Annotated in this window: 54 protein-coding genes and 1 rRNA gene; 53 read left to right on the forward strand and 2 right to left on the reverse strand. The window is 37.6% G+C overall.

What is annotated here, in order from left to right; genetic code table 11:
* Positions 1-808 precede the first annotated feature (808 nt).
* Positions 809-1,009, forward strand: a complete 201-nt coding sequence (locus FG390_RS13965) for a sigma factor G inhibitor Gin (RefSeq protein WP_141191652.1) — start codon at positions 809-811, stop codon at positions 1,007-1,009.
* A 356-nt stretch (positions 1,010-1,365) separates the two neighbouring features.
* On the opposite strand, the gene FG390_RS13970 is transcribed toward FG390_RS13965, so the two are convergent.
* A complete protein-coding gene (locus FG390_RS13970; RefSeq protein ID WP_141191653.1) occupies positions 1,366-1,920 on the reverse strand; it encodes a phosphoribosyltransferase family protein in 555 nt (184 codons plus the stop codon).
* A 703-nt stretch (positions 1,921-2,623) separates the two neighbouring features.
* On the opposite strand from FG390_RS13970, the gene FG390_RS13975 reads away from it, so the two are divergent.
* The 10 genes from FG390_RS13975 (at position 2,624) to rsmI (ending at position 10,114) form a co-directional block, all read left to right on the forward strand.
* Positions 2,624-4,075, forward strand: coding sequence for an aminotransferase class I/II-fold pyridoxal phosphate-dependent enzyme (locus FG390_RS13975; protein ID WP_141604577.1), 1,452 nt, complete (start codon positions 2,624-2,626; stop codon positions 4,073-4,075).
* Positions 4,072-4,719: a dTMP kinase gene (gene tmk / locus FG390_RS13980; protein WP_141191655.1), complete on the forward strand. Its 648-nt coding sequence runs from the start codon at positions 4,072-4,074 to the stop codon at positions 4,717-4,719. The genes FG390_RS13975 and tmk overlap by 4 nt, the downstream gene beginning before the upstream one ends.
* Before the next feature lie 75 nt (positions 4,720-4,794).
* The gene (darA, locus tag FG390_RS13985) at positions 4,795-5,124 is read left to right on the forward strand and encodes a cyclic di-AMP receptor DarA (RefSeq protein ID WP_141191656.1); all 330 of its coding nucleotides are present in this window, start codon (positions 4,795-4,797) and stop codon (positions 5,122-5,124) included.
* 100 nt (positions 5,125-5,224) lie between these two features.
* On the forward strand, positions 5,225-5,662 hold the full coding sequence (locus FG390_RS13990) for a YaaR family protein (RefSeq protein WP_141191657.1): 438 nt from the start codon (positions 5,225-5,227) through the stop codon (positions 5,660-5,662).
* Between the two features lie 13 nt (positions 5,663-5,675).
* Positions 5,676-6,671: a DNA polymerase III subunit delta' gene (gene holB, locus FG390_RS13995; RefSeq protein WP_141191658.1), complete on the forward strand. Its 996-nt coding sequence runs from the start codon at positions 5,676-5,678 to the stop codon at positions 6,669-6,671.
* A 2-nt stretch (positions 6,672-6,673) separates the two neighbouring features.
* Positions 6,674-7,504 (forward strand): PSP1 domain-containing protein, encoded by an 831-nt coding sequence (locus FG390_RS14000; RefSeq protein WP_141191701.1) that lies wholly within the window; start codon positions 6,674-6,676, stop codon positions 7,502-7,504.
* A 13-nt stretch (positions 7,505-7,517) separates the two neighbouring features.
* Positions 7,518-7,877: a DNA replication initiation control protein YabA gene (gene yabA, locus FG390_RS14005; protein WP_141191659.1), complete on the forward strand. Its 360-nt coding sequence runs from the start codon at positions 7,518-7,520 to the stop codon at positions 7,875-7,877.
* Positions 7,878-8,252: 375 nt separating this feature from the next.
* The gene (locus FG390_RS14010) at positions 8,253-8,993 is read left to right on the forward strand and encodes a tRNA1(Val) (adenine(37)-N6)-methyltransferase (protein WP_141191660.1); all 741 of its coding nucleotides are present in this window, start codon (positions 8,253-8,255) and stop codon (positions 8,991-8,993) included.
* A complete protein-coding gene (locus tag FG390_RS14015) occupies positions 8,980-9,258 on the forward strand; it encodes a GIY-YIG nuclease family protein (RefSeq protein ID WP_141191661.1) in 279 nt (92 codons plus the stop codon). Before FG390_RS14010 ends, FG390_RS14015 begins: the two co-directional genes overlap by 14 nt.
* Positions 9,236-10,114, forward strand: coding sequence for a 16S rRNA (cytidine(1402)-2'-O)-methyltransferase (gene rsmI / locus FG390_RS14020; protein WP_141191662.1), 879 nt, complete (start codon positions 9,236-9,238; stop codon positions 10,112-10,114). The genes FG390_RS14015 and rsmI overlap by 23 nt, the downstream gene beginning before the upstream one ends.
* Before the next feature lie 121 nt (positions 10,115-10,235).
* Here the strand turns inward: rsmI and abrB are convergent, their stop codons facing one another.
* Positions 10,236-10,520, reverse strand: a complete 285-nt coding sequence (gene abrB, locus FG390_RS14025; protein WP_141191663.1) for a transition state genes transcriptional regulator AbrB — start codon at positions 10,518-10,520, stop codon at positions 10,236-10,238.
* A gap of 612 nt (positions 10,521-11,132) precedes the next feature.
* On the opposite strand from abrB, the gene metG reads away from it, so the two are divergent.
* The 42 genes from metG to FG390_RS14235 all read left to right on the forward strand — a co-directional run.
* Entirely contained in the window at positions 11,133-13,139 is a 2,007-nt protein-coding gene (metG, locus tag FG390_RS14030; RefSeq protein ID WP_141191664.1) for a methionine--tRNA ligase, read from the forward strand.
* 371 nt (positions 13,140-13,510) lie between these two features.
* Positions 13,511-14,275, forward strand: coding sequence for a TatD family hydrolase (locus FG390_RS14035; RefSeq protein WP_141191665.1), 765 nt, complete (start codon positions 13,511-13,513; stop codon positions 14,273-14,275).
* Positions 14,276-14,409: 134 nt separating this feature from the next.
* Positions 14,410-15,570 carry a resuscitation-promoting factor gene (locus FG390_RS14040; protein WP_141191666.1) on the forward strand — a complete coding sequence of 387 codons (1,161 nt, stop codon included), beginning with the start codon at positions 14,410-14,412 and terminating at the stop codon, positions 15,568-15,570.
* Positions 15,571-15,882: 312 nt separating this feature from the next.
* Positions 15,883-16,443, forward strand: a complete 561-nt coding sequence (gene rnmV / locus FG390_RS14045; protein ID WP_141191702.1) for a ribonuclease M5 — start codon at positions 15,883-15,885, stop codon at positions 16,441-16,443.
* The gene (gene rsmA / locus FG390_RS14050; RefSeq protein WP_141191667.1) at positions 16,436-17,308 is read left to right on the forward strand and encodes a 16S rRNA (adenine(1518)-N(6)/adenine(1519)-N(6))-dimethyltransferase RsmA; all 873 of its coding nucleotides are present in this window, start codon (positions 16,436-16,438) and stop codon (positions 17,306-17,308) included. The genes rnmV and rsmA overlap by 8 nt, the downstream gene beginning before the upstream one ends.
* A gap of 337 nt (positions 17,309-17,645) precedes the next feature.
* A complete protein-coding gene (gene yabG, locus FG390_RS14055; RefSeq protein WP_141191668.1) occupies positions 17,646-18,509 on the forward strand; it encodes a sporulation peptidase YabG in 864 nt (287 codons plus the stop codon).
* Between the two features lie 159 nt (positions 18,510-18,668).
* Complete coding sequence (gene veg / locus FG390_RS14060; protein ID WP_141191669.1) at positions 18,669-18,923, forward strand: biofilm formation stimulator Veg; 255 nt, start codon at positions 18,669-18,671, stop codon at positions 18,921-18,923.
* 280 nt (positions 18,924-19,203) lie between these two features.
* Positions 19,204-19,383 (forward strand): small, acid-soluble spore protein, alpha/beta type, encoded by a 180-nt coding sequence (locus FG390_RS14065; protein WP_141191670.1) that lies wholly within the window; start codon positions 19,204-19,206, stop codon positions 19,381-19,383.
* A 149-nt stretch (positions 19,384-19,532) separates the two neighbouring features.
* Positions 19,533-20,411 (forward strand): 4-(cytidine 5'-diphospho)-2-C-methyl-D-erythritol kinase, encoded by an 879-nt coding sequence (gene ispE / locus FG390_RS14070; RefSeq protein WP_141191671.1) that lies wholly within the window; start codon positions 19,533-19,535, stop codon positions 20,409-20,411.
* Positions 20,412-20,454: 43 nt separating this feature from the next.
* Entirely contained in the window at positions 20,455-21,294 is an 840-nt protein-coding gene (gene purR / locus FG390_RS14075; RefSeq protein ID WP_141191672.1) for a pur operon repressor, read from the forward strand.
* Positions 21,291-21,665, forward strand: coding sequence for a RidA family protein (locus FG390_RS14080; RefSeq protein ID WP_141191673.1), 375 nt, complete (start codon positions 21,291-21,293; stop codon positions 21,663-21,665). The genes purR and FG390_RS14080 overlap by 4 nt, the downstream gene beginning before the upstream one ends.
* Positions 21,666-21,782: 117 nt before the next feature.
* Positions 21,783-22,073 (forward strand): septation regulator SpoVG, encoded by a 291-nt coding sequence (gene spoVG / locus FG390_RS14085; protein ID WP_141191674.1) that lies wholly within the window; start codon positions 21,783-21,785, stop codon positions 22,071-22,073.
* 510 nt (positions 22,074-22,583) lie between these two features.
* Positions 22,584-23,963 (forward strand): bifunctional UDP-N-acetylglucosamine diphosphorylase/glucosamine-1-phosphate N-acetyltransferase GlmU, encoded by a 1,380-nt coding sequence (gene glmU / locus FG390_RS14090; protein WP_141191675.1) that lies wholly within the window; start codon positions 22,584-22,586, stop codon positions 23,961-23,963.
* A gap of 17 nt (positions 23,964-23,980) precedes the next feature.
* Positions 23,981-24,931, forward strand: a complete 951-nt coding sequence (locus FG390_RS14095) for a ribose-phosphate diphosphokinase (RefSeq protein WP_141191676.1) — start codon at positions 23,981-23,983, stop codon at positions 24,929-24,931.
* Positions 24,932-25,042: 111 nt separating this feature from the next.
* Entirely contained in the window at positions 25,043-25,645 is a 603-nt protein-coding gene (locus FG390_RS14100) for a 50S ribosomal protein L25 (protein WP_141191677.1), read from the forward strand.
* Between the two features lie 321 nt (positions 25,646-25,966).
* Entirely contained in the window at positions 25,967-26,524 is a 558-nt protein-coding gene (gene pth, locus FG390_RS14105; protein WP_141191678.1) for an aminoacyl-tRNA hydrolase, read from the forward strand.
* Positions 26,525-26,655: 131 nt separating this feature from the next.
* On the forward strand, positions 26,656-26,886 hold the full coding sequence (gene fin, locus FG390_RS14110) for an anti-sigma-F factor Fin (RefSeq protein WP_141191679.1): 231 nt from the start codon (positions 26,656-26,658) through the stop codon (positions 26,884-26,886).
* Between the two features lie 46 nt (positions 26,887-26,932).
* Entirely contained in the window at positions 26,933-30,472 is a 3,540-nt protein-coding gene (gene mfd, locus FG390_RS14115) for a transcription-repair coupling factor (RefSeq protein WP_246092832.1), read from the forward strand.
* A gap of 144 nt (positions 30,473-30,616) precedes the next feature.
* On the forward strand, positions 30,617-31,153 hold the full coding sequence (gene spoVT, locus FG390_RS14120) for a stage V sporulation protein T (protein WP_141191681.1): 537 nt from the start codon (positions 30,617-30,619) through the stop codon (positions 31,151-31,153).
* Between the two features lie 523 nt (positions 31,154-31,676).
* The gene (locus FG390_RS14125) at positions 31,677-33,269 is read left to right on the forward strand and encodes a putative polysaccharide biosynthesis protein (RefSeq protein ID WP_141191682.1); all 1,593 of its coding nucleotides are present in this window, start codon (positions 31,677-31,679) and stop codon (positions 33,267-33,269) included.
* Positions 33,270-33,366: 97 nt separating this feature from the next.
* A complete protein-coding gene (gene yabN, locus FG390_RS14130; RefSeq protein ID WP_141191683.1) occupies positions 33,367-34,800 on the forward strand; it encodes a bifunctional methyltransferase/pyrophosphohydrolase YabN in 1,434 nt (477 codons plus the stop codon).
* 105 nt (positions 34,801-34,905) lie between these two features.
* Positions 34,906-35,166: an RNA-binding S4 domain-containing protein gene (locus FG390_RS14135; RefSeq protein ID WP_141191684.1), complete on the forward strand. Its 261-nt coding sequence runs from the start codon at positions 34,906-34,908 to the stop codon at positions 35,164-35,166.
* A 161-nt stretch (positions 35,167-35,327) separates the two neighbouring features.
* Entirely contained in the window at positions 35,328-35,636 is a 309-nt protein-coding gene (gene yabP / locus FG390_RS14140; protein WP_141191685.1) for a sporulation protein YabP, read from the forward strand.
* On the forward strand, positions 35,633-36,211 hold the full coding sequence (gene yabQ, locus FG390_RS14145; protein ID WP_141191686.1) for a spore cortex biosynthesis protein YabQ: 579 nt from the start codon (positions 35,633-35,635) through the stop codon (positions 36,209-36,211). Before yabP ends, yabQ begins: the two co-directional genes overlap by 4 nt.
* A gap of 14 nt (positions 36,212-36,225) precedes the next feature.
* Positions 36,226-36,606: an FtsB family cell division protein gene (locus FG390_RS14150; RefSeq protein WP_141191687.1), complete on the forward strand. Its 381-nt coding sequence runs from the start codon at positions 36,226-36,228 to the stop codon at positions 36,604-36,606.
* Positions 36,607-36,675: 69 nt separating this feature from the next.
* On the forward strand, positions 36,676-37,089 hold the full coding sequence (locus tag FG390_RS14155) for a S1 domain-containing RNA-binding protein (RefSeq protein WP_141191688.1): 414 nt from the start codon (positions 36,676-36,678) through the stop codon (positions 37,087-37,089).
* A 276-nt stretch (positions 37,090-37,365) separates the two neighbouring features.
* The gene (spoIIE, locus tag FG390_RS14160; protein WP_258311683.1) at positions 37,366-39,852 is read left to right on the forward strand and encodes a stage II sporulation protein E; all 2,487 of its coding nucleotides are present in this window, start codon (positions 37,366-37,368) and stop codon (positions 39,850-39,852) included.
* 75 nt (positions 39,853-39,927) lie between these two features.
* Entirely contained in the window at positions 39,928-40,665 is a 738-nt protein-coding gene (locus FG390_RS14165) for a VWA domain-containing protein (protein WP_141191689.1), read from the forward strand.
* On the forward strand, positions 40,628-41,599 hold the full coding sequence (prkT, locus tag FG390_RS14170; protein WP_258311684.1) for a serine/threonine protein kinase PrkT: 972 nt from the start codon (positions 40,628-40,630) through the stop codon (positions 41,597-41,599). Before FG390_RS14165 ends, prkT begins: the two co-directional genes overlap by 38 nt.
* A gap of 270 nt (positions 41,600-41,869) precedes the next feature.
* Positions 41,870-43,291, forward strand: a complete 1,422-nt coding sequence (gene tilS, locus FG390_RS14175) for a tRNA lysidine(34) synthetase TilS (protein WP_141191690.1) — start codon at positions 41,870-41,872, stop codon at positions 43,289-43,291.
* A complete protein-coding gene (gene hpt / locus FG390_RS14180) occupies positions 43,288-43,824 on the forward strand; it encodes a hypoxanthine phosphoribosyltransferase (RefSeq protein WP_141191691.1) in 537 nt (178 codons plus the stop codon). Before tilS ends, hpt begins: the two co-directional genes overlap by 4 nt.
* A gap of 74 nt (positions 43,825-43,898) precedes the next feature.
* Positions 43,899-45,827 (forward strand): ATP-dependent zinc metalloprotease FtsH, encoded by a 1,929-nt coding sequence (gene ftsH / locus FG390_RS14185; protein WP_141191692.1) that lies wholly within the window; start codon positions 43,899-43,901, stop codon positions 45,825-45,827.
* Between the two features lie 154 nt (positions 45,828-45,981).
* The gene (locus FG390_RS14190) at positions 45,982-46,749 is read left to right on the forward strand and encodes a type III pantothenate kinase (RefSeq protein WP_181406508.1); all 768 of its coding nucleotides are present in this window, start codon (positions 45,982-45,984) and stop codon (positions 46,747-46,749) included.
* Between the two features lie 66 nt (positions 46,750-46,815).
* Positions 46,816-47,685, forward strand: a complete 870-nt coding sequence (gene hslO / locus FG390_RS14195) for an Hsp33 family molecular chaperone HslO (RefSeq protein ID WP_141191694.1) — start codon at positions 46,816-46,818, stop codon at positions 47,683-47,685.
* A 256-nt stretch (positions 47,686-47,941) separates the two neighbouring features.
* The gene (cysK, locus tag FG390_RS14200) at positions 47,942-48,862 is read left to right on the forward strand and encodes a cysteine synthase A (protein ID WP_141191695.1); all 921 of its coding nucleotides are present in this window, start codon (positions 47,942-47,944) and stop codon (positions 48,860-48,862) included.
* Between the two features lie 650 nt (positions 48,863-49,512).
* Positions 49,513-50,379 carry a dihydropteroate synthase gene (gene folP, locus FG390_RS14205; RefSeq protein WP_141191696.1) on the forward strand — a complete coding sequence of 289 codons (867 nt, stop codon included), beginning with the start codon at positions 49,513-49,515 and terminating at the stop codon, positions 50,377-50,379.
* Positions 50,360-50,722 (forward strand): dihydroneopterin aldolase, encoded by a 363-nt coding sequence (folB, locus tag FG390_RS14210; protein WP_141191705.1) that lies wholly within the window; start codon positions 50,360-50,362, stop codon positions 50,720-50,722. The genes folP and folB overlap by 20 nt, the downstream gene beginning before the upstream one ends.
* A 1-nt stretch (position 50,723) precedes the next feature.
* Positions 50,724-51,254 carry a 2-amino-4-hydroxy-6-hydroxymethyldihydropteridine diphosphokinase gene (gene folK / locus FG390_RS14215; RefSeq protein WP_141191697.1) on the forward strand — a complete coding sequence of 177 codons (531 nt, stop codon included), beginning with the start codon at positions 50,724-50,726 and terminating at the stop codon, positions 51,252-51,254.
* The gene (locus tag FG390_RS14220) at positions 51,206-51,412 is read left to right on the forward strand and encodes a helix-turn-helix domain-containing protein (RefSeq protein ID WP_141191698.1); all 207 of its coding nucleotides are present in this window, start codon (positions 51,206-51,208) and stop codon (positions 51,410-51,412) included. Before folK ends, FG390_RS14220 begins: the two co-directional genes overlap by 49 nt.
* A 39-nt stretch (positions 51,413-51,451) precedes the next feature.
* Positions 51,452-52,435 (forward strand): tRNA dihydrouridine synthase DusB, encoded by a 984-nt coding sequence (dusB, locus tag FG390_RS14225; protein ID WP_141191699.1) that lies wholly within the window; start codon positions 51,452-51,454, stop codon positions 52,433-52,435.
* 365 nt (positions 52,436-52,800) lie between these two features.
* A complete protein-coding gene (lysS, locus tag FG390_RS14230) occupies positions 52,801-54,297 on the forward strand; it encodes a lysine--tRNA ligase (protein ID WP_141191700.1) in 1,497 nt (498 codons plus the stop codon).
* 617 nt (positions 54,298-54,914) lie between these two features.
* Positions 54,915-55,096, forward strand: a 16S ribosomal RNA gene (locus FG390_RS14235); the annotation flags it as partial.

Genomic DNA, 55,096 nt, shown 5'->3' on the forward strand with positions numbered 1-55,096 from the left:
AGAGAGAAAGCAGTCAACTTAGGTTGGCTGCTTTTTGTGTATATGTAAAGTTCGATAGGACCAAGGAAGACGATAAACTCAGCGAGGGTTTCTGTAGGCAAGAAGATCAAGGAAACAAGTGATCGAGACGCGGAGTGTACTATGTACACGAGCATCGAGAGCGCGTAGTTGACGATGAGATGCGCCGACTAGCGGAAGTCGCAGCCCGAACACGGAAGTTAAGCTCGAGCGCCGATGGTAATTGGGGGCTGTCCCCCATGCGCGTGTAGGACGCCGCTAGGCAAAGAGAAAGCAGTCAACCAAGGTTGGCTGCTTTTTTTATGCATAGATATAAATCACTTTAGCGAGATTCGAAGTGTACAACGTACACGAGAATCGAGTAGCTCAATAAAACGGAAAGTAGCTCAATAAAACGGAAAGTAGCTCAATAAAACGGAAAGTAGCTCAATAAAACGGAAAGTAGCTCAATAAAACTAATTTTACACTGTCTTCTCTCTTTATTACATGCGACACAATGAGCCTAGCATAACAATTGAGGGTTCAATTTGAGCAAATACCCACACTTTCCCATCAAAACAATATTAAAATTCATCTTCTGATAGATTTTTATTCATCATTTTGTTTCATGTGAAACATTTAAATATCAAGAAAGGCTAACAATTAATTAATATACTCAGATAATATAAATGGAACAGGCACATGAATAAAGTTTATGGATATAATGCTAAAATAAAACTTTTATATTTTGAATCTATTTTGAATAAAAAGCTTGAACAGTGGAAATCCTATTGTTGGAGGTGGATGAAAGATGGGACTAGCAGCTCATTCTTGTACGGGAGAAATTTGTGTCATTTGTGGCGAAATAAAATATAAAGGGATACATGTTTGTAATCAATTAATCTGTGATACTTGTCAAAAAGATATCGTTCGCACAGATGTAACTGATGAAAAATATCGATATTTTATAAGTCAACTTTCCAAACTAAAATTAAAAGAAACAAAACAGTGAGTGAGAATATGAATGTGTTCGTTGCACCCAGATTTTTCATTCAACAATTATATAAAAGATAAAGCAGCCTCTTCATACCTTCATGTAGATGACTGCTTTTTTGTTAGACTTTTTCTAGACTAGTAGAAAACGACAGCCTTTTATCCCGCCTTAACGGCTAGTAAAGACCCCCCACCTCTTGATTCTAAGTATTCAAAGAAGATAGATGGGGGATCAACTGCCCGTAAAGGTCCGATTGGTTCAAGCTTTCCATCAGTGGGGGATGAAGCAGGCTAAAAACCAGACGTCCTGTCGCAACACCTGCTACTTGCCATCCTGTGCGTCGAAAAACCCCCACTGATGGAAGTTTCACTTTATTATTTACTACTATTCTTGTTTAAAAAGAGAGGTAACTTGCCGAGAAAAATAATATCTTCTCTTTCAGCCGCATTACCTTCGGCCAGAATAGCAGCTTTGGCAACCACATTTCCACCGGCTTTTGTAACTAATTCTTCTAAAGCAAGAAGAGAGTCACCTGTGCTAATGACATCATCGATAATCGCAATCTTTTTTCCTTTTATTTTTTCTGCGTCTTTTCCATCTAAGCAAAGCAGTTGTTTTTTTTGAGTTGTAATCGAAACAACTTCGTTAACTAAGGGAGATGACATATAAGGTTTCACGCTTTTTCGAGCAACAATAAAGTCTTTCATGTTGAGTTGTTTGGAAACTTCATAGGCTAACGGAATTCCTTTTGCTTCAGCCGTAATCAAATAATCTATTGAAGGGAGTTTTTCTGCAATTTGAGGAGAAACATGAGAAATTAATTCTGTATCTCCTAGAATGACAAAACTGGCGATACTTAATTCATCGTTAATAGGGATAATGGGTAAATCACGGACGAGTCCTGATAGAGATAAAGGATAACTGTTCATTTTTTGTGTCCTCCCGGTATAGTTCATAGTTTAATAAACAGGTTAGATTATTTTATGTATATAAAAAAAGCGCCTATAAATAGACGACTAGTCATAATCATCAACATATACCCAATAGGCGATTCGAACGTCATAGTAAAGCAATTTACGGTTGCTTTTAGAGAATGCTTACTTAAAACATATACAAATGTATATACTTGAGTTTTCCTATTTCAACGAACCAGGCATCGCCAACTGCTCGCGACAAACGTATATAAAACTCTTCATAGGCGTAAATTCCGATGTAACCCACCGTACATATATACGTCACCTTGTCATGATAAACGTATATCTCGTCTGTTCAGTAGACTACTCTCTCCTTGCATGAGATTTTTGTTGTTTTTTCGCTTAGTTTTCGCATTTTTTCATCCTTAAGGTTCTACCCTATGATTGCACCAGTTTCGCAACATATAGGCACATTCACAACCTACATCATTTGATCACTTTTTACTATGTTTTGGTTTACTGTTTCACAACTCCTAGACGGTATTTCTAAGATTATATTGGGAATATTAAGTTGAATCTACAACTAACTTTAACTTATCATACCCACTGACAAGTTTCAATACGACCAAAGTAAACATTTCGTATGGTCAGCCGGCTGGCGGTAATCTATGTTAAAATAAGCTTAAGCTTAAAATCAGGTGAAGGATGGTATGCTGCTATGGATCAACGACAAACTCCATTATTTGATGCCTTACTTCATTATAAAGATCATCAACGCTATACTTTTCATGTTCCAGGTCATAAAAACGGTGATTGTTTTTTACCTAAGGGGAAGTCCGTTTTTAGTCCGATGTTGACGATTGACGCAACGGAAGTAGAAGGATTAGACGATTTGCATGAGCCAACAGGTGTCATTAAAGAGGCGCAAGAGCTCTTATCTAATTATTATAAGACGATAAAAAGTTATTTCCTTGTGAATGGTACTACGGTAGGGAATCTTACAATGGTTTTATCCACGTGTAAACCAGGTGAAAAAGTATTTGTGCAACGGAATAGCCACAAGTCAATTTTTAATGCTCTTGAATTAGCACGTGTAAAACCTATATTTCTATCACCAAAGATAGATTCATTCACCCAAATACCTATAGGATTAGACATCGATACCGTTAGGGAGGCTATTCATGCTCATCCTGATGTTAAAGCCATGATATTGACCTATCCAAATTATTATGGGATGGCTCCAATAGAATATCGGTCTATTATTGATCTTTTGCATAAGCAAGGAGCCCTTGTTTTAGTAGATGAAGCACATGGCGCTCATTTCACATTAGGAAATACAATACCACCAAGTACATTATCCTACGGAGCTGATCTTGTGGTTCATTCAGCTCATAAGACATTACCAGCCATGACTATGGGGTCTTATTTGCATATAAATTCAGAGAAGATAGATGTAAAAGCTGTGGAAAAATATCTTCATAGTTTACAATCATCGAGTCCTTCCTACCCCATCATGGCTTCGCTTGACTTAGCAAGATCCTTTTTAGCGACGTTAAAAACTAAAAAAATAGAATTAATCTTAGAGTCAATTCAATCTTTTATCAAAGAATTAGATTCTATAGGTCAGATAAAAGTCATTCATGAAGAAGATATCGGTGCGAGTCTAGATCCATTTAAGTTAATCATACAATTGCCCCAATCAATATCCGGCTATTCTTGGCAGAATCAATTGATTCAGCGAGGGATTTATCCAGAGTTAGCGAACCCTCACCATGTCCTGTTTGTATTAGGGTTAGATGATCGTATCGATTATCATAATGTCTTAGAATGTATAAGAGATAGCTTGAAAGAGATCCCCAAATGGGAAAAGTTAAGTTATAAAATAAATCAATTGACCCCAAGATCAAGTCTTAGTTTGTCGTATGATAAGTTTAATGATTATCAAACACGTGAAGTTGATCTGGATCTTTCCCTATCATATATTGCGGCAGAACATGTTATTCCTTATCCACCCGGAATTCCAGTTGTCTTACAAGGTGAAAAATTAACGATGAGCCACATTAAAATGATAAAGGATTGGGACCAAGCAGGGGCTCATTTTCAAAATAAAGCAATGAAAGATAAAAAAATAATGGTGTATGAAGTGTCAAGAAAGGAAGAGCAAGTGTGAAGGGTTTGTTTATTACATTTGAAGGTCCAGATGGTTCTGGAAAATCAACACAAATTAAAAAAATGGCTAATTTGCTTGAAACGAAAGGACTTCCCTATATTTTAACAAGAGAACCTGGAGGTACACGAATTAGTGATAAAATACGAGAAATCATTTTGGACCCAGAACATAATGAGCTCAATGAGGAAACAGAAATCTTACTCTATGCCTCTTCAAGGGCACAACATGTTCAAGAAAAAATTATTCCTGCTCTAAACGATGGGAAAATTGTTCTGTGCGATCGATTTATTGATGCTTCCATTGCTTATCAAGGTTATGGTTTAGGAAAGGATATTCCAACAATCAAAGCTATTAATCAATTTGCTTCACAAGGCCTCGTGCCCCATCGAACTTATTTTATCGATGTGACGCCTGAAACAGGACGAAAACGCATGGTGAAGCGTGCAGGTGGATCATTTGACTTAGATCGAATTGAACTTCGTGAAAATTCATATCACCAAAGAGTTAGAGAAGGATTTATGACTATTTATCACGAAAATAGTAATAGGATTTGTTATATTGATGGTGAGAAAGATCTTAATCAGGTCTTTGAAACCATTGTAAATGATTTTTTTGCTTATTATCGTAATCAAGATAAACTGTAGTGATATATCTACAATTTTGCTTTTACCTCATGTTATTGATTGAATATGAAATCATGATGAAAGGGGAAAGAGATTATGAAATTAGTCATGGCTGTTGTTCAAGATAAGGATAGTAATCGATTGCAATCCGCATTAGTCAAATCAGGATTTAAAGCGACAAAATTAGCGAGTACAGGCGGTTTTCTTAAATCAGGAAATACAACATTTATCATTGGTGTAGATGATGAGAAAAAAAATGAATTATTGACAGTTATTAAGAAAAACTGTCAGTCTAGAGATCAAATCATTACACCTGTATCCCCAATGGGAGGAAGCACGGATGCTTACATTCCTCAGCCTGTGGAAGTAGAAGTTGGAGGAGCAACCGTTTTTATTCTTGAAGTTGCAGAATTTAAACAGTACTAGACCAAACCATGTCGTATTTATCTAAAACCATTGTAATATATAAAAAAGATACTTTGAGCCGTTGTATTTTCGTTAATTATGAGGCATAGGAGAATTTAGGATGTCAATGAAAGTTAATCAAGATCATAAGGTTCAAGAGACGTTTTCTAAAAGGGCCATAAATATGGCCCAACCTAAAACAACGTTTCAAAGTCAAATGGATGGTCAACGCGAAAAAATGCAAATGGATGCCTTGCAAGCGTTATTGACAAAAGTTGATGAACAAGCCAAACGCTTAGTTCATTCACGTACTGTTAGAGATGTCCAAGTTTATAAGAAAGCGATCCAGACTTTCGTGCAAGAAGCCATTCAATTTGGCCTTGGAACCAAATCGTCTCATTCTTGGTCTCAATCTAATAGCTCCCAACTCATTGTTAAGAAGATAGACGAGAAATTGGTCACTTTAACAGATCATGTGCTAAAAAAAGAAACTGATTCTCTTAATCTTCTAGATCAACTAGGAGAAATTAGGGGATTACTCGTGAACTTATATGTATGAAAGAGTGACAAACATGAGCTGGAAGACATTTATAGAAAAACAAAAAACGGCTGCGACAATTTTCACGCATGCCCTAAGGAAAAATGAATTATCTCATGCTTATATTTTAGAGGGGCCAAAGGGAACTGGAAAAAGAGAGATGGCTAAGCTATTGGCCCAAACTCTATTTTGTGAGAATCGAAAAGGGATTGAACCATGTCATGAATGTCGTAATTGCCGACGAATTGCGTCAGGAAACCATCCTGATATAGTATGGGTAAAAAAAGAAGAAGATGCAACATTAATTAAAAAAGAGCAAATTACCTATTTGACAAGGGAATTCGCTTATCGCAGTGTAGAATCTCAAATTAAACTATTTATCATAGAAGATGCTGATTTAATGAGCACTCAAGCAGCCAATAGCTTACTTAAATTTATAGAAGAGCCGCATCAGAATACGGTTGCTTTATTGCTTACAGAGCATATTCATCAACTATTAGACACGATTATTTCAAGGTGTCAAGTTCTTACATTTTCAGCTCTTTCTCGAAAGGATCTGGAAGATAAGCTTATTGAACAAGGCATATCTAAACCCCTTGCAGCATTAAGTAGTCAACTTACGAATCGTTACGATGAAGCCATTTCTTATTGTAAGGATGAATGGTTTGCTAACGCTCGTTTACTAGTGATACAATTAGAACAAAAGCTTTTTAATTCCACACAAGCAGGGCTTTCAACCATGTATGAACTCTTTGCTCCGCATTTTAAAGATCAAAAGCAATGGGACATCGCTTTAGATTTATTACTATTTTGGTATAGGGATATGATGTCGATCCATTTAGATCGTTTAAGTGAAGTTGTCTATTGTGACAAACTCGATGAATTGAAAAGCCAAACCCTGCAAAAATCCTTACAACATATTGCCGATGATATGGCCTACATCTTAAAAGCAAAACGCCAGTTGTTATCGCATGTTAATGGACTAAGTGTAATGGAAGAGCTTATTGTAAAGTTACAAGGGGAGGCCTAATGATGAACTACGATATCGTAGGTGTCCGTTTCAAAAAGGCGGGTAAAATTTATTACTTTGACCCAGATCAACTTGACATTTCACAGGATGATTGTGTTATTGTAGAAACGACAAGAGGCATTGAATTTGGAACGGTTGTGATTGGAAGAAAGACCGTGGGAGAAGAGGATGTCGTTCTTCCTTTGAAAAAAGTCATTAGACTCGCTACTGATGAAGATAAAGAACACGTTAAGAAAAATAAGCACGATGCTGAAGCAGCTCTTGATATATGTTTAAAAAAAGTATACGATCATCAATTGGATATGAAATTGATTGATGTAGAATATACATTTGATCGCAATAAAATTATTTTTTATTTCACTTCAGATGGGCGTGTAGATTTTAGAGAGCTCGTCAAAGATTTAGCAGCAGTATTTAAAACAAGAATTGAACTTAGACAAATAGGTGTGAGAGACGAGGCTAAGATGCTTGGCGGCATAGGACCTTGTGGGCGTATGTTATGTTGCTCAACTTTTTTAGGTGATTTTGAACCAGTATCAATCAAAATGGCAAAGGATCAGAACCTTTCTTTAAACCCTGCAAAAATTTCTGGCGTTTGTGGAAGATTAATGTGTTGTTTAAAATATGAAAATGACCAATATGAATCTGCTAAACAAGAACTTCCAGACATTGGCGAACCGATTGTTGTACTTCACGGTAAGGGACGCGTCGTAGGATTGAATATACTGGAAAAACTCGTGCAAATTGAGTTGAAGGATCCTAATAGAGTGATTGAGTATACATTAGATGAGCTCATCGAGGAGGGAGCCATCTCTTCACAAGCCACTAGATAAGAGGTGGATGGGCTTGGGAAAAAAAGATGTTTTTTCACAAGTAAGTCGATTGGAAGAACAAATTGGACAATTGTATAGTGAACTCGGCGATCTGAAAATGCAATTGGCTAGTTTGCTTGAGGATAATCAGCACCTTACGATTGAGAATCGTAATCTAAGACAGCATATTGAGAATGTGCAAAATGAGAAGAAATCTCACAAGCAAGAAGGAACCGGTCCAAAACCGGCTACTGTCCGTCCTGAAGTTGGGGAAGGATATGACAATTTGGCAAGGTTATATCAAGAGGGGTTCCATATTTGCAACCTGCATTATGGAAGTATTCGTAAAGAAGGAGATTGTCTTTTTTGTTTGTCGTTCTTAAACAAGAAGTAATGTTCGGAGACCGATTAATTTAGAAGTTAGATATAAACTCGCCATTTGGCGAGTTTTTATTTCACTTTAAGTGCGTGTTCAAAAAGGTGACAAGTCTTGCTACATGATAACCGGAAAAACAAGCGGGCGCCGAGATTCGTAGCTTATCATTTGTTGTCTTTTTGAACAACCTCATAAAGTATAAGTGCGGGATTAGGCTTTTGTCTGCAACTTGTAGGTCCCGCAATCGGCAAGTTTTCTTTATAATGGTTATGTTAAATTTATATTGTTTTTTAGCCGTTTGTGTAAAAGCTAATGCTTTTAACCCAAAAATTTTTTATCAAAACGATCGATTAAGCATAACCACCCATTTGTTTGTTTAAAGGAATGAGAAAATTGGTAGAACTTAAGCCAAATGAACGTATCGATGAGTTATTTAATACACCTCTTAAAGTCATTCAATCAAAAGATTATTTTGCTTTTTCATTAGACGCCGTTTTGCTGGCTAATTTTGTCTATGTTCCTATCCAACGTGGGAAATTAATCGATCTCTGTACCGGCAATGGTGCGATACCTTTTATTCTGTCGACACGTACTAAAGGAGAAATCACAGGGATAGAAATCCAGCAAGAGATTTATGATTTAGCTGAGAGAGGCAATAGGCTAAATGGTCTAGATCGCCAAATTAATTTTATCCGTGACAATATTAAGAACGCCACCCATCGATTTGGGCATCATCAGTACGACGTTGTGACATGTAATCCGCCCTATTTTAAAAAAGAACAGGCAAGAGATCAAAATATCAATGAACATGTGGCTATAGCAAGACATGAAATTCATATTACATTAGAAGACGTCATAACTATTTCAAGCTCTCTAGTCAAACAAAATGGTAAAGTGGCGTTGGTTCATCGTCCCGAACGTTTGGTCGAGATGATAACATTGATGAAGAAAGTTGATTTAGAACCAAAAAGATGTCAATTTGTCCATCCAAAACAAGGAAAACCAGCCAATATGGTACTAATCGAAGCCGCGTACAAAGGCAAACCTGGCTTGAAAGTTCTCCCCCCCATCCATGTTTATGACGAAAAAGGACATTATACGAAAGAGGTATGGCCATCTCATGAAAGAGTATAGCGTGTATATCTTAAAGTGTTCGGATGGAACACTATACACTGGATACACGACAAATATCGAAAAGCGTATTCACGTTCATGAAAGTGGCAAAGGTGCTAAATATACCCGAAGTCGATTACCTGTCCAGTTGGTTTATCAGGAAACCTTTACGACAAAATCAGAAGCTATGAAACGAGAATATGCCATTAAACAATTACCAAGGAAACAAAAAATAGATCTGATACGGGAAAGGGACGTTAATTATGTGGACGCAAGAAAGTTATAAAAAAAACCAAGAAAAAGGAATATTGTATCTTGTCCCCACGCCCATAGGTAATTTAGAAGATATGACCATGCGAGCGATTAGGGTATTAAAGGAAGCCGATATTCTTGCCGCAGAAGACACAAGACAAACGATGAAATTATGTAATCACTTTGATATTCACACGCAGCTCGTTAGCTACCATGAGCATAATAAACAGACAAGTGGAGAGAAACTTATTCAAGCCCTGCAAGAAGGAAAATCAGTGGCTATTGTAACAGATGCTGGTACGCCAGCCATTTCAGACCCTGGATATGATTTAGTTGTCCGGTGTATTGAAAATAAAATCAATATTGTCCCGCTTCCGGGAGCCAATGCAGCCATTACGGCATTAATTGCATCAGGATTAGATACAGAACATTTTCTCTTTTATGGTTTTCTTCCAAGACAAAAGAAACAAAAACAAGAAGCTTTAGAATCTTTAAGTCATCTACCTTATAGCCTGATTTTTTACGAATCTCCTTATCGGGTAAAAGAAACTATAGAATCTTTACATCAAACTTTAGGGAACAGACGAGTGACATTAAGTAGAGAATTAACAAAAACATATGAAACGATGGTCCGAGGGACATTACAGGAGATTATTCAGGCCTTTTCAAAACTAACAATTAAAGGAGAATACTGCTTAATTGTTGAAGGTGCATCAGATAATGAGCAGCCGAGTCAAACGTGGTGGGATGATCTCAATCTAAAGGAGCACTTGACGCATTATATCAAAGTCAAACAAATGTCGAGTAAGGATGCAATCAAAGTGGTTGCGAAAGAAAGAGGTATTCCGAAGCGGGAGGTCTATCAGTATTACATTGAAACTTTTAAATGATTGGAAAATAAAGAGACAGAATAGACTAGCCAAAAACAACCTTTTGGAAAAAAGCCAAATAAAAAAACTGCCTTATTAGAATTTGGGGCAGTTTTTTATGTGCAGTATAGATTCTATTTCTCTATTGTTGTTGTTTTTGTAAGAATCCCTCGATTTCCTTAAGGACAATTTCAGCGCCTTCGCGGCTCAATACTAATTTACCACCGATGTTTAAGTTAGAATCAGAAACATCACCAGTAATTTGGCAAGTCATGCTAGGCTTGTACTTTTTAAGGATGATTTTATCATCATCAACATAAATTTCGAGTGCATCTTTTTCAGCAATACCTAATGTTCTTCTTAGTTCAATCGGAATAACGACGCGACCAAGTTCGTCAACTTTTCTTACAATACCTGTAGATTTCATGAATCGTGTTCCTCCCCATGTTTTTTCTCTTTCTGTATGTCATATTTCGACATATTTTTTTTAATAATACCAACGTTTTACAATCACGTCAATGATTTTCTTTTCAATCTATTTTAACTCTACATTTAAATAAAGTCTATTTTTTTACTTCATTGTAAAATAATAGACTTTAAGATCGCGTTCAATAAGGTGACAAATGAAAAGGGTTATTGGCTAATTAGGCTGGCATCCTGCAAGAAACGCCAGTACTAGCCCGTCCTGGGCGTCGGAGGAGAAGTCGCGGCGCAGTTTTCTTTGGACCGGCATTCCTCGCGTAGTGGTAGCTTCAGGCGCCAACCACAGGACGTGAGCGATTTTAGCTAGAAATTCTCTTGAATCCCGCTACATGAGGACCGGAAAAAACGAGTGGGCGCCGAGATTCGCAAGTTATCATTTGGTGACTTTTTCAAGCAACCTCTTTAATAGAATGGCACTTTTTATCTAATAGTCCTTGTTGTCACCTGAGACTGAACCCTTGTCATTCTTGACATTCGCCATAGCGATTAGTATAGTTTTTTTGAAAGAGACGGAACGCTCATCTGCCTCAAGTAGTAAAATAATGAGGAGGTTTAAATTGTGACGGAGAAGAAAACGTATTATATTACCACACCGATTTATTATCCAAGTGGTCGATTACATATTGGGCATGCTTATACGACGGTAGCTGGAGATGCCATGGCAAGATACAAACGCCTTAGAGGGTATGATGTGAAATACCTTACGGGTACTGATGAACATGGTCAAAAAATTCAGGAAAAAGCTGAAGAAAAAGGCGTCTCGCCTCTTACTTATGTAGATGGAATGGTCGCTCAAATTAAAGCTTTATGGAAGAAACTTGATATTTCATATGATGATTTTATTCGTACAACGGAGGAGCGCCACACAAAAGTTGTACAGAAAATTTTCAAACGTTTGGTTGACCAAGGAGACATCTATCTTGGTGAATATGAGGGTTGGTACAGTATACCTGATGAAACCTATTATACGGAAACACAGTTGGTTGATGTAGAATATAACGTTAAAGGCGAAATAATCGGCGGTAAAAGTCCCGATAGCGGACATCCAGTTGAAAAAGTAAAAGAGGAAAGTTACTTTTTCAAAATGAGTAAATATGCAGATCGATTACTACAATATTATGAAGAAAATCCAGATTTTATTCAACCAGAATCTAGAAAAAATGAAATGATTAATAATTTTATTAAACCAGGACTTGAAGATTTAGCTGTTTCACGTACGGCCTTCAATTGGGGCGTGAAGGTACCAGATAATCCAAAACATGTGGTGTATGTATGGATAGACGCCTTATCCAACTATATTACCGCACTTGGGTATGGAACGGATCATGATGAGGATTACCAAAAATACTGGCCATGTAATGTCCATTTAGTAGGAAAAGAGATTGTCCGTTTTCATACCATTTACTGGCCAATTATATTGATGGCTCTTGATTTACCGCTTCCTAAGAAAGTATACGGACATGGTTGGTTATTAATGAAAGACGGGAAAATGTCTAAGTCTAAAGGTAATGTTGTAGATCCTGAACCATTGATTGATCGATATGGACTTGATTCCCTTCGCTATTATCTATTGAGAGAGGTACCATTTGGTTCTGATGGCGTCTTTACTCCAGAAGCATTTATAGAAAGAATCAATTATGATTTAGCGAATGATCTTGGTAACTTATTAAATCGGACGGTTGCTATGGTGAATAAGTACTTTGACGGCGTTGTGCCAAAAGACAATGGACCAGTGACGCCATTTGATGACGATCTTAAAGCGTTCGTGGATAAAACGATTCAAACGGTTGAACGAGAAATGGAAAATCTTCAATTCTCTATTGCATTAACGGCTATTTGGCAACTGGTTAGTCGAACAAATAAATATATTGATGAAACGGCTCCTTGGCTTCTAGCTAAAGATGAGTCAAAAAAAGAGGCACTCGCTGCCGTTATGACAAACTTGGTTCAAACCATTCGATCCATCACGATTATGATTCAACCATTTTTCACGTCGACACCTAAGAAAATTTTCGATCAGCTCGGCATCTTAGAGGATAAGGAAAAGTCATGGGATAGTTTAAGTAACTATCATTTGAGTCAAGGGTCTTGGACAGTTAAAAAAGGTGACCCTATCTTCCCAAGATTAGATGTAGATGAAGAAGTACAATACATCCTTACCCAGATGCGTCAACCGGGACTTGAACCAACAAAAGAAGAGAAATCAGTAGATGCACAAACAGAACTAGAAGCTACCAAAGATGAAATCACGATTGATGATTTTAACAAATTGGATTTGCGAGTCGCTGAGATTCTTAGTGTTGAAAAAGTAAAGAAAGCTGATAAATTGCTAAAATTACAAGTCGATATGGGTTATGAAAAACGCCAAGTCGTTTCAGGTATAGCTGAATACTACAATGAAGATGAATTGGTCGGTCAAAAAGTGATTGTTGTCGCTAACTTAAAACCTGTAAAGTTACGCGGGGAGTTGTCCCAAGGGATGATTCTAGCGGGAAAATCGGGTAACATGTTAAAAGTAGCAGCCCCGCATGCTGAATTACCAAATGGAACATCTATAAAATAATAAGTTAAAGGTTTAAAGGAATTATCTATTGTTAACAATGGTTAACAATAGGTGGTTCCTTTTTTTTGATTCTAAAAAATGAAAGAAAATAGTTATCCACAGATGGCCAAAAAGGAGTGTCGAAAGTGGAAATAAAAGTGAAATTAACGTCAGAAACGCCCGATTGTTACAGACTCGTAATATACATGACATGTTAATGTTGCTTGTGAAATGTGATCTTATGATAAACTAACGAAGGATTTGAGAAGGTCTTTCTCTTGTTTTTAAATAAGATGAAGATCAATCTTAAATTCTAAAATTGACAATATGGTATTCAGACGAGTCGCTATCTTTTACGATGGCAGCAATGAGATAAAAAGGGTGGTGATGAGGTGCTTTTCGATACGCATACACATCTTAATATTCCTGATTTTAAAGAGGACTATGAAGATGTCTTGTTGAGGGCTGAAGAAGCAGGTGTTACCAAAATGCTTATTGTTGGTTTTGATCGTCCAACAATTACCGAAGCCATAAGAATGATTCAAACAGATTCAAGATTTTATGGTGCAGTAGGTTGGCATCCAGTCGATGCAATCGATATGACTGAAGAGGATCTTCTTTGGATAGAAGAACTTTTGCATCAACCCAAAGTGGTAGCTCTTGGAGAGATTGGTCTAGATTACCACTGGGACAAGTCACCTCAGGATATCCAGAAACAGGTATTCAGGAAACAAATCCAGCTAGCTAGAAAATGCCAAGTGCCGATTATCATACATAATCGTGAAGCAACGGAAGACATCGTTGCGATTTTAAAAGAAGAACATGCAGAAGACATTGGAGGCATCATGCATTGCTATAGTGATAATTGGGATTATGCAAAACAATGCCTCGATATGAATTTCTATATTAGTTTCGGTGGACCCGTAACTTTTAAAAATGCACCATTGCAAAGAGAAGTTGCTGCAAAGGTCCCTATTAATAGATTGCTTATCGAAACAGATTGTCCCTATTTGAGTCCACACCCTTATAGAGGCAAAAGGAATGAACCAGCAAGGGTAAAACTTGTTGCGGAAAAAATAGCTGAGTTACGCCATATCACCTACGAAGAACTTGCAAATGCAACGATGGAAAATGCTCTACGGCTATTTAAAATTTAATTCAATTTAATTCTTATTAATAGATATAAAAACATGATTCTTTCCCCTACGATCAACATTAAAGCCGTAAGTTAGATAGAGAAAACTTGAAAAACTAATGGCATCACTCGTTTGAACGATAAAGGAGAAATCGAATGCGAATATACATGAAAAGTCTTTTATTAAAGAGAAAGAAGACCATCATGATCATGACTTCTGTATTTTTATTGACCTTTGTAGCTTATACTGCTTATGCATCTTCAAAAGTCACGGTTGTTTTTGTTAAAGATGGTCGGGAACAGAAGGTTGAAACACATACGAATAATGTTCGTTCTTTTTTGAAAGAACAAGGAGTCAAGCTTGACGATCACGATGAGATGTCACCAGGACCCAATACATATTTAAAAGAAAATATGAAAATTACTTGGACTCCTGCTCATCAAATCACTCTAGAAATCAATGATCAACAAGAAACCATCTGGACAACTGCCAAGACCATTCATAACTTTTTTAATCTGCAGCACATCGATGTTAAATCACACGACGTTGTGTCTCCATCATTAAATGAAAAAATTACAGATCATATGACGGTACACTATGAACCTGCTAATCTAGTAAATCTTAAAGATGGTCAAGAAGCACAACGTTCAATTTGGACAACAGCTAAGACGGTCGAGGAATTTTTACGGGAACAACACGTGAATGTAAGTAAAGAGGATCGTATCGATCCAGGAATGGATGAACTTATCGCCTCCAATCTCACCGTTTCAGTGGTACATGTTAAAAAAGTTAATAAACAAGAAGAAAAAGTTTTACCTTTTCAAACAAAAACAAAAGAAAGTCCCGATCTACGTAAAGGTGAAATAAAGGTGCTAAAGCCAGGAGAAAAAGGGAAAGTTCATCAAACTTATAAAATAACCTATGAGAATGACAAGCAAGTATCTAAGGAATTAATAAAAACAGAAGAAATCAGTCAGCCGAAAGATCGTGTCATTATTGTTGGCACAAAAACAAAAGCATCTGCTACAAGAACGGTTACGGTCACTAGTACAGCCTATACAGCCGATTGCAAAGGATGTTCAGGTTATACTAAGATGGGACTTAATTTAAAATCGAATCCCGGAAAGAAAGTCATTGCGGTTGATCCTAAAATCATTCCACTTGGAACAAAGGTCTACGTTGAAGGTTACGGTTATGCTATAGCAGGTGATACAGGTGGAGCCATTGATGGACATAAAATTGACATCTTTTTCCCATCTAAACATCAAGCAAATAACTGGGGTAGAAAAAAAGTGAATGTGACCGTTTATAGATAATAGATAAAGTGAAACTTCCATCAGTGGGAGTTTTACTAGCCGTTAAGGCGGGATAAATTTATAATAATAGAATATGAATGTCTATGTGAAAGAAGTACAGGAAACAAACTGTACTTCTTTTTTACTGCAACTAGGCCACTGTTCTCGCGCGTTATAGGCCCTGCAATCTGCAAGTTTTCTTTAAGTTATTTTTAGTGGGATCGTACCTTTTGAAATTGATTTGGGGCTACCTGATGTTTTCTTTACTTTTACTTATAAAACGAAGTAAGATGGAATAAGGTTTTATTATTGTAGGAATAAGGAGAATTAATGGTGGTTATTAAAGAAATCATTGTTGTTGAAGGTAAATGTGATACTTTAGCGATTAAGAATGCTGTTGAGGCGGATACAATTGAAACGAATGGTTCAGCAGTAGATAGGGACGTATTGGAAATGATTCAACGAGCTCAGGATAAAAGAGGCGTTATTATTTTTACCGATCCTGATTACCCGGGTGAAAGAATTCGAAAAATTGTATCAAGCTCCGTTAAAGGATGTAAGCATGCATTTTTAACAAAGCAAGAGGCGAAGGGTCGTCCGAATGAAAGTTTAGGCATTGAACATGCTAAACCAGAGGCCGTTCGAGAAGCTCTTCAAGACGTGTATACGGAAACTGAGGAAACTCAGGAATATATATCTACGACAACTTTACGAGAGTATGGGTTAATAGCTGGACAAAATGCACGTAAACGTAGGGAGAGACTCGGTGAAAAGTTAAAAATAGGTTATACGAATGCCAAACAACTTCATAAACGTTTACGTATTTTTCAAGTGACGCCTGCTGAATTTCATGAGGCGCTTAAAGCCGTCATAGAGGAGGAAAAGCATGAATAAACGCATATCATCACCGAGACAAACGCAAGACATTATCAAGCAACATGATTTTACGTTTAAAAAGAGTTTGGGACAGAACTTTTTAATTGATGAAAATATATTGTCTAACATTGTATCCGCAGCGGACGTTACGGACTCTAGTTATGTTATTGAAATAGGACCAGGCATCGGAGCTTTAACTCAATTATTAGCTGAACGAGCCAAAAAAGTTGTTGCCATAGAAATTGATGAAAGATTAAAACCCATTCTATCTAACACATTAAATGACCATTCCAATGTTACGGTCCGATTCGGTGATGTTCTAAAAGTGGATTTACATCAAATCATAAAGGAAGAATTTCCAGATGGTGCGGAAATTAAAGTGATCGCGAACTTACCTTATTATGTAACGACACCGATCTTAATGATGCTTTTAACCAGTCAACTCTCTATAACAGATATCGTCGTGATGATTCAAAAAGAAGTGGCTGAACGATTGGAAGCGAGTCCTGGTGAGAAAAGCTATGGTTCATTGTCTATAGCTGTACAATATATGGCTGAACCACGCATTATGATGACTGTTCCAAAAACTGTTTTTATCCCACAGCCTAATGTCGATTCAGCGGTGATCCGACTACAGGTCAGAAAAGAGAAGAAAGTACAAGTGATAAGTGAAGACTTCTTTTTTAAACTTGTTAGAGCAAGTTTTGGTCAACGAAGAAAAACACTAATAAATAACTTGATGAATAATCTTTATAAAAAAGATCAAAAAGAGTCATTGATATCTGTACTTGAAGGTGTATCTATTGATCCCAAGCGTCGCGGGGAAACGTTATCGATTGAGGAATTTGGAAAATTAGCGGATGCTTTATACACCATGAAGTAAATTTCTTTTAAGTGCGTGTTCAAAACTGATGACAAATTAGAAGGGTTACTGGCTAAGTACGCTGGCATCCTGCAAGAAACGCCACTACTAGCCCGTCCTGGGTGTCGGAAGGCTAAGAGCGGCGCTGTTTTCTTTGGACTGGAAAAACAAGTGGGCGCCGAAATTCCTGGCTTAAGCTTTCTATCTATGAGCTATCCCTTGCTACGATAGAAGGCTTTTTGTCATTATGGACAGTTTTTTCTCTCAACTACGATTCAAAATAGGTCATAAAGACGGTTTCTCACGCATAAATTAAACTTAGGTTGTTTAATGGGTTGTAAGTGTGAGGAGGACGGACATGACGATTAATATTGGTGATTTAGTTTCGAGATTGTCCTATAACGGTGACGTGTGCTTTCGAGTTGTTACCATTGATAAAGAAACAGAAATAGCCGAATTGATAGGTGAAGATTTAAGGCTTTGTGCAGATTCGCCACTCCATGATTTAATGCTTGTAACGGAAGAAAAAAGACATGAATATGAAAAGCAAACACAGGATTTAGAAAGTCAATCCACTAAACTTTTTAGACAAGATTACCAAAAGTTAAAATTAAAGCGAGAATACACGGCAACAAATGGATATCGTTCAGGTACTTCGTATTTTGAGATGCCAGGCCGCGTCCTTCATATCGATGGGGATCCCCATTATTTAAAAAAATGCCTTCGCGTTTACGAGAAATTGGGCGTTCCGGTTTTAGGAAAATACATGCCTGAAGAGCAAATGCCCGAAAATGTACCTCAGCTTGTCCGTCAAATTAGACCAGATATACTGGTATTGACAGGCCACGATGCCTACATGAAAAACAAAGGATCAGAAGACAACATAAAAGCTTATCGTCATTCAGGACATTTTGTTAGGACAGTTAAGGAAGTCCGCTATATGACACCTAATCTTGATCAGTTGATTATTTTTGCAGGCGCTTGTCAATCCCATTTTGAAATGCTTATTCGTTCTGGAGCCAATTTTGCGAGTTCTCCTACTCGTGTGAATATTCATGCTCTTGATCCAGTATATCTTGTTTCTAAGATAAGTTTTACCTCATTTATGGATCGTATCAATGTGTGGGATGTACTAAGAAATACACTTGCAGGAACAGATGGACTTGGAGGTGTGGAAAGTCGTGGCATGCTAAGAACAGGTTTGCCGTATCAATTACCTTAAAGGTACATAATTTTGTATTTTATTGCAGATGATACAAGTAATAGGATGTAAAAGACATTGACAGAAGGATGATTTACTTGATATAATTCACTTTTTGTTCATATTTGACACATCCGCTCGAATAGTGGTATAATCATGTTAAGTGAGGTGGATTCACGAATGGGAAAAACCATTAATGATATCAAATGCGCTTTAGATGAACGAGTCGGTAAACGATTAGCTTTAAAGGCTAATGGAGGCAGACGGAAAACCATACAACGCGTTGGTGTTCTAGAAGAAACCTATCCATCTGTATTTATTGTGAAATTGGATGAAGATACGAACGCTTATGAACGTGTATCATATAGCTATACAGATGTTTTAACAGAATCAGTCGAAATTACTTTTCTAGAAGAAATAGCGAGCGGGCAGTAAGACACTTTTGTCTAACTGCTTTTTTGTTTGCTTTTTTTTATTATAATGGGTGATGTTCTAAAGATCAAGATGATATCAATAATTAAGACATACATAAGTCATGATTTAAGATCGCGTTATTCGTTAAACTAAAATGAAGAATGACTTGTCACGGCCCGAAACAAAATAAATCAATCACAATAGACTAAAATATTAAAGACTTAGGTTAACTGAATAATGACGAGTATGTAAACAAACAATATAAAAGCTTAATCACATTTATATAAGGGGGTTTTAGATCTTGTCTAGACGTCGTGGCATCATGTCTGAAGAGTTCAAAGTGGAACTTGCGAAAGAACTTGGTTTCTATGACACTGTTCAACAAGAAGGATGGGGCGGTATTCGTGCACGCGATGCCGGTAATATGGTGAAAAGAGCCATCGAAATTGCTGAAAGACAGATGAAACAGGATCAACAATAATGTGATTAAGTAGCCCGAAGCATCCATTGCTTCGGGCTTTATTACAATAACTTATTTGGTTAACCTTCGGGATTTATTTTCTTAGCTTTTCCAAATCAACAGTTTCCTATATTATAGAACTATTAAGAGAGAAAAAGTGAGGGAATGATGTGAAAGTTATTGAAAAAGCGCCGGCAAAAATCAACCTATCACTCGATGTTGTAAGTAAAAGAGAGGATGGGTTTCATAACGTGAACATGATCATGACAACGATTGATCTATCAGATCGAATTGAATGTTATGAGATTGAGGGAGATCAAATAAAAATAAAGTCTTCTGCTCCATACGTCCCAGAAGATGAGCGAAATTTTGCTTACCAAGCAGCCCATCTAATAAAGGAGAAATATAACATCCCGAGCGGCGTTGAAATTGTGATAACCAAAAATATTCCAGTGGCAGCTGGTCTTGCCGGCGGGAGCAGTGATGCTGCTGCGACGATACGTGCCCTTAATCAACTATGGAATCTCGAGATGACATATAGGGACATGCTGAACTTGGCTGCGAAAATCGGCTCTGATGTGGCATTCTGCATCCAAGGAGGTACGGCTCTTGCAACTGGAAGAGGTGAAATTATTACACCGATGGATTCTCCCCCGGCTTGCTGGGTTGTTCTTGTGAAGCCCCCAGTATCTGTCTCAACAGCAGAAATATATCAAGCCTTGAACATAGAAAATGCGACACATCCGAACGTTGAAGGCATGCAAGAAGCCATTAAGCAACAAAATTTTGAACAAATGTGTCTTTTGTTAGGCAATACCCTCGAAGACGTCACGATAGAGAAAGTACCAGAAATTGCCCAAATAAAGATGCAAATGAAAAAGAATGGTGCAGAAGGGGTTTTGATGAGCGGTAGCGGCCCGACGGTATTTGGTCTAACGCGATATGAATCAAGAATGCAGCGCATTTGTAATGGATTAAAGGGTTTCTGTCGTGAAGTTTATGCCGTTAGACTTCGGCAAAAAATAGATATCTTGTCTAAATACGAATAATAGTGTAATATTTACATTAATTATTCGTATTTGGAGGACAGCTATGAAATTTAAGCGAAGCGAAAGACTCGTTGATATGACTTATTATCTTCTTAATCATCCACACCAAATTGTTTCGCTTTCATGTTTTTCCGAACGGTATGGTTCGGCGAAATCATCGATTAGTGAGGATTTAGCCATTGTTAAACAATCTTTTGAGATGCAAGGGATAGGTTTTTTAAAAACGATTGCTGGAGCATCAGGCGGCGTGACCTATATCCCGACAATGAGCAAGGAAGAAGCTTCCAAACTTCTAACCAATTTAATTAGTCAGCTGTCGCAAGCAGAAAGGCTTCTTCCTGGCGGATACCTCTATATGACAGATGTACTAGGCAGGCCACAATATGTTAATGCCATTGGTAGAATGATCGCCTCTGTCTATGCATCTAATGGTGTTGATGCTGTGATGACAATGGAGACAAAAGGAATACCATTAGCTTATGCGGTCGCAACACAATTCAATGTACCTGTTGTTATTGTTCGCCGAATTAGCAAAGTAACAGAGGGATCAACAGTAAGTATCAATTATGTATCTGGTTCTTCGAAACGTATTCAAACCATGGTATTGCCTCGAAGAAGTCTCACTCCAGGCTCAAAAGTTCTGATTGTAGATGACTTTATGAAAGCGGGAGGGACGATGAAAGGCATGATTAATCTATGTAATGAGTTTGAGACGGAAGTGACAGGTATCGCTGTTTTTGTTGAAACAAAAGATGAAAAGCCTAAACTAATCAATAATTATCAATCTCTTCTTAGATTATCCATTACTGAGCAGGAAACTGCGTTAAAAATAGAGAATGGAACAATATACAAAAACTTTACACTTCTAGGAGGCAACTCATGAAAATTACACATTCAGAGCAAGCACCAGCAGCAATAGGACCCTATTCACAAGGCGTGATCGTGAATAATATATTTTATAGTTCAGGTCAAATTCCATTAACTCCAACTGGAGATTTAGTTGATGGGTCAGTTGAGGAACAAGTTCATCAAGTATTTAGTAATATCAAAGCTGTCCTTGAAAGTGCGGGCGCATCATTGGAGACAGTGATTAAAACAACCTTATTTATTAAAGACATGAATGACTTTCCAGCTATTAATGCGGTATATGGAGAATATTTTTCAGAGCATTTGCCAGCACGTTCTTGCGTTGAGGTAGCCAGATTACCCAAAGACGTTAAAGTCGAAATGGAAGTTATTGCACTTGTAAAATAATTTCTCACACCTTTCCCATAAATAATTAGAGTTTTTTTATTTTTTTGAAGGATTTAGAAAAATTATGTAGAATCTTTTTAATAGTCTATTATTTATTGGGAAAAGGTGGTGCCTTAAATGGAAGTAACAGACGTTAGACTACGAAGAGTAAATACAGATGGACGAATGAAAGCTATTGCCTCAATCACGATTGACAACGAATTTGTTGTGCATGACATTCGTGTTATTGATGGAAATAACGGAATGTTTGTTGCAATGCCTAGCAAACGAACACCTGATGGAGAGTTCCGTGATATAGCCCACCCCATTACATCTAGTACAAGAGAGAAAATCCAAGTAGCTGTATTAGATGAATATTATCGTGCTGGAGAAGAAAATGCGACTTATGAGGAGGCAGGTGCCTCATAATTTCGTTTATAGCTAAATCTAGATCTAGAAAATGAAGAACGATAAAATTACGAAAAAGTTTTGATATTCACGATTTGAAGATTTAGATGCACCTGTCTTTCGATGCCCTTTTTATCTCTTTAATAGAAACTTGTTGGTTAAATTGATTGATTCATTCATTTATACACGAGACCTGAGGTAAATTGGGAAGTCAGAATACAAAATATAAATCAATTTGAGATCTAAATCAAAAAATTAGATCTCTTTTTTGTGACTCCATTTTATAATATTCTCTCCGAATTTTTAATTAGACAAATATTCTTTTCTATTCCCTCATGTTCAAATAATTCCGTTACTTTAAGTTTATCTAACTATTTCAGTCTATTTTTTGTCAAATTGATGTAGTGATTTGATGAACTATTAATATCCAGAGCGGTTATTTTATTTCATTATCTTGAAAAACACCCTTTTTTAAGCTATAGTTCTAAATGAATGAATGGGAGGAACGATAAGTTATATGGAGGTTTGGTAATGGTTAATCGCTATGCCGTCATCTTAGCTGCTGGTCAAGGAACTAGGATGAAGTCTAAATTATATAAAGTTCTGCATCCTGTTTGTGGAAAACCGATGATTCAGCATATTGTAGATGAATTGAGCGGACTTTCATTTGATCGAACAGTCACTGTCATTGGTCATGGTGCAGAAGCGGTAAAACGCCAGTTAGGTCAGTCAACTGAGTATGCCTTGCAAGAAGAACAACTTGGAACTGCTCATGCAGTCAATCAAACAGCCCCTCTTTTAAATCAACTCATTGGGACAACGGTCGTTCTTTGTGGAGATACACCACTTATTACGAAAGAAACAATAAAGGATCTATTGGATTACCATGAAAAGACAGGTGCTTCCGCGACTGTTTTAACAACGATCATGGATCGTCCATATGGATATGGTCGAATTATTCGCAAGCCGGCGGGTGAACTCGCCCGTATCGTTGAAGAAAAAGATGCCACACAAGATGAAAAGTTAGTGAACGAAGTTAATACAGGTATCTATTGCTTTGACAATCAGAAATTATTTGAAACTCTTAAAAAAGTTAATAACAATAATGCCCAAGGTGAATACTATCTGCCAGATGTTATTGAAATATTAACAAAATCCTCTGAAAAAGTTGCCGCATATTCCATTGATAATGAAGATGAAACCATAGGTGTAAATGATCGTGTAGCTTTATCAATCGCTGAAAAGCTCATGAGAAAAAGAATTAACGAACTTCACATGCGATCAGGAGTCACTCTCATTGATCCTGATACAACCTATTTATCCAGTGATTGTCAAATTGGTCCGGATACAATTATTTATCCAGGTACAAGCATTACAGGAAAGACGATCATAGGTGAACGGTGTGAGATTGGTCCACATACAGAGATAAAGGCTTGTGAGATTGGCATCAATACGTCGGTAAAACAATCTGTACTAGAGAACAGCTCGATTGGTAATGATGTACATATCGGACCATTTGCGCATATTAGACCTGAATCTCACATTGGTGATGAAGTCAAAGTAGGTAATTTTGTTGAAGTGAAAAAATCAACAATAGGAACTCGCAGTAAAGCCTCACATTTAACCTATATTGGAGACGCTGAAATAGGGAAGGATGTGAATTTTGGCTGCGGATCAATCACCGTGAATTACGATGGTAAAAATAAATATCTAACACGAGTGGAAGATGGAGCTTTTATTGGCTGTAATGCGAATCTCGTTGCCCCTGTGACTGTTGGAAAAGGTGCGTTTATTGCTGCAGGTTCTACAATCACTCAATCGGTTGATGATGATAGTCTAGCCATAGCTAGAGCACGCCAAGTAAATAAAGAAAATTATACCCATAAACTAGAATTTAAGAAAAACAAATAACGGAGGGCGTTTTAAGCATGGTGAATTATTTAGACCCCAATTTGAAGATTTTTAGCCTTAACTCTAACCCTGAACTAGCGCAACAAATTGCAGATCATATTGGTCTTAAACTTGGTAAATGTTCAGTATCTCAGTTTAGTGATGGTGAAATCCAAATCAATATTGAAGAGAGTATTCGTGGTTGCGATGTTTATGTTATTCAGTCAACGTCTTATCCTGTAAACCTCCATTTGATGCAGCTTTTAATTATGATTGATGCATTAAAAAGAGCTTCAGCGAAGACGATTAATGTTGTGATGCCTTATTACGGTTATGCAAGACAAGACCGTAAAGCTAGAGCTCGTGAGCCTATTACAGCTAAACTTGTAGCGAATTTGCTTGAAACAGCTGGAGCAACGCGCGTGTTAAGTTTAGACTTGCATGCTCCTCAAGTGCAAGGTTTCTTTGATATTCCAGTAGACCAATTGGTTGGGGTGCCTATCCTTTCCGATTACTTTGCAAAGAAAAATTTGGATGATCTTGTGGTTGTTTCCCCAGATCATGGTGGGGTTACTCGAGCACGTAAAATGGCGGATCGATTAAAAACACCAATTGCCATTATTGATAAAAGACGCCCTCGCCCAAATGTGTCAGAAGTTATGAATATTGTTGGTGATGTAGAAGGAAAAACAGCGATCATCATTGACGATATTATCGATACGGCTGGGTCAATCACTCTTGCTGCCAAAGCTCTGAAAGAAAAAGGGGCTAAAAAAGTTTATGCATGTTGTACGCACCCTGTATTATCGGGACCTGCAATTGAGAGAATTGAGGCATCGCCAATTTGTGAGTTAGTCATCACAAATACCATTCCTTTGTCACCAGAGAAGAAAATTGACAAAATCACACAATTGACGGTAGCTCCACTCATTGGAGAAGCAATAATTTCTATTCATGAAAAATTATCAGTCAGCCGTTTATTCAATTAATCCGCTCATCTCAAAATAGAGGGGTTCAAAAAAATTGAGGAAATTTACCATATTTATGTTTTAAACCTAAGAATAGTGGTAAGCTATACTTAGGAAAGGAAGTGTCCAAATATGGTATTATTGAATGCTATCGAAAGGGATCATTCAAAAAAATCAATCATTAAGGACTTAAGAAGACATAAAAAAATCCCTGGTGTTGTTTATGGGAAAAATGTTATGAATCAATCGATTGCTGTGGATGAAAGTGATATTTTGAAAGCTTTCCGATCAGAAGGAAGAAACGCGATTTTCCAATTGAAGTTGGAAGGGAACAAAGAAACTCCGGTCATGGTTCATGAAATTCAATTTGATCCACTCACAAGTATGATTACCCACCTAGATTTTCTAAAAGTGGATATGAACACGGAAGTCGAAGCGGTAGTTCCAGTCGTACTCAATGGTGAAGCGTCAGGTGGTGGCGTTGTTCAATTAACAGAAAGTGAATTGAATGTTCGTGCATTGCCAAATAACATTCCTTCAGTTATTGAAATTAATATCACAGGTTTAACTCCAGGTGATCATATTAAAATTGGTGACCTTAAAACTAGCAGAAATTATCGCTTTGTAGGACATACTGATGAGATCGTCGTATCTGTATCTCACGTTGATCAAGTTGAAGAAGAAGAGGCAACCGAATCTCAAGATACGGAAACATCCGCACCAATTGAAGCTTAATTAGGCTATAATAATGTGAAAACTCTTATCAATTGAGTTTTTACCTAGCATTGATAGAAGATAAATGTTTAGAATAGAAGAGGTATACAGACGTAATCTGTTATTAAAGGTTGCGTCTGTTTTTATACGGGATAATGTCCATCAGTGGGGGTCTTTACTGCCCGTAAAGGTGGCTAAACGAACGAGAAGAAAAAGTTGTAATCATGTGTTTTATATAAGGTTTGAATAGAATCTTTTTTTAGGCTCACTCTCACGATATGGCTTATTACACGTCTGCCATTCGGTAAGTTTTCTTTTTATTGAATTGCGAGGGGAATAGATATGAAAGTGATTGTAGGATTAGGGAATATTGGTTCTGAATTTGACCATACAAGGCATAATATAGGATTTGAGGTGATTGATTATTTAGCCAGTCAGCATCATCTTCCACTTTCAAAAACCAAATTTAACGCTGTGTATGGAAAAGGAATCATAGAAGGAGAAGAATGCCTGCTTGTTAAACCACTAACCTATATGAACCGTTCAGGTGAAGCGGTGGCACCCATCCTTAAATTTTTTAAGGTTTCTGTTGATGATCTCATCGTTGTTTACGATGATTTAGATTTGCCTATTGGCAAGATAAGGTTGAGGCAAAAAGGGAGTGCAGGAGGGCATAATGGGATAAAATCGATTATTAGCCATTTGCAAACGCAAGATTTTAAAAGAGTTAAAATTGGCATTGGTAGACCTGATGGTCATGAAAAAGTGGTTAATTATGTCCTTCAACGTTTCTCTAAAGAGCAAATGATCGAAATAGCTCCAGCGATAGAAAGAGCCGCCGAAGCAATTGTTAAAGGAATGAGCTTACCTTTCGTTAAGGTGATGAATACCTTTAATTAATGGATCTCTTAATTTTGTAGGTATTTTATATTCTTGTTTATTGTCCTTTTACTAATACACCGCTAAAATAGAATAAATGCTCTTTGACGTGGTGATACTAAAATAGTATTAACAACGTTAGGAGGGCACCGATGAATATTATCTATAAATGCCGTCATTGCGGAGCAGAAATAGGAAGTATTAGATCTGATCACATTGAAGAAAGCACCCTTGGTTTTGATCATTTAACGGATCATGAAAGACAAGAGATGATACAGTCTAATCAAGAAGGACACATTCAAGTCATGGCGATTTGTGAAAATTGTCAAGAAACATTAGATAAACATCCTGAGTATCATCAATGGGAGACTTTCATACAATGACAATAGAGATTCGAAATCGTCGTCAGGCAACGGGAGGGATATGCCTGTGTTAGGATTAAAAACATATTTTGAAAATCATATTCAAGATGTTGATATGATACTAGAAGGTTACCATGAAGGAATGAAGAATCAGCTTGTTTCTGGCTTAGCAGGGAGTGCTAAGTCTTTATGGCTTTCCTCATTATTTTTAAAGCGTGATAAAACAATGGTTGTTGTCACACATAATTTGTTGCAAGCTCAGAAATTATATGATGATTTGGAAGACCTTGTTGATTCTGAGTCGATTTATTTATACCCAGTCAATGATTTAATAGCCTCAGAGATTGCCATCTCTAGTCCAGAGCTACTTTCAGGACGTATCGATGTATTAAATCATTTGGTTAAAAAAGAAAAAGCCATTATTATTATACCTATTGCAGGTTTTAAGCGTTTACTAGCACCGTCTTACTTATGGGAAGCTGGCATGCAATCTTTTACGATCGGTGACGTGATTGATCTAAAAGAAGTCATGCAACACTTTGTAAGTACAGGATATGTTAGAGAAACAATGGTCACTGCCCCAGGGGAATTCAGTGTACGCGGGGGCATTATAGATGTTTATCCATTAACAGAAGATCAACCGATTCGTATTGAACTTTTTGATGATGAGATCGATTCTATCCGTTATTTTGATAGTGATACGCAGCGTTCACAAGAAAAGATTAAACAAATAACAATTGGGCCAGCTAAAGAAATGATCCTATTTCCCGAACAAATAGAACAACTACAGGAGGAACTTGAAAGCGCATTATCAAAAACACTCCAGAAAGTAAGGGACAAAACAGTTAAAGAAGCTTTAAGTACTCATATAGGAGAAGAAATCGAAGCATTAAGACAAGGCCAAATCTTCCAAGGGATTTCAAAATACATAGCCCTGCTTTATAAAAAACAAACCACCATTCTTGATTATTTACCTGCTAATAGTTTAGTTGTTATAGATGAAGTTAGTAGAGTTCAAGAGACTTCCGATCAGCTAGATCGTGAGGAAGCGGAATGGCAAACCGCATTACTTCAAAAGGGCGAAATAGTACGAGACATTACGTTGTCTAAAAATTGGAATATAATCCTTGAGGAAATACATCAACCTACGTTACTACTATCTCTTTTCTTAAGGCACCATGGCCATATTCAGCCTCAAAATATTCTGAATGTGTCTTGTCGTACGATGCAAAACTTTCATGGGCAAATTAATCTTCTTCATACAGAATGTGAACGTTGGCAGAAGAGCCACTATGCCGTTGTTTTTTTAGCTTCCAGTAAAGAAAGAGCCATAAAATTGGAAAATGTTTTAAAAGATTATAATATTGATGCTCATTATATTGAACGTAAATCCGTTCCTCAAGCATCTATTAATCACATTACGATCGGACATCTAGAAAGTGGATTTGAACTTCCTGCCCAAAAACTAGCTGTTATCACTGAAAAAGAAATATTTAACCGTAAAGTCACGAAGAAGTCTCGCCGCAACAAGAAGTTAACTAATGCTGAAAGATTAAAGAATTACAACGAGCTCAATATTGGAGATTATGTCGTCCATATTGATCATGGTATTGGTAAGTATATAGGCATCCAAACACTTGAAGTAAACGGCATTCATAAAGACTATATGCATATCGTTTATAAAGGAAACGATAAATTATATGTCCCGGTTGAACATATTGATCAAGTGCAAAAATATGTTGGTTCAGATGGGAAAGAGCCAAAGCTTTATGCTCTTGGGGGAACCGAATGGAAAAAGGTTAAACGAAAGGCCAAGTCATCGATTCAAGATATCGCCGATGATTTAATCAAATTGTATGCTGAGAGAGAAGCGAGTAAAGGATACGCCTTTAGTCCAGATGGTAATGAACAACAAGCTTTTGATGCTGCTTTCCCGTATCAGGAAACAGACGATCAATTACAGGCCATTGAGGAAATTAAAAAAGACATGGAAAAAACACGTCCAATGGATCGACTTTTGTGTGGTGATGTCGGTTACGGGAAAACAGAGGTAGCCCTAAGAGCAGCATTTAAGGCCATTGCAGATGGTAAACAAGTTGCTTTTCTTGTTCCAACAACGATTCTTGCTCAACAACATTTTGAGACATCACTTGAGCGCTTTGAGGATTTTCCTGTGAATATTGGTTTATTAAGTCGATTCCGTAGTCGAAAACAGCAACAAGAAGTCCTTGATGGACTTAAAAAAGGCACGGTTGATATGGTTATTGGGACTCATCGCCTTTTATCTAAAGATGTCGTATACAAAGATCTTGGTTTACTGATTGTAGATGAAGAGCAACGCTTTGGAGTGACGCATAAAGAGAAAATTAAGAAGTTAAAAGCAAATGTTGACGTCTTAACGTTAACGGCAACACCGATTCCAAGAACGCTTCACATGTCGATGCTTGGCGTTAGAGATTTATCAGTTATTGAAACGCCGCCTGAGAATCGTTTTCCGGTACAAACCTATGTGACGGAATATAGTGGTGCATTAATTAAAGAAGCCATAGAGCGGGAACTTGCGCGCGGGGGACAAGTTTATTTCCTTTATAATCGTGTCGAAACCATTCAAAGAATGGCGGAACAAATCTCTACGCTCGTCCCGGATGCAAAAGTGACATTTGCTCATGGTCAAATGAAAGAAACGGAACTCGAATCCACTATGATTGACTTCTTAGAGGGGGCTTATGATGTTTTAGTCAGTACAACCATCATCGAAACAGGGGTGGATATCCCGAATGTGAATACGTTGATTGTTCATCATGCCGATAGAATGGGATTATCGCAACTCTATCAATTGCGTGGGCGTGTAGGCCGGTCAAATCGGGTTGCCTATGCGTATTTCACTTATGAAAGGGATAAAGTGATCAATGAAGCAGCTGAAAAGCGATTGCAGGCCATTAAAGAATTTACAGAGCTAGGATCGGGATTTAAGATTGCGATGCGAGATTTGTCTATTAGAGGAGCAGGGAATTTACTTGGTGCTGAGCAGCACGGGTTTATTGATTCAGTTGGATTTGATCTCTATTCAAAAATGCTTCAAGATGCAGTAAATGAAAAAAGAGGCCAGGTTCAAGAAAAAACACAGGATCAAGTGACATTAGATATTGAAACAGATGCCTACATTCCAGATAGCTATATCGAGGATTCACTGCAAAAAATAGATATGTACAAACGTTTTAAAGACATCGACTCAATGAAAGATATTGCCGAACTACAAGATGAAATGATCGATCGGTTCGGTGATTACCCGGCTGAAGTCGATGAATTGTTCACGGCTTCAAAAATTAAGGTCATTGCACAACAGTTGTTTGTTGAACAAATTAAGCAGAATAAACAACAATTACAGCTCATTTTCTCAGAAGATGGATCGAAAAAAATTGATCGTGTGAAATTATTTGAAACGGTCAGCCAAATGGGAAAAGGTATTGGGCTTGGAGCTGAAGGACAAAAAATTAAATTAACCATTAAAACAGCAAACAGAACATCTAATGCCTCTCTAAATGACTTTTTAAAGCCATTAGAAACGATATATCAATCTCAGTTAGAAGAGGAAAAAGTAGGTTAAACAAGCTATGTTGTCAGCGCTTCATCAGATGATTTTCCAATTTCATGAATAGTTCAAGGTGATAAGTAAAATACTAGCAATAGAATTAACATTTACTTTTGTTGGCATAATCTTTACTCACATTCATGAAAGAGAGGAAATTGTATGAAAGCAACTGGCATAGTTCGTCGAATAGATGATTTGGGAAGGGTCGTTGTACCAAAGGAGATAAGGAGAACTTTACGTATTCGCGAAGGGGATCCGTTAGAAATTTTTGTTGATCGAGATGGTGAAGTCATTCTGAAAAAATATTCTCCAATAAGTGAACTTGGTGATTTTGCAAGTGAATATGCAGAATCACTTGCAGATAACTCAGGTTGTTTGGTTTTTGTAACAGATCGTGACGCTGTAATAGCCGTCGCCGGTGGGTCAAAAAAAGATTACTTAAACAAGAGCATAGCTTCAATTGTTGAAGATGCCATGAATCAACGGAAGACCATTTTTGAAGAAAAACAAGGTAGTGAACTCATTCAAGGACAAGACGATTTAACGGGTCCTTATGTTATTGCACCTATTATTGCCGGTGGAGATCCAATCGGGGCAACCATTTTAATTATGAAAGACCAAAAAACGATAGGACAAGTTGAATTAAAGTTGGCTGAAACAGCCGCGGGCTTCTTAGCTAGACAAATGGAGAGCTAAAAGAGGAGTCACCAAATGATAGTACGAATCTCGGCGCCCACTTGTTTTTACCGGTTCTCATGTAGCGGATACAGATCTCTAGCTAAAATCGCTCAACGTGCGAATAGCGCCTAAAGCGACCACATCATGTGGAAAGCGGTCCTAAGGAATAGCACAGCTCTTAGCTTTCCGACGCTCAGGACGGGCTAGTACTGGCGTTTCTTGCAGGATGCCAGCGTACTTAGCCAGTAACCCTTTTCATTTGTCACCTTTTTGAATACGCACTATAACACTTTTCTTATTAATAATCATAATAACAGGACTTACTCAATCTACCAGTGGGTGAGTCCTTTTTATTGTTTGACTTTTTTCTAAGAGATTGTGGTTAGTTGTTTTTGGTTAGTAGGCAAGGCTTTAAACTTAACTTTTTGTGGAGATTTTAACTAGGGTATTGTCATGATTCCTTTAAAAGAAGATACGGTAGCTGATCTACTATGATATAATCCATTTTAACGACCACTTATTGAAAAGGTGAATATATTAAATGAACCGTTTGATATGGCAAGGGACGTTTGTTTTGTCTCTTGCAGCTCTTGTTGTAAAAGTATTAAGTGCGATCTATCGTATTCCTTATCAAAATTTAGCTGGTGACGTTGGGTTTTATGTTTATCAACAAGTATATCCGTTTTATGCATTAGCTATTGTCCTTAGTGGAACAGGATTTCCCATCGTCATATCGAAATATTTATCAGAGGCGAATGAAAGAAATAAAAAATATATCGGTCATGTATTCATTCATGCTTTTATTGTTGTTTTTTTATTTTCTATCGTGTTATTTTTCTTATTATTTTTCGGTGCGCCATCCCTATCCAAATGGATGGGAGATTTAAAATTGGTATCACTGCTTCGAATGGTGGCTTTTATCTACCTCTTCATCCCGTTTTTATCCATCATTCGCGGTGATTTTCAAGGACTTATGTGCAATATGTCACCAACCGCTATCTCCCAAATATGTGAGCAAACCACTCGAGTTGGGATTATACTCGGCCTATCTCTATTTTTATACCATCACCACGGTGGACCTTATCAATTTGGCCGAGCGGCTATTTTTGGCTCCGTGATGGGGCCGTTTGTATCGCTTACGGTCTTAATGACGATCTATGTAAAATACAGGATAAAAGAACCTTTATCTTTTCCATTTTTCTACTTGGACAAGCCATTAATAAAATCATTGTTCATTGAGGGAATAACTTTCTCTTTATTATCAATGACCATTGTTGCATTTCAATTTGTGGATGTCATGTCTTTAATTCCGATTCTTCAACATTTTCACTTTAAGGCTGTAAAGATCGCAAAAGGCATTTTTGATCGATCTTATCCACTCATTCAACTTGGGATGGCCGTAGCAACAACGATGGCCATCGCTTTTATTCCTGTACTGAGTAGGTTAAAATATGACAAAGACCATGATCAGGTAAAAAGCCGCGTTTCACTTATCTTAAGAGTAACGATCGTGTTAGGAGCTTCAGCAGCAGTGGGTCTTTTCATCACGGGAACAGAGGTTAGTCGTCTGTTTTTTGATGATCATTTAGGCGTTCAAACTTTCGTTATCATGGGCCTAAATATTTTTACGATGTCCTTGATTGTGGCTACCTCGACCATACTGCAAGCCATACAACGGATTTGGAAACCACTTATGTATCTTTGTATCGGTCTTGTGTTTAAGTTGATCTTAAATATGTGCTTTGTGCCCATTCTAGGTGTGACGGGTGCAGCAATAGCCACAGTATGTGCATCTTTGATTACAGCCATCCTAAATTTACGCTTAATTCAACAATCTTTAAACGTGTTGGTTATGAGTTATTTGCAAGCCATGAAGTTATGTTTTTCTTTAATTATTATGACGTCTTCTGTTCTGCTTTGGAAAATAATTGCTTATCATTTCTTTATTTTAGGCGAGTTAACTCGTTTAGAATCTCTTTTTATGTCATTAACAAGCGTCGGTATTGGGCTAATAGTCTTCTTCTTCGTCCTCTTAAGAACAAATCTGTTCACACAAGAAGAACTCAATGATGTACCGGTGTTGAATAAATACATGAACAAGATAGTAAAAAAGGTCCGTGAAAATGATATTTGATTTTGCTAAATATCGGTTCAACCGAAACGAGCAGAATAAGTTTTCGTGTATACCTTGACATTGCTTGTAATATATGAACTTGAAAGGTGTTGACTCCGTGGAATATAAGATTGTTGTAATTGGTCTTGGTGCGGGTGATTTAGACCAACTTACTATGGGTATATATCGTAAATTAAAACAAACGGATCATTTGTATTTACGGACAAGCGATCATCCAATTATTCAAGAGCTTGAACAAACGGAAAATTTAACTTACACAACGTTTGATCATGTCTACGAGTCTTATGGACAATTTGAAGAGGTATATGATCATATTGCTGATACGTTATTCGAACAAGTAAAACTAGTCGGAGAGTTAACTTACGCAGTCCCTGGCCATCCCATGGTGGCTGAGAGAACGGTCCAACTACTGCTTGAGAGAAGTCAAAAAGAGAAAGTTAACGTTGAGATTTTAGGTGGACAAAGTTTCTTAGATCCTCTCTTCAGCGCATTAAAAATCGACCCAATTGAAGGCTTAACATTTATTAATGCTATGGATTTTAATGCTGAAGATTTGCCTTTTAATCATCATCTCGTTATTTGCCAGGTCTATGATCAATTTATTGCCTCAGAAGTGAAACTGGCGCTATTAGATCATTTGCCCCATGATTATGAAGTGATGGTGATTACATCAGCAGGGAACAAAGATGAGAAAATAGTATCTGTACCTTTACATGAGCTGGATCATGATAGAGACATTAACAATCTGACAAGTGTTTATGTTCCACCTTTTAAAGAGAAATTAGGGCTATACCATACATTCGCTACATTAAGGCGGATCATTAGGCAGTTAAGAGGACCAGGAGGGTGTCCTTGGGATAAAGCGCAAACGCATGAATCATTAAGACCCTACCTTGTTGAGGAAACATATGAAGTTCTTGAGGCTATCGATGAAGAAGATGATCATCATTTAGTCGAAGAACTAGGAGACGTTTTATTACAAGTGATGCTCCACTCGCAGATCGGTGAAGATGATGGCTATTTTTCTATTGATGATGTGATAAGAACGTTAAGCGAGAAACTTGTGCGACGTCATCCGCATGTTTTTGGAGAAAAAGAGGTTCAGACTCTTGAAGATGTGGGTGAAATTTGGAAACAAGTAAAAGAGAAAGAGCCAGGTAGACAATCAGGTGAGTCAATTCTTCAAAATATTAATGCAGCTCTTCCTCCGATGTTAAAGGCCGTAGACTATCAAAAGCAAATTGAAAAACAGGGGATAAAGCTAATAGATGGTGATCCTTGGAAGAAACTTTCCGATCTTTTGGATGATTATGCAGCATCAAAGGATGAAAAAAGACTGGGAGACATTTTATTTACCTTAATATATATAGCAAGAACCTATAAACATCATCCTTATCTTTCACTGGAGAAAACGAATAGAGAATTTGCCTCACGAGTTCGTCGTGTTGAAAAGGAACTTGGACAACATCAATTCCATGATTTATCAAAAGAGCAAATTCAAACTTTATGGGAAAATAACCAAACTAAATAGGTTCGTATTGTGAGATCTTCTTTCTAAGCTTATCTATTAACAGAGAATGGGGAGAAAGAAGGGTCAATAGAAAATAATCAGGATAAATTTAAAGAGGTGTTTCATATGCGTTTAGACAAGTTTTTAAAAGTATCACGTTTGATTAAAAGAAGAACGATAGCCAAAGAATTAGCAGATAAAGGTCGCATTGAAATTAATCAATTGCCATCAAAAGCAAGTTCAAACGTTAAAGTGGGCGATACGCTCGACATTCATTTTGGCCAAAAAGTCGTCACAGTCAAAATCACTAATTTAAAAGAAACGGCTAAGAAAGATGAAGCAGCATCATTATATGAATTAATTAGTGAACAACCTATTGAGAAGTAAGGTATAAGCCTCGTTGTGATCAAGTTGATGAACACTCTAAATGAACCTACAATTCACGGCCTATTCATAGGAACCATAAGGCAAGAGACCAGGTTTCATTCTTTTTAAGTTCTAAGTTGGACGACTCCCTCATAATTATGTGATAAAGAGGGGGGAGACTGATGGATCAATATTATACGCCGTCGTCGATAAATCGGGACAAGCCAGTCCCCAATCATGATATCATTATGAAAGGCCGGAAAAAGATTGAAATCACAGGTGTAAAGCATGTGGAGAGCTTTGATCACGAAGAATTTTTACTTGAAACGACAATGGGCTTTCTTGCCATTAAAGGTAGTCACTTAAAGATGCAGAACTTAAATGTCGAGCAAGGTATTGTTGTCATCGAAGGTAAGATATTTGACATTAGTTATCTCGATGATCAAGACGGAGACCATGCTAAAGGGTTCTTTAGCAAGCTATTCAAATGACACTCAATGAACAATTTGCAACGATGATTGCAATGATCCTTACGGGATTGTGGATTGGCGTGAGTTTAACCACCTATCACCGCTTTATGCATCCGAACAAAAAGTGGATGTGGACCACAATCCCAACAGATATTTTTTTCTGGATCTGCCAAGGACTACTTATTTTTTATGTTTTGCTTAAAGTCAATGAAGGCCAAATTCGATTTTATATATTTTTAGCCTTATTATTAGGTTATGTGATGTATAAAGGAATCTTTGAGCGGCTGTATGCCGTCATATTAGAACGATTTATTGTTCTTGTTGTTTCTGTTTGTCGCTTTCTTAAAAAATGTCTCACAATTTTACTAATACTTCCTCTTCTAACCCTATTGAAGCTTGTCCTGATATCATGTAAGATGATATTAAAGTTTATAAAAGCCATTTTATATTTTCTTTTTTGTCTTGTTTTCTATCCGTTAAAATGGGTATATATTTTTATCGTACCAAAAAGAGTTAGACAAAAGGGAGAAATGGTGGCAAAAAAAGTGGGCACCCTTTGGGCGAAACTCATCAAGATATTTAAAAGAACGGACTGAGGAGAGGGGATATAGTGAAGGCAGCGCGCACAACAGACGTCAGACATATTCGTTCGGAATATGTTCAATCGCAGGAAGTTTACGAGAAATTCAGAAAGAAACGGCGAAAGGGACTCATGCGTCGACTTGTGGCATTTGGTATTGTGCTAACTGTAATTGTTGGATTTCTGACTTCTATTATCTCATCAAAATCAGACCAAATTGATTCAAAACTAACACAGAAAGAGCATCTCGAACAAAAACTTCGTGCTTCGAAGGAAGATGAAAAGGCTCTGAAACATAATATTCGTTTATTGCATGATAAGGATTATATTGGTGATATCGCACGACGAGATTTTCTCTTATCCAAAAAAGGCGAAATTATTTTTTCTAAGCTTGATATTGACAGTCATTGACATGCTCTTTTTTTGTTATGTATAATAATATAATATTACATACTGAATTTTAGGAGGAGCATTACTTTTATGTCAATTGAAGTAGGCAGCAAGTTGCAAGGGAAAGTGTCAGGTATTACAAACTTCGGAGCCTTTATAGATTTACCAGGCGGGAAAACAGGACTCGTTCATATCAGTGAGGTTGCAGATCGTTATGTTAAGGATATACATGATGTCCTCACTGTTGGTGATGAAGTGACCGTTAAGGTTCTTCAGGTTGAGACCGATGGAAAAATAGGCCTGTCCATTAGAAAAGCTGTCGATAAGCCGAGGCCCAAAGGACCAAGAGGCGGAGCTCCACGCGGCGGCGGAAAACGCTTTGTAAAAGAAACAACTTTCGAGGATAAAATGTCTCGCTTCTTAAAAGATAGTGAAGATCGACTTGCCTCTTTGAAAAGACAAACCGAATCTAAACGTGGTGGACGTGGTGCCCGTAGAGGGTAAACATCCATTTTATATATTAAAAAACACTCAGGTGAATTCTGGGTGTTTTTTTATGCTTAAAGAGGCTGAAATTTATAGGTTGTTTTTTTAGGCTGCCCGCAAACATTGTTGTTTTTGGCTATTAAAGCTTCATGTAGATGAATCATCAATTTATGACAAAGTGCTGAGAAAGGCGTCGAAGACTTTTTTTAATCTTCTCTAATGTTTTGACAAATTATGAAGGTCTCATGTGTTTAAATAGAACATACCAATAATACATTAGGGGTGGTGAAAGGGTTGACTCAACGATTTGAAAGTGTAAATCAAGCTGGACTTGTAGCAATCTCTCCAAGTGTTGAGCAAGATTACCGGTTCTTTGATCGTATTTTTCGCAACCTAAAAACTCGGCTAGAAAGATTATTTTTCAGTAGTGAAACAGGATGTCTTATTGTTGGCTTCTTATTAGGACGAGCCTTAATTTTATCAAGCATGTCTCCTTTTATTATTCCATTCTTCGCAACGATGTTTGCTCTGAAGAAAAAAAAGCGAGGCCTCGCCTTTCTAAGTTTGTTTGTAGGAGCATCGTCCGTCTCTATTTCTCACGGTTCCTTTGCCTTATTTGCCATGTTGTGTTTCATGGCTATTCGATGGTTAACAAGTCGATGGACGAAAGATCAATTCATTAATACATTACCGTACCTTGTTTTTAGCTCGTCTTTTGTTTCTCGTTCTTCCATTAGTTATATAACCGATAGGCAATGGTTATGGTCAAATGAAATGTTAGCTCTGACTGAAGCTAGTTTGTCTTTCTTGTTAACTCTGATATTCCTGCAGAGCGTTCCCTTATTATCCGTAAATTTGAGAAAGCATGTGCTTAAGAATGAAGAAATTATATGTTTTGTCATTATGCTGGCTTCAGTACTTACAGGAACGATCGGGTGGCAATTTTATGGATTTTCGATGGAGCATATTTTGTCTCGTTATGTTGTTTTATTATTTGGTTATGTTGGAGGGGCCGCCATTGGTTCAACGGTTGGGGTCGTCATAGGCTTGATCTTAAGCTTAGCTAATGTGACAAGCTTATACCAGATGAGCTTACTCGCATTTTCTGGACTCTTAGGCGGTCTACTACGGGAAGGAAAAAAGATAGGGGTTTCGATTGGTTTAATGATTGGAACGCTGCTCATTGGACTTTATGGTGGTGGTTATGAACATCTCCTTGGCACAGCTGGGGATTCTCTGGTAGCCATTCTCTTGTTTCTGCTAACACCAAGATCGGTGACAAGAAAGCTGGCCACTTATATTCCAGGGACGAAGGAATACTCAGCAGAACAACAACAATACGTGAAGCGATTACGAGATGTTACGGCTGATCGGGTTGCTCAATTTTCTAGCCTCTTTCAAACTTTATCAAATAGTTTTCAGGGACATGATGAGGAGGAATCTGATCATGAAGTGGACGTTTTCCTCAGTAATGTGACTGAAAAAACATGTCAGACTTGTTTTTTAAAAGAAGCTTGTTGGGCGAGAAAGTTCGATCAAACCTATGATTTAATGACAAGAATAATGGAGGAAACGGGAGACAAACCGACATTAACAAATTCTAAATTAAAAAGGGAGTGGCAGCACCATTGTATAAAACCAGAAAAAGTGGTGAAAGCCATTCACGAACAACAGTTGTTTTATCATGAACACGTCAAATTAAAGAAAAAAATGAAGGAAAGCCGCTTGCTTGTAGCAGAACAATTAAAAGGGGTCTCTCAGGTCATGGGAGATTTTGCAAAGGAGATTCAAAGAGAGAGAGATACCCATCAATTTCAAGAAGAACAAATTTTACTTAAGCTTCAAGATATCGGTTTTGATGTAGAAAATGTGGAAATTTACAGCCTTGATGAAGGGGCTGTTGACATAGAGATGACGTTGCCATCAAATTATTATGGTGAATGTGAAAAATTAATTGCGCCGATTCTTTCTGATGTACTCGGAGAAAACATCATTGTTGAAAGGGAGTGTAAATCTGATTTTCCAAGGGTTCAATGTAAAGTGGCGTTTGGTTCAGCTAAAAAATATACGATAGAAACAGGCGTCGCTCATACAGCTAAAGGCGGGGGTTATGTTTCAGGTGACAACTACACGACATTTGGATTAGGAGCTGGTAAATATGCCATTGCGATTAGTGACGGTATGGGAAATGGTGAACGTGCCTCAAGTGAGAGTCATGAAACATTAAAATTGTTATCAAAAGTGCTTAAATCTGGCATCAATGAGACTGTAGCCATTAAATCCATTAATTCCATTCTATCATTACGATCAAATGAGGAAATCTTTTCAACCCTAGATCTTGCCATGATTGACCTGCAAGATGCTAAGGTAAAATTTCTTAAAATTGGTTCAAATCCAAGTTTTGTAAAACGAGGTGACCATATCACGATGATTGAAGCTGGTAACTTACCAATGGGAATGATAGAAAATGTTGAAATTGATGTAGCAAGTGAACAATTAAAAGCGGGTGATCTACTCGTTATGATGAGTGATGGCATTTTTGAAGCACCGAAGCATGTCGAGAACAAAGAAGCTTGGGTCAAGCGTAAAATTCGAGATATGCAAACGGATGACCCACAAGCCATAGCAGATCTTTTACTCGAAGAGGTCATTCGAGCAAACAGTGGCGAAATTGATGATGATATGACGATTGTCGTCTCAAAAATAAAGCATCATACACCAAAATGGTCAGCTATTTCAACCTATTCAATGGGTGAGGGAATTGATAGGAAAGCACAATAGTAGAGAACGAAGCGTATAATTATTTACCTCCTTGTCTAAGATGAAATTAAGAAGGCAAGAGAGGAGCGAGTAGCGTTGAATAAAGGGAAGATAAAGCAGATCTTGTTAATTACAGATGGATGCTCTAATCAAGGTGAGGATCCGGCTGCTATGGCAGCACTGGCAAAAGAGCATGGCATTGTTGTCAATGTCATTGGTGTAATGGAAAACTATGAAACTGATGATCATGGTATGAAAGAAATTGATAATATTGCTTCCGCAGGCGGTGGTGTGAGTCAAGTTGTGCAAACGAAACAATTATCTCAAACGGTCCAAATGGTGACGAGACAAGCTATGACACAAACTATTAAAGGGGTCGTCAATCAGGAACTTCAAGATATTTTAGGTGATTCAAAGTCAATGGAGGACCTTCCTCCTGAGAAACGTGGTCGCGTAATGGAAGTTGTCGATGATTTAGGTGAAACAGTGGATTTAGAGGTTTGTATTCTTGTAGACACGAGTGCAAGTATGAAAACAAAACTTCCAACTGTTAGGGAGGCCTTGCTTGATTTATCCCTTAGTTTAACTTCACGAATGGGTAAAAATCAATTTTGTCTTTACACATTTCCCGGGAAAAGGAAAGATACTTCTAAAATCATGTCATGGACGCCAAAAATAGACCATATTAGTCAAGTGTTTTCTAAACTAGCATCAGGTGGTGTAACACCAACAGGACCGGCTATACGCGATGTCATTAAAAGTTTTTCCACGAGCTCAAGAAGACATTTAATCTCTCATGATGATGAAGCCTATGATGATGGACCAAGATATTAAGCTTCATTCTGGTACACGAATCTATGGGAAATGGCATAAGAAAAACTACCAAATTATTAGACATTTAGGCAGTGGTGCACAAGGAACAGTTTATTTAGCCCATTCAAATCAAGGCGAAGTGGCTATTAAGTTTGGTAAAGACCCCTCATCATTGATTTCTGAAGTCAACATTTTAAAACGTTTCGTAGCGCTCCAAGGTGATCCCCTGGGGCCTTATTTGTATGATGTGGATGATTGGGTCACTAATAAGGGAACAATTAACTTCTATGTCATGGAATGCATTAAAGGTGTAACTTTAGACGATAGCATAAGGCATAAAGGATTTGAGTGGACATGTGTATTTATATTACAACTTTTAAAGGATTTATCGAGATTACATGAATTAGGGTTTGTGTTTGGTGATTTAAAACCTGAAAATCTCATGATAACAGAATCAAATTATCGAATAAGGTGTCTAGATTTTGGTGGTACCACGCAAATCGGCCGCTCAATTAAAGAATATACCGAGTTTTTTGATCGAGGGTATTGGGGAATGGGGATAAGAAAAGCGGAACCAAGTTATGACTTGTTTGCCGTTATGATGATTTTTATCTATGCAGCTGAAAAAAGAAGATTTAATAAAACGGAGCATCCGCGTGATGAATTGATAAAAAAAATAAAAACAAATCCTAAATTAAAACCATTTGAAAAAATATTATTGAAAGCATTAGGAGGACAGTTTCATCATGCAAATGACATGCGACAGGCATTTTTATATAAAATGAATGAAACCAATAGGATCGACAGTCGTATTACAAGAAGGAGGACTGCTTCGTCTCCATCTAAAAAACGTTACCAAAAGAAAAAATCAGTAAGTGGTTGGATTGGAGCCAGTGTTTGGGCAGTCGTGATTATTACATTATACGTCATGTACACGGTCCTCTATGTGATGTAGTGGGAGGGGTTCTTTATTCCCCACTGGAAGTTTCGCTTTATTATTTGACAGGATGCGTGTCCTTTTTTACACTTTAGAAGCAAGATACCTCATTACCAGAGGACATTTTGTGATTAAGAGGAAGAAAACGGGTAAAAGAAGAATACTAAAAGAGTAACTTGCCATTAAACTGTAGGCTCCTTAAGACTATTTAATGACTTGTCTTTTACAAAAGTTTTTGGATTAAGAGGAGAAACTTTTTATTGAAAGGGTAAGAAAGGAAAGAGAGACTTGCAGTCATTTGTTAAACAATTCATTAAACAACATGATCTCTTGCAGCCTAATACAACGATCATTGTCGGTGTGTCAGGTGGACCCGATTCAATGGCTCTCTTACATTATCTCCACAGTATTCGAAAAGAGTGGAATTTAAAGCTCATAGCCTGTTCTGTGGATCATATGCTACGAGGTGATGCATCACAGGGCGATATGAAATATGTCGAATCATATTGTAAAGAAATGGACATATTATTTTATGGAAAACGTATGGATGTATTAGCCTATAAAAATGCGCATCATCTAAGTGTTGAGGTTGCAGCAAGAGAATGTCGATATCATGTGTTTAAGGAAGTGATGAAAAACCATCAAGCAAATTGCCTTGCACTCGCCCACCATGGTGACGACCAAGTAGAGACGATGCTCATGAGACAAGTCCGAGGAAGCTTCGGTGTCTCTCTTGCAGGCATACCTGTTAAACGACCTTTTGCTACAGGCCATATTATCAGACCTTTTTTATGTGTGACAAAGCGTCATTTAGAACAGTATTGTAAGGAGAATGGCATCTCGCCAAGATATGACAATAGCAACATGTCTTCTGACTATGTTCGCAACCGTTTTAGGCATGTCATCTTACCATTTCTAAAAAAGGAAAATCCAAAGGTACACGTTCGTTATCAATATATGAGCGAGCGGATGACTGAAGATCAAAGATATCTTGACCAACTTGCTAAAGAACATGTAGATCGTGTGATATTAAATGAATCGGAACAAGGGTTGCGGATTGATATTGGTTCTTTTTTAAAGATCCCTCTACCTTTACAAAGAAGAGTAATTCATCTAATATTAAACTATCTTTATTCTAACAAAGGCCTGTCGTCACTGCATCATTCTATACATATCGAAGCATTGCTTCAGTTACTTCAAACAGATCATCCATCAAGTGAGGAACACCTGCCGAATGGTCTTGTTGTAAAACGTTCTTACAATACCTGCGTATTTACATTCAATATTGAAAGTGACTCAATAAATGCTTATCAAAGCATCCTGTCTATACCTGGGACTACAAAATGTCCTACAGGTAGTTTTACAGTCGAATTGGCCGATGTTTATCACTCCACTTCGAATACATCGAACACTTTTTATTTAAGAATGGCAGATATTAGTGAGCCCCTAAAAGTTCGGACCCGATCTCAAGGAGATCGAATAAGTCCAAAAGGAATGTCAGGAACGCAAAAGTTAAAAAGCATTTTTATTAACGAGAAAATTGAGCGTAAGGAACGTGAAATATGGCCGATTTTGGTCGATGCGAATGAGAGTGTTTTATGGTTACCTTTACTCAGACAGAGACACTATAAACCCAGAGGTCAAGAAAAAAGTGCCTTTATAAAAATAACGTTTTTACCGACAGTTAAGCTTGGGAGGAAAACAGAATGAAGGAAGATTTACAGGAGATACTTTTTACAGAGGAGGCACTTCAAGAAAAAATAAAAGAACTTGGAAAGAAGCTTTCTGATGAATATGATAATCGATTTCCATTGGTAGTAGGGGTTTTAAAAGGGGCTCTGCCTTTTATGGCGGATCTCATTAAACGTATAGATGTCCATTTGGAATTGGATTTTATGGACGTATCAAGTTATGGTGATTCTACTGTATCTTCAGGTGAAGTAAAAATAATCAAAGATTTGGATTCTTCAGTTGAAGGACGTGATATTCTTATATTAGAAGATATTATTGACAGTGGTTTAACACTAAGTTATCTTGTTGACCTTTTTAAAACAAGAAAGGCAAAGTCCATTAAGATCGTGACTTTGCTCGATAAACCTTCAGGAAGAAAGGTTGATATTGTCCCTGATTTAACAGGTTTCACTGTTCCAGATGCTTTCTTGGTTGGATATGGGTTAGACTATGCTGAAAAATACCGCAATCTGCCGTATATCGGGATATTAAAACCCGAAATATACAAGTAGAGTGTGTGGCTTGTGAGGGTAATACCATTATGTTACTATTAAATATGGCTTTTTATTGCGGGAGGAGGTAAGGGATGAATCGAATATTTCGAAACACCATTATATATGTTTTTATCTTTTTAGTGATTATTGGAATTGTGAGCTTTTTGACAAGATCCAATCAAGATGTTAAATCATTAAGCTATACAGACTTCCAACAACACTTAACGCAGGGTGATGTAAAAGATCTGAGTCTACAACCAGAAGGTGTGGTCTATCTAGCTACTGGTAAGTTAACAGATGAAAAGAATACAACATTTAAAACGTATGTTCCATCCACTGAAAAAGCACTTAACCAAATTACATTTGCTACAAATAATCAACCAGATGTATTAATTAAACCTCAAGAAAGAACAAGTGGTTGGATTCAATTTCTTACAACAATCATTCCTTTTGTCATTATTTTCTTCTTAATATTCTTCTTGCTAAATCAAGCTCAAGGCGGCGGTGGCCGTGTCATGAACTTTGGTAAAAGTAAAGCAAAACTTTATTCTGAAGAAAAGAAAAAGGTGACCTTTAAGGATGTTGCGGGTGCAGATGAAGAAAAGCAAGAACTCGTTGAAATTGTCGATTTCTTAAAAGACCCAAGAAAATTTGCTGCTCTTGGTGCAAGAATACCAAAAGGGGTCTTGCTAGTTGGGCCTCCAGGTACAGGTAAAACATTACTTGCTAGAGCCGTTGCAGGTGAAGCAGGCGTTCCTTTCTTCTCGATTAGTGGTTCTGACTTTGTCGAAATGTTTGTCGGTGTCGGTGCCTCTCGTGTACGTGATCTTTTTGACAATGCTAAGAAAAACTCACCTTGTATCATTTTTATTGATGAAATTGATGCGGTAGGTCGTCAACGTGGAGCTGGTCTTGGCGGGGGTCATGATGAACGCGAACAAACATTGAACCAACTCCTTGTTGAAATGGATGGTTTTGGCGCCAATGAAGGCATCATTATTATCGCTGCTACAAACAGACCTGATATATTAGATCCGGCTCTTCTTCGACCAGGTCGTTTTGATAGACAAATTCCTGTAGGACGCCCTGACTTGAAAGGGAGAGAAGCTGTTCTCCGTGTTCATGCACGTAATAAACCATTAGACAAGAAAATTGATTTAAAAACGGTTGCAAAATTAACACCTGGATTCTCAGGTGCAGATCTCGAGAACCTATTAAACGAAGCGGCTCTCGTTGCGGCTAGATCCGATAAAAAGCAAATTGAAATGGAAGACATTGATGAAGCAGTTGAGAGAGTCATTGCAGGTCCTGCTAAGAAATCACGTGTCATTTCGGAAAAAGAACGAAACATTGTTGCTTATCATGAATCAGGCCATACGATTATTGGTTTGAACTTGGACAGTGCTGCAACGGTCCATAAAGTAACTGTTGTTCCTAGAGGTCAAGCAGGTGGATATGCGGTATCTCTACCAAAAGAAGATCGTTATTTCATGACGAAACCAGAACTTTTAGAACAAATTATTGGTTTACTTGGTGGTCGTGTCGCCGAAGAAATTACATTTGGCGAAGTAAGTACTGGGGCAAGCAATGATTTCCAAAGAGCAACGGGTATTGCAAGACGCATGGTCACAGAATTTGGAATGAGTGACAAACTAGGTCCAATGCAATTTGGTCATACTCAAAGTGGTCAGGTCTTCTTAGGACGTGATTTCCAAAATGAACCTAACTATAGCGATACCATTGCTTACGAAATCGATACTGAAGTACAGCGCATCATCAAAGAGTGTTATGAACGCTGTAGAGAGATCCTCAAAAAAGATCAAGATAAACTAGAATTGATTGCAAAAACACTGTTAGACGTTGAAACACTTGAAGCAGATCAAATTAAAGCATTGTATGAAACAGGTAAATTAATCGAAGCCAATCATAATCGCTATGCTTCAGAAGACGATGTGACAGTTAATATACAATCGAAGCCAGAAGTCGATGAATTAAAAAAACCTGATGATAAAGATCTATAAAATAAAAAAAAGAGAATCATTTTGATTTGAAGTGTCAATCTCGTGAAGGTGTCTCCTTAAGGAGGCATCTTTCTTTTTTTTATAAAGTGAAATCGGTATGATAATGTTACGCGAGAAAACTTACTGATAAATTAATAACAGATTGGTGATTATGATGATTTTTGTTTGTGATGTTGGAAACACCAATATGGTATTTGGTGTATACAATGAAGATAAATTAATTGAACATTGGCGTATCTCTACAAGTCGCGATAAAACGGAAGATGAATTCGCGATGGTCATTAAAGACTTATTTAATCATGTCGGTCTAAAATTTTCAGATTTTACGGCCATGATTATTTCCTCTGTTGTTCCTTCAATCATGTTCTCATTGGAGAGAATGTGTGATAAGTATTTTCACGTGAAACCACTCATTGTCGGACCTGGAATTAAAACGGGTTTGAACTTAAAATATGATAATCCTAGAGAACTTGGCGCTGATCGCATTGTAAATGCTGTAGCAGCCATACACCATTATTCTTTGCCCCTTATTGTCATTGACTTTGGTACTGCGACGACTTTTTGTTACATCAATGAAAAAGGGCATTATATGGGTGGGGCCATTGCACCAGGTATTAATATCTCAACGGAAGCTTTGTATGAAAAAGCCTCCAAACTTCCGCGAATTGAAATTGTGAAACCTCCTCATATTGTTGGGAAAAATTCAATTCATGCCATGCAATCAGGGATTTTATATGGTTACGTCGGACAGGTTGAGGGAATTGTTTTAAGAATGAAGAAACAATCAATGGAAGAAGCTACAGTTGTGGGAACGGGTGGATTATGTTCATTAATCGCAAGTGAAACAGATGTTATTGATTATATTGATCCCTTTCTAACGTTGAAAGGGTTGTATTTAATCTATAAACGAAATCAAAAATAAAAACAAAAATTAATTTTTCAATTGGCCACAATACAAAGGTAAGTGTCCGTGTAAGGAGGAGTTTTAGTGAGTGATTATTTAATTAAGGCAACAGCTTATGACAATGCAATTAGAGTATTAACCATTGACTCGACAGAAACCGTGTCAGAAGCCCAAAAGAGGCATAACACATGGCCGACTGCATCAGCTGCTCTTGGCAGGACAATGACAGCTGGGGCCATGATGGGAGCCCAGTTTAAAGGGAATGAAAAACTTACCATCACCATTGAAGGCGGTGGTCCTATTGGTGTCATTATCGTTGATGCGAATGCTAAAGGTGAAGTCAGAGGATATGTAACCAATCCGCAAGTTCACTTTGATCTAAATAAATTTGGGAAACTAGACGTGGCAAGGGCTGTGGGGACGAATGGATTTCTCAGTGTCGTAAAAGATCTAGGTCTTAGAGATAACTTTACAGGACGGGTAGCTCTAGTGTCTGGTGAGATTGGTGATGACTTTACGTATTATTTTGCAAGATCGGAACAGATCCCTTCAGCGGTAGGTGTCGGTGTGCTTGTCAATCCAGACAATTCAATCAAGGCGTCTGGGGGATTCATTATTCAAGTTATGCCAGATGCACCTGATGACATCATTTCTAAAGTTGAAAAAAGGTTAAGTGAAATACCACCAATATCCAAGCTTATTGAAGCAGGTCATAAACCTGAAGACCTCCTTCTGACAATCTTTGGTGAAGGAAATTATAAAATTCTAGAAAAAATGCCTGTTCATTTTAAATGTCAGTGCTCTCATGAAAAAATAGCGAATGCGATTAGTAGTCTTGGTAACGAAGAAATACAAGCCATGATTGATGAGGACCATGGCGCTGAAGCCGATTGCCATTTTTGCCGTGAGACGTACCATTTCTCGGAGGACGACTTAAGAGCTTTAATGAAATAGTGTATTTGAAGACACTAATAAGTTGAAACACTCTGTAAAGATGGCATGCTCAGGATGATTGAAAGGATTGTACGCTTTGCCATGAGATAGAAGCAAGCCGTATCAATAACTCGTCTAGATTTAAAATAAATACTTGATTATTTTTTGAATATAATAGAATATTTTTAATCTCAAACCATTGACATTGTAAACCAATGTGATAACATAGACTTAAATTCCTACATGAATACTATGCTTTACCATCGGAGGGGTAAAAATGACAATCGCAAACTCAATCACTGAACTAATTGGACAAACACCTGTCGTTAAACTTGGACGGTTAACAGGTGAGAATGATGCAGAATTGTATGCAAAATTAGAGTTCTTTAATCCTGGCAGCAGCGTAAAAGACCGTATTGCAAATGCTATGATTGAAGCAGCTGAAAAAGAAGGAAAACTTAAACCTGGTGATACGATTATTGAACCAACAAGTGGAAATACTGGTGTCGGGTTGGCACTTGTATCAGCAGCAAAAGGATACAAAGCGATCCTTGTTATGCCAGATACAATGAGCGTTGAAAGAAGAAAACTATTTAAAGCATATGGAGCAGATCTCGTCTTAACACCGGGTTCGGCTGGTATGAACGGAGCTATTGCTAAGGCAGAGGAACTTAGTAAGGAGCACGGTTATTTCTTACCTCAACAATTTAAAAACAAAGCGAACCCAGAAGTTCACTATAATACGACAGGTAAAGAGCTTGTTGAACAGTTCGATCAACTTGATGCGTTTATCGCTGGTGTTGGAACAGGTGGAACGGTATCTGGTACAGGACGCAGATTGAAAGAACATTTCTCAGATATAAAAGTCTATGCTGTTGAGCCTGAAACTTCGGCGGTTCTCTCAGGAGAGAAAAGCGGCCCTCACAAAATCCAAGGAATCGGACCTGGCTTTATTCCAGATACATTAGATACAGATGTTTATGATGATATCATTAAAATCTCTAACGAAGATGCTTTCAAATATGCTCGTTTAGTCGGAATTAAAGAAGGCATTCTATCTGGTATATCAGGTGGAGCGGCTATTGCTGCTGGTGTACAAGTTGCCAAAGAACTTGGTAAAGGTAAAAAAGTGGTCGTTGTTGTTCCTGACAATGGAGAACGTTACTTAAGTACCCCACTTTATCAAACAGAAGAATAAGATAATCAAAATATATGAACTTAATTAGTGACCATACGAAGAAATCGAAAAGATCCTTCGTGTGGTCTTTTTGTTACACAAATTTGAAAGTATAAAAAGAAACATAGTCATAAGTCATATCATCTCGAATAAACGAGTATGATTTTCGCTTTTACTAAAAGGGACTTGTTTAGAGGTTAAGTTTTCTTGACTCTAAATCTGACATGTTGCTCAAGTGAGAACTTTTTACCCCGCCTTAACGGAGAGTATTGACCCCCACCTCAAGATTCCGAGTATTCAAGGAAGATAGGTGGGGTGATCAACTGCCCGTAATGGTCCGATTGGTTCAGGCTTACCATCAGTGGGGATGACGCAGGCTAAAAACCAGGCGGCCTGTCGCAACGCCTGTACTAGCACATCCTGTACGTCGAAAAACCCCCTCTGATGTTTATCCGCTGCGAGTTGATCTATTTTCTTTTACTCTAAAGATCCATACAAAAGTTAACGTCACCGTGTGCTTCATGTTATACTAACGTTATTGTCATTAACATTTGATGTTCAAATATGTGATTTCTGATATATTAGGTCTTTTTTTTATACTTTATTTACTTTCGAAATTAGATTTGAACCTCTCTGATAGATTGATTCTTTTCAAGGTGGTGTTTGTATAGATGACATATGAAAATATTTCTCCATACCATGTTCTTAAATTAAAGAATAAAGAATTAGATTATCGAAATAAGACGTTGATTATGGGTATTTTGAATGTCACGCCGGATTCTTTTTCTGATGGTGGTCACTTTGATAAAGTTGGGCGTGCAGTTAAGCATGCGCTTGAACTTGTTCGTGATGGGGCTGATATCATTGATATAGGCGGTGAATCTACACGTCCTGGTTATACACCTGTCTCTGTAGATGAAGAAATTAGTCGAGTGGTTCCCATCATTAAAGCCATAAGAGAGTATACAGACGTTCCAATATCTATTGACACGTATAAAGCAGAGACAGCTAAACAAGCGATCGAAGCAGGTGCTGATATTATTAATGATATTTGGGGAGCCAAAAAAGATCCTCAAATGGCACACATCTCAAGTCAATATCAAGTACCTATTATTTTGATGCATAATCGAGATAACCGTCATTATAAAAATTTAATTGAAGATATGAAAAGTGATTTGAAAGAAAGCATCGAGCTTGTATTAGACGCTGGTTTATCACCTGATAAAATTATTTTGGATCCAGGGATTGGATTTGCTAAGGATTATGAACAAAACCTTCTTGTTATGAATCATCTGGATGCTTTTCATGAATTAGGTTATCCACTATTACTCGGGACTTCACGTAAAGGTTTTATTGGAAAGACACTGGATTTGACTGTTGATAAACGAGTAGAGGGAACGGGTGCTACAGTGTGTTTAGGGATTATGAAAGGCTATCAATTGATGAGAGTTCATGATGTGTTATCCATGTCACGAATGGCAAAGATGATGGATGCTATGTTGAAAGCGAGTGAGAAAGATCGACAAGATATACATTAATCAGATGACCTTTTACGGTTATCATGGGGTTTTGCCAGAAGAAAACAAACTAGGTCAACGTTTTATTGTAGATTTAGAGTTACTCTTAGATCTAAAGCTAGCGGGAGATAACGATTGTCTTGAAGAAACCATTAATTACGCGGAAGTGTACGAATTAACAAAAGAAATTGTAGAGGGACCGAAATATCAACTGATTGAAAGTGTAGCGGAACGCCTTGCTTCACATCTTCTAGACCACTTTCCGAAACTTAAGGAATGCAGAGTAAAACTAATCAAACCAGATCCCCCAATTCCTGGTCATTACCAATCCGTTGCTGTAGAGATTATAAGGAGCAGAGCCTAAGATGACACAATCAATAGCCTACATAGGACTTGGCTCTAATATGGGTAACCGCATCGATTATTTGCAAAAAGCTTGTGTTTCTATGAATCAACTCTCAAATGTCAAAATCGTAAATTGTTCATCTATTTATGAAACAGCGCCCTATGGTCCTGTGAAGCAGGCCGATTTTCTAAATATGGTAGCGAAGATTGAAACGTCACTCTCTGCTATTGATCTTCTCCATCAGCTTCAACAGATTGAATTATCTTTAAACCGAAAAAGAGAGATACATTGGGGTCCTAGAACCATCGATCTTGACATTTTACTCTATAATCAAGAGAATATTGAAATGGAGGACTTAATCGTTCCCCATCCTGAGATTAGTAAACGTTTATTCGTTCTTGTTCCTTTATTAGATCTAGATCCAAATTTAACCATAACTAAAATAGATAGAACTGTTTCAGAGTTATATAAAGAAAGAAAAGAAGATGAGGGAGTGCGATTATGGAAACGGAACAATGGGGAAGGAGAATTCGGGCTTTTCGAAAATTGAAGGGCTATACGCAAGTTGATTTTGCTAAGGAGTTAGGCATATCTTTATCTATATTAGGCGAAATTGAAAGAGAGAGTCGAGTACCAAGTCAAGATTTAATTATGAAGGTATCGAAAAAACTTGATGTATCGATTGAGGAGTTAATGGAAATCAATTGAGTAAGTTTAGGATAAAAGCAATTTAGAAAGGTGATGAGCATGTTAAAAATTGGGCCCATTGAAATAAAAAATCAAGTTGTTTTGGCTCCAATGGCTGGTGTTTGTAATCCTGCTTTTCGATTGATTGCAAAAGAATTTGGTGCCGGTCTCGTCTGTGCTGAGATGGTGGCCGACCAAGGTATTATTCATCATAATGAAAAAACGCTGCAAATGCTCTATGTCGATGAACGTGAAAAACCTTTAAGCTTACAAATTTTTGGAGGTTCTAAAGAGACATTGGTTGCGGCAGCTCAATATGTTGATAAATACACCAATGCCGATATTATTGATATTAATATGGGCTGCCCTGTTCCGAAAATCACAAAGTGTGATGCAGGAGCAAGATGGTTATTAGAACCTGAAAAAATATATGAAATGGTTTCTGCAGTAGCTGATGCTGTAGAAAAGCCTGTGACTGTTAAAATGCGTATGGGATGGGATTCCGACCATATCTTTGCAGTCGAAAATGCACAGGCTGTCGAACAAGCTGGTGGTCAAGCCGTTGCTGTTCATGGACGGACTCGTGTCCAAATGTATGAAGGCGAGGCAAATTGGGATATCATTAGAAAAGTAAAAGAGTCGGTCAATATACCTGTGATCGGTAATGGCGATGTGAAAACACCCTATGATGCAAAACGAATGCTAGACACAACGGGCGTTGATGGAGTTATGATTGGTCGAGGGGCGCTCGGAAATCCATGGATGTTATATCGTACTGTTCAATATCTTGAAACAGGTGTGATATATGATGATCCTTCACCTAAAGAAAAAGTAGATGTTTGCTTGCTTCATTTTGAACGATTAGCGAAGTTGAAAGGTGAGTATATTGCAGTAAGAGAGATGCGCAAACATGCCGCGTGGTATTTGAAAGGCCTCCGGGGAGGAAATGATGTACGCAAGGAAATTAATCTATGCGAAACGGGCGATCAACTAAGAGAAATTCTTCAAGACTTTATACTTCAAGTTGAATCTGTTCACGCATAAGGGGCAAATTCTATTTGTAGTTTGCACTTAAAGAGGTTGCTTTAAAAAGTTACCAAATGATAGTACGAATCTCGGCGCCCTCTTGTTTTACCGGTCCTCACGTAGCGGAATAAGAGGATCTCTGGCTAAAATCGCTCACGTCCTGTGGCTGGCGCCAGAAAGCTACCACAACGTAAGGAATTCCTATGGAACTGCGCCGCGGCTTCTCCTCCGACGCCCAGAACGGGCGAGTCTGGCGTTCTGGCAGGATGCCAGCGTACTTAGTCAGTAACTCTTTTCATTTGGCACCTTTTTGAAAACGAACTTAACTTAAATAGATAGAACTTGAGAATGCGGATTTAAATTTTAAGGAGATGAACCGTGGGATGAGTCAAGAAATTGAAATGAATGACCAGCTATTAGCAAGAAGAGAAAAATTAAATGCGTTATATGAAAAAGGGATAAATCCGTTCGGAGGGAGATTCGAGCGCACACATTCTGCAACAGAGATGATGAAAGAGTTTGATTCATTTTCTAAAGAGGAACTAACTGAAAAAAACGCACCCGTATCAATAGCTGGAAGAATTATGACAAAAAGGGGTAAAGGTAAAGCTGGCTTCGCTCATATTCAAGATTTGACAGGTCAAATTCAAATTTATGTGCGTAAAGATGCTGTTGGAGAAGAACAATACGATGTATTTAAAACAATTGATATAGGTGATATTGTCAGTGTTAAAGGTATCGCTTTTAAAACAAATGTTGGCGAATTATCTGTTAAAGCCACAGAGTTTCACATTTTATCAAAAGCGATGCGTCCTTTGCCGGATAAATTCCATGGTCTTAAAGATGTGGAACAACGATATCGTCAACGTTATCTGGATCTCATTATGAATCCGGATGTTAAAACAACATTTGTGCAAAGAAGTCAAATTTTAAAATATACAAGAGAGTATCTTGACAACATTGGCTTTCTAGAAGTCGAAACACCAACCATGCACAGCATTCCTGGTGGAGCAGCCGCAAAACCCTTTATTACCCATCATAATGCCCTTGATATGCCTCTTTACATGCGTATTGCCATTGAATTGCATTTAAAACGATTAATCGTAGGCGGTCTCGAGAAAGTATATGAGATTGGACGTGTTTATCGTAATGAAGGGGTGTCCACACGTCATAATCCAGAGTTTACGATGCTTGAATTGTATGAGGCTTACAGAGATTTTCAAGATATTATGTCTCTTACAGAAAACTTGATTGCTCATGTAGCTAGAAAAGTTCTTGGAACAACGACGATTACTTATGGTGAACATACCATCAACTTAGAACCAGAGTGGAGACGTGCCCACATGGTGGATCTAATTAAAGAAGCCACGGGTGTTGATTTTTGGAAAGAAATGACGGACCAAGAAGCGCGTGATCTCGCACATGAACATGGTGTTGATGTAAAAGATTCTATGACATTTGGACATGTTGTTAATGAATTCTTTGAACAAAAACTTGAACATACACTCATTCAACCAACCTTTGTATATGGTCATCCCGTTGCTATTTCACCTCTTGCTAAGAAAAACGCTGAAGATCCGAGATTTACTGACCGTTTTGAATTATTTATTGTGGGTAGAGAACATGCGAATGCCTTTAGTGAGCTCAATGATCCAATAGATCAACGTGAACGCTTTGAAGCTCAAGTGAGAGAGAGAGCGGAAGGAAATGATGAAGCACATATGATGGATGAAGATTTCCTTGAGTCATTAGAATACGGAATGCCGCCAACTGGAGGATTAGGTATCGGCATGGACCGATTAATAATGTTATTGACTAATTCACCATCCATTCGCGATGTTTTATTATTCCCTCAAATGCGTCGTCGCGATGAAAAATAAGTTTTTATGAGAGGAGCTATTTGCTCCTCTTTTTATATATAAAAACATGACGGCTTGGAAAGTCTAAGACGTAGGCGTTTCTAACCCCTGTGTGGACGTCATATGGTACAAAACATAGAAGAGGCTTAAATCTTGCTATGTTTCTAGCATACGAAGTAAGCGTGTTTTAAAATAGTGACATTCCCAATCATATGAATATAGGATTGTTTTAGCTTTTGAAACTATTATTTTTTATCAACTTTGACTTGAAGTAGTCTAAATAATCTTTTATATTAGAAGGGTATTGATTTTTTAATCATGACCCTATATAATAAGTTAAGTCGTCAAGCAAACAACCTTTTAACTTAATAAACAAAAAAGTGTTTGACAAAATCTTTTAAATAAGATATACTAATCAAGTCGCATTGATAAGCGATTAAGAGATTGTTCTTTGAAAACTAAACAAAAGCCAAGCGTAATATCAAACGGGTAACACCGATTGATTTCTTTGAAAAAAGAGCGATGGATCAAACGAAACGATTTAATGATTTGTTCATTATAAATGAGCTAAAGCAGGTTATGGATCGCCGGTTGAGAACGTCACGTCCTGTGACAACACCGGCGCTCGTACATCCTGTACTTCGGAGAGTTTGATCCTGGCTCAGGACGAACGCTGGCGGCGTGCCTAATACATGCAAGTCGAGCGCAGGAAGCAAAACAATCCTTCGGGTGCATTTTGTGGAATGAGCGGCGGACGGGTGAGTAACACGTGGGCAACCTGCCTGTAAGACGGGGATAACTTCGGGAAACCGGGGCTAAT

The organism is Terrilactibacillus laevilacticus (assembly GCF_006517395.1).
In the GTDB taxonomy this organism is placed as follows: Bacteria; Bacillota; Bacilli; order Bacillales; family Sporolactobacillaceae; genus Terrilactibacillus; species Terrilactibacillus laevilacticus.

Excerpts from the sequence above, each read along its gene's own strand:
- FG390_RS13965 (WP_141191652.1), top strand. The coding sequence starts at position 809 with ATGGGACTAGCAGCTCATTCTTGTACGGGAGAAATTTGTGTCATTTGT.
- FG390_RS13970 (WP_141191653.1), bottom strand. The coding sequence starts at position 1,920 with ATGAACAGTTATCCTTTATCTCTATCAGGACTCGTCCGTGATTTACCC.
- FG390_RS13975 (WP_141604577.1), top strand. The coding sequence starts at position 2,624 with ATGGATCAACGACAAACTCCATTATTTGATGCCTTACTTCATTATAAA.
- darA (WP_141191656.1), top strand. The coding sequence starts at position 4,795 with ATGAAATTAGTCATGGCTGTTGTTCAAGATAAGGATAGTAATCGATTG.
- FG390_RS13990 (WP_141191657.1), top strand. The coding sequence starts at position 5,225 with ATGTCAATGAAAGTTAATCAAGATCATAAGGTTCAAGAGACGTTTTCT.
- holB (WP_141191658.1), top strand. The coding sequence starts at position 5,676 with ATGAGCTGGAAGACATTTATAGAAAAACAAAAAACGGCTGCGACAATT.
- FG390_RS14000 (WP_141191701.1), top strand. The coding sequence starts at position 6,674 with ATGAACTACGATATCGTAGGTGTCCGTTTCAAAAAGGCGGGTAAAATT.
- FG390_RS14015 (WP_141191661.1), top strand. The coding sequence starts at position 8,980 with ATGAAAGAGTATAGCGTGTATATCTTAAAGTGTTCGGATGGAACACTA.
- rsmI (WP_141191662.1), top strand. The coding sequence starts at position 9,236 with ATGTGGACGCAAGAAAGTTATAAAAAAAACCAAGAAAAAGGAATATTG.
- abrB (WP_141191663.1), bottom strand. The coding sequence starts at position 10,520 with ATGAAATCTACAGGTATTGTAAGAAAAGTTGACGAACTTGGTCGCGTC.
- FG390_RS14040 (WP_141191666.1), top strand. The coding sequence starts at position 14,410 with ATGCGAATATACATGAAAAGTCTTTTATTAAAGAGAAAGAAGACCATC.
- rsmA (WP_141191667.1), top strand. The coding sequence starts at position 16,436 with ATGAATAAACGCATATCATCACCGAGACAAACGCAAGACATTATCAAG.
- yabG (WP_141191668.1), top strand. The coding sequence starts at position 17,646 with ATGACGATTAATATTGGTGATTTAGTTTCGAGATTGTCCTATAACGGT.
- veg (WP_141191669.1), top strand. The coding sequence starts at position 18,669 with ATGGGAAAAACCATTAATGATATCAAATGCGCTTTAGATGAACGAGTC.
- purR (WP_141191672.1), top strand. The coding sequence starts at position 20,455 with ATGAAATTTAAGCGAAGCGAAAGACTCGTTGATATGACTTATTATCTT.
- FG390_RS14080 (WP_141191673.1), top strand. The coding sequence starts at position 21,291 with ATGAAAATTACACATTCAGAGCAAGCACCAGCAGCAATAGGACCCTAT.
- spoVG (WP_141191674.1), top strand. The coding sequence starts at position 21,783 with ATGGAAGTAACAGACGTTAGACTACGAAGAGTAAATACAGATGGACGA.
- glmU (WP_141191675.1), top strand. The coding sequence starts at position 22,584 with ATGGTTAATCGCTATGCCGTCATCTTAGCTGCTGGTCAAGGAACTAGG.
- FG390_RS14095 (WP_141191676.1), top strand. The coding sequence starts at position 23,981 with ATGGTGAATTATTTAGACCCCAATTTGAAGATTTTTAGCCTTAACTCT.
- FG390_RS14100 (WP_141191677.1), top strand. The coding sequence starts at position 25,043 with ATGGTATTATTGAATGCTATCGAAAGGGATCATTCAAAAAAATCAATC.
- pth (WP_141191678.1), top strand. The coding sequence starts at position 25,967 with ATGAAAGTGATTGTAGGATTAGGGAATATTGGTTCTGAATTTGACCAT.
- fin (WP_141191679.1), top strand. The coding sequence starts at position 26,656 with ATGAATATTATCTATAAATGCCGTCATTGCGGAGCAGAAATAGGAAGT.
- spoVT (WP_141191681.1), top strand. The coding sequence starts at position 30,617 with ATGAAAGCAACTGGCATAGTTCGTCGAATAGATGATTTGGGAAGGGTC.
- FG390_RS14125 (WP_141191682.1), top strand. The coding sequence starts at position 31,677 with ATGAACCGTTTGATATGGCAAGGGACGTTTGTTTTGTCTCTTGCAGCT.
- FG390_RS14135 (WP_141191684.1), top strand. The coding sequence starts at position 34,906 with ATGCGTTTAGACAAGTTTTTAAAAGTATCACGTTTGATTAAAAGAAGA.
- yabP (WP_141191685.1), top strand. The coding sequence starts at position 35,328 with ATGGATCAATATTATACGCCGTCGTCGATAAATCGGGACAAGCCAGTC.
- yabQ (WP_141191686.1), top strand. The coding sequence starts at position 35,633 with ATGACACTCAATGAACAATTTGCAACGATGATTGCAATGATCCTTACG.
- FG390_RS14155 (WP_141191688.1), top strand. The coding sequence starts at position 36,676 with ATGTCAATTGAAGTAGGCAGCAAGTTGCAAGGGAAAGTGTCAGGTATT.
- prkT (WP_258311684.1), top strand. The coding sequence starts at position 40,628 with ATGATGATGAAGCCTATGATGATGGACCAAGATATTAAGCTTCATTCT.
- hpt (WP_141191691.1), top strand. The coding sequence starts at position 43,288 with ATGAAGGAAGATTTACAGGAGATACTTTTTACAGAGGAGGCACTTCAA.
- ftsH (WP_141191692.1), top strand. The coding sequence starts at position 43,899 with ATGAATCGAATATTTCGAAACACCATTATATATGTTTTTATCTTTTTA.
- FG390_RS14190 (WP_181406508.1), top strand. The coding sequence starts at position 45,982 with ATGATTTTTGTTTGTGATGTTGGAAACACCAATATGGTATTTGGTGTA.
- cysK (WP_141191695.1), top strand. The coding sequence starts at position 47,942 with ATGACAATCGCAAACTCAATCACTGAACTAATTGGACAAACACCTGTC.
- folP (WP_141191696.1), top strand. The coding sequence starts at position 49,513 with ATGACATATGAAAATATTTCTCCATACCATGTTCTTAAATTAAAGAAT.
- folK (WP_141191697.1), top strand. The coding sequence starts at position 50,724 with ATGACACAATCAATAGCCTACATAGGACTTGGCTCTAATATGGGTAAC.
- FG390_RS14220 (WP_141191698.1), top strand. The coding sequence starts at position 51,206 with ATGGAAACGGAACAATGGGGAAGGAGAATTCGGGCTTTTCGAAAATTG.
- dusB (WP_141191699.1), top strand. The coding sequence starts at position 51,452 with ATGTTAAAAATTGGGCCCATTGAAATAAAAAATCAAGTTGTTTTGGCT.
- lysS (WP_141191700.1), top strand. The coding sequence starts at position 52,801 with ATGAGTCAAGAAATTGAAATGAATGACCAGCTATTAGCAAGAAGAGAA.